Annotated in this window: 54 protein-coding genes (1 of these 54 cut by a window edge); 16 read left to right on the forward strand and 38 right to left on the reverse strand. The window is 58.3% G+C overall.

Annotated features, from left to right (window positions below):
• Positions 1–360: 360 nt before the first annotated feature.
• Both ACR0I7_RS00005 and ACR0I7_RS00010 read left to right on the forward strand, forming a co-directional pair.
• Positions 361–1,662 carry a caspase family protein gene (locus ACR0I7_RS00005; RefSeq protein ID WP_480507161.1) on the forward strand — a complete coding sequence of 434 codons (1,302 nt, stop codon included), beginning with the start codon at positions 361–363 and terminating at the stop codon, positions 1,660–1,662.
• 11 nt (positions 1,663–1,673) lie between these two features.
• On the forward strand, positions 1,674–2,381 hold the full coding sequence (locus tag ACR0I7_RS00010; RefSeq protein WP_480507163.1) for a hypothetical protein: 708 nt from the start codon (positions 1,674–1,676) through the stop codon (positions 2,379–2,381).
• A 424-nt stretch (positions 2,382–2,805) separates the two neighbouring features.
• On the opposite strand, the gene ACR0I7_RS00015 is transcribed toward ACR0I7_RS00010, so the two are convergent.
• From ACR0I7_RS00015 to ACR0I7_RS00045, 7 genes are all read right to left on the reverse strand, one after another.
• The gene (locus ACR0I7_RS00015; protein WP_480507165.1) at positions 2,806–3,537 is read right to left on the reverse strand and encodes a hypothetical protein; all 732 of its coding nucleotides are present in this window, start codon (positions 3,535–3,537) and stop codon (positions 2,806–2,808) included.
• A 595-nt stretch (positions 3,538–4,132) separates the two neighbouring features.
• On the reverse strand, positions 4,133–4,375 hold the full coding sequence (locus ACR0I7_RS00020; protein ID WP_480507167.1) for a DUF5681 domain-containing protein: 243 nt from the start codon (positions 4,373–4,375) through the stop codon (positions 4,133–4,135).
• Positions 4,365–5,084: a hypothetical protein gene (locus ACR0I7_RS00025; protein WP_480507169.1), complete on the reverse strand. Its 720-nt coding sequence runs from the start codon at positions 5,082–5,084 to the stop codon at positions 4,365–4,367. The genes ACR0I7_RS00020 and ACR0I7_RS00025 overlap by 11 nt, the downstream gene beginning before the upstream one ends.
• 139 nt (positions 5,085–5,223) lie before the next feature.
• A complete protein-coding gene (locus ACR0I7_RS00030) occupies positions 5,224–5,811 on the reverse strand; it encodes a DUF3987 domain-containing protein (protein WP_480509674.1) in 588 nt (195 codons plus the stop codon).
• Positions 5,812–5,945: 134 nt separating this feature from the next.
• A complete protein-coding gene (locus ACR0I7_RS00035; protein ID WP_480507171.1) occupies positions 5,946–6,716 on the reverse strand; it encodes a hypothetical protein in 771 nt (256 codons plus the stop codon).
• Entirely contained in the window at positions 6,713–7,873 is a 1,161-nt protein-coding gene (locus ACR0I7_RS00040) for a tyrosine-type recombinase/integrase (protein WP_480507173.1), read from the reverse strand. The genes ACR0I7_RS00035 and ACR0I7_RS00040 overlap by 4 nt, the downstream gene beginning before the upstream one ends.
• 270 nt (positions 7,874–8,143) lie before the next feature.
• Entirely contained in the window at positions 8,144–8,803 is a 660-nt protein-coding gene (locus ACR0I7_RS00045; RefSeq protein ID WP_480507175.1) for a hypothetical protein, read from the reverse strand.
• A gap of 284 nt (positions 8,804–9,087) precedes the next feature.
• Between ACR0I7_RS00045 and lptF the strand changes: the two genes are divergently transcribed.
• Together lptF and ACR0I7_RS00055 are read left to right on the forward strand one after the other, a co-directional pair.
• Positions 9,088–10,227 carry an LPS export ABC transporter permease LptF gene (gene lptF, locus ACR0I7_RS00050; protein ID WP_480507177.1) on the forward strand — a complete coding sequence of 380 codons (1,140 nt, stop codon included), beginning with the start codon at positions 9,088–9,090 and terminating at the stop codon, positions 10,225–10,227.
• Between the two features lie 667 nt (positions 10,228–10,894).
• A complete protein-coding gene (locus tag ACR0I7_RS00055; protein WP_480507179.1) occupies positions 10,895–11,230 on the forward strand; it encodes a hypothetical protein in 336 nt (111 codons plus the stop codon).
• 123 nt (positions 11,231–11,353) lie between these two features.
• On the opposite strand, the gene speB is transcribed toward ACR0I7_RS00055, so the two are convergent.
• The 10 genes from speB to ACR0I7_RS00105 form a co-directional block, all read right to left on the reverse strand.
• A complete protein-coding gene (speB, locus tag ACR0I7_RS00060) occupies positions 11,354–12,196 on the reverse strand; it encodes an agmatinase (protein WP_480507181.1) in 843 nt (280 codons plus the stop codon).
• A complete protein-coding gene (gene nspC, locus ACR0I7_RS00065) occupies positions 12,193–13,362 on the reverse strand; it encodes a carboxynorspermidine decarboxylase (RefSeq protein ID WP_480507183.1) in 1,170 nt (389 codons plus the stop codon). Before nspC ends, speB begins: the two co-directional genes overlap by 4 nt.
• 78 nt (positions 13,363–13,440) lie before the next feature.
• On the reverse strand, positions 13,441–14,664 hold the full coding sequence (locus ACR0I7_RS00070) for a saccharopine dehydrogenase family protein (protein ID WP_480507184.1): 1,224 nt from the start codon (positions 14,662–14,664) through the stop codon (positions 13,441–13,443).
• Between the two features lie 24 nt (positions 14,665–14,688).
• A complete protein-coding gene (gene speA, locus ACR0I7_RS00075) occupies positions 14,689–16,578 on the reverse strand; it encodes a biosynthetic arginine decarboxylase (protein WP_480507186.1) in 1,890 nt (629 codons plus the stop codon).
• 87 nt (positions 16,579–16,665) lie between these two features.
• Positions 16,666–17,754, reverse strand: coding sequence for a DUF1513 domain-containing protein (locus ACR0I7_RS00080; RefSeq protein WP_480507188.1), 1,089 nt, complete (start codon positions 17,752–17,754; stop codon positions 16,666–16,668).
• A gap of 6 nt (positions 17,755–17,760) precedes the next feature.
• Positions 17,761–18,771: an imelysin family protein gene (locus ACR0I7_RS00085; RefSeq protein ID WP_480507190.1), complete on the reverse strand. Its 1,011-nt coding sequence runs from the start codon at positions 18,769–18,771 to the stop codon at positions 17,761–17,763.
• A gap of 2 nt (positions 18,772–18,773) precedes the next feature.
• A complete protein-coding gene (locus ACR0I7_RS00090; RefSeq protein ID WP_480507192.1) occupies positions 18,774–20,321 on the reverse strand; it encodes a di-heme oxidoreductase family protein in 1,548 nt (515 codons plus the stop codon).
• Positions 20,281–20,766: a bacterioferritin gene (bfr, locus tag ACR0I7_RS00095; protein WP_480507194.1), complete on the reverse strand. Its 486-nt coding sequence runs from the start codon at positions 20,764–20,766 to the stop codon at positions 20,281–20,283. Before bfr ends, ACR0I7_RS00090 begins: the two co-directional genes overlap by 41 nt.
• The gene (locus ACR0I7_RS00100) at positions 20,714–21,007 is read right to left on the reverse strand and encodes a (2Fe-2S)-binding protein (RefSeq protein WP_480507196.1); all 294 of its coding nucleotides are present in this window, start codon (positions 21,005–21,007) and stop codon (positions 20,714–20,716) included. The genes bfr and ACR0I7_RS00100 overlap by 53 nt, the downstream gene beginning before the upstream one ends.
• A 155-nt stretch (positions 21,008–21,162) precedes the next feature.
• Entirely contained in the window at positions 21,163–22,431 is a 1,269-nt protein-coding gene (locus ACR0I7_RS00105; protein WP_480507198.1) for an imelysin family protein, read from the reverse strand.
• 346 nt (positions 22,432–22,777) lie between these two features.
• On the opposite strand from ACR0I7_RS00105, the gene ACR0I7_RS00110 reads away from it, so the two are divergent.
• The gene (locus ACR0I7_RS00110) at positions 22,778–23,224 is read left to right on the forward strand and encodes a ZrgA family zinc uptake protein (protein WP_480507200.1); all 447 of its coding nucleotides are present in this window, start codon (positions 22,778–22,780) and stop codon (positions 23,222–23,224) included.
• A 3-nt stretch (positions 23,225–23,227) separates the two neighbouring features.
• Here ACR0I7_RS00110 and ACR0I7_RS00115 read toward each other — a convergent pair whose 3' ends face one another.
• The gene (locus ACR0I7_RS00115) at positions 23,228–23,788 is read right to left on the reverse strand and encodes a response regulator transcription factor (protein ID WP_480509676.1); all 561 of its coding nucleotides are present in this window, start codon (positions 23,786–23,788) and stop codon (positions 23,228–23,230) included.
• A gap of 371 nt (positions 23,789–24,159) precedes the next feature.
• Here ACR0I7_RS00115 and ACR0I7_RS00120 point away from each other — a divergent pair, with 371 nt between their 5' ends.
• The 5 genes from ACR0I7_RS00120 to ACR0I7_RS00140 all read left to right on the forward strand — a co-directional run bounded on the left by ACR0I7_RS00120 (position 24,160) and on the right by ACR0I7_RS00140 (position 29,604).
• Entirely contained in the window at positions 24,160–25,356 is a 1,197-nt protein-coding gene (locus ACR0I7_RS00120) for a malate--CoA ligase subunit beta (RefSeq protein ID WP_480507202.1), read from the forward strand.
• Positions 25,357–26,247 carry a succinate--CoA ligase subunit alpha gene (sucD, locus tag ACR0I7_RS00125; protein WP_480507204.1) on the forward strand — a complete coding sequence of 297 codons (891 nt, stop codon included), beginning with the start codon at positions 25,357–25,359 and terminating at the stop codon, positions 26,245–26,247.
• Entirely contained in the window at positions 26,247–27,218 is a 972-nt protein-coding gene (locus tag ACR0I7_RS00130; RefSeq protein WP_480507205.1) for a 2-hydroxyacid dehydrogenase, read from the forward strand. The genes sucD and ACR0I7_RS00130 overlap by 1 nt, the downstream gene beginning before the upstream one ends.
• Before the next feature lie 97 nt (positions 27,219–27,315).
• Positions 27,316–28,611 carry a serine hydroxymethyltransferase gene (gene glyA, locus ACR0I7_RS00135; protein ID WP_480507207.1) on the forward strand — a complete coding sequence of 432 codons (1,296 nt, stop codon included), beginning with the start codon at positions 27,316–27,318 and terminating at the stop codon, positions 28,609–28,611.
• 15 nt (positions 28,612–28,626) lie between these two features.
• Complete coding sequence (locus ACR0I7_RS00140) at positions 28,627–29,604, forward strand: HpcH/HpaI aldolase/citrate lyase family protein (protein ID WP_480507209.1); 978 nt, start codon at positions 28,627–28,629, stop codon at positions 29,602–29,604.
• Positions 29,605–29,801: 197 nt separating this feature from the next.
• Here the strand turns inward: ACR0I7_RS00140 and ACR0I7_RS00145 are convergent, their stop codons facing one another.
• Positions 29,802–30,431 carry a helix-turn-helix transcriptional regulator gene (locus tag ACR0I7_RS00145; protein WP_480507211.1) on the reverse strand — a complete coding sequence of 210 codons (630 nt, stop codon included), beginning with the start codon at positions 30,429–30,431 and terminating at the stop codon, positions 29,802–29,804.
• 73 nt (positions 30,432–30,504) lie between these two features.
• Between ACR0I7_RS00145 and ACR0I7_RS00150 the strand changes: the two genes are divergently transcribed.
• Both ACR0I7_RS00150 and ACR0I7_RS00155 read left to right on the forward strand, forming a co-directional pair.
• A complete protein-coding gene (locus ACR0I7_RS00150) occupies positions 30,505–30,927 on the forward strand; it encodes an SRPBCC family protein (RefSeq protein ID WP_480507213.1) in 423 nt (140 codons plus the stop codon).
• Positions 30,920–31,336, forward strand: a complete 417-nt coding sequence (locus tag ACR0I7_RS00155; RefSeq protein ID WP_480507215.1) for a DUF6855 family protein — start codon at positions 30,920–30,922, stop codon at positions 31,334–31,336. The genes ACR0I7_RS00150 and ACR0I7_RS00155 overlap by 8 nt, the downstream gene beginning before the upstream one ends.
• 166 nt (positions 31,337–31,502) lie before the next feature.
• On the opposite strand, the gene ACR0I7_RS00160 is transcribed toward ACR0I7_RS00155, so the two are convergent.
• The 16 genes from ACR0I7_RS00160 to cobA form a co-directional block, all read right to left on the reverse strand.
• Positions 31,503–32,396: an FAD:protein FMN transferase gene (locus ACR0I7_RS00160; RefSeq protein WP_480507217.1), complete on the reverse strand. Its 894-nt coding sequence runs from the start codon at positions 32,394–32,396 to the stop codon at positions 31,503–31,505.
• Positions 32,393–32,908 carry a nitrous oxide reductase accessory protein NosL gene (locus ACR0I7_RS00165; RefSeq protein ID WP_480507219.1) on the reverse strand — a complete coding sequence of 172 codons (516 nt, stop codon included), beginning with the start codon at positions 32,906–32,908 and terminating at the stop codon, positions 32,393–32,395. Before ACR0I7_RS00165 ends, ACR0I7_RS00160 begins: the two co-directional genes overlap by 4 nt.
• Entirely contained in the window at positions 32,905–33,726 is an 822-nt protein-coding gene (locus ACR0I7_RS00170; RefSeq protein WP_480507221.1) for an ABC transporter permease, read from the reverse strand. Before ACR0I7_RS00170 ends, ACR0I7_RS00165 begins: the two co-directional genes overlap by 4 nt.
• Positions 33,723–34,616 (reverse strand): ABC transporter ATP-binding protein, encoded by an 894-nt coding sequence (locus tag ACR0I7_RS00175; RefSeq protein ID WP_480507223.1) that lies wholly within the window; start codon positions 34,614–34,616, stop codon positions 33,723–33,725. Before ACR0I7_RS00175 ends, ACR0I7_RS00170 begins: the two co-directional genes overlap by 4 nt.
• Entirely contained in the window at positions 34,606–35,862 is a 1,257-nt protein-coding gene (locus tag ACR0I7_RS00180; RefSeq protein ID WP_480507225.1) for a nitrous oxide reductase family maturation protein NosD, read from the reverse strand. The genes ACR0I7_RS00175 and ACR0I7_RS00180 overlap by 11 nt, the downstream gene beginning before the upstream one ends.
• Before the next feature lie 3 nt (positions 35,863–35,865).
• Positions 35,866–37,773, reverse strand: coding sequence for a TAT-dependent nitrous-oxide reductase (nosZ, locus tag ACR0I7_RS00185; RefSeq protein WP_480507227.1), 1,908 nt, complete (start codon positions 37,771–37,773; stop codon positions 35,866–35,868).
• A 12-nt stretch (positions 37,774–37,785) separates the two neighbouring features.
• Positions 37,786–39,963 (reverse strand): 4Fe-4S binding protein, encoded by a 2,178-nt coding sequence (locus tag ACR0I7_RS00190; RefSeq protein WP_480507229.1) that lies wholly within the window; start codon positions 39,961–39,963, stop codon positions 37,786–37,788.
• 568 nt (positions 39,964–40,531) lie between these two features.
• Positions 40,532–40,699, reverse strand: a complete 168-nt coding sequence (locus tag ACR0I7_RS00195; RefSeq protein WP_480509742.1) for a hypothetical protein — start codon at positions 40,697–40,699, stop codon at positions 40,532–40,534.
• 58 nt (positions 40,700–40,757) lie between these two features.
• Positions 40,758–42,311, reverse strand: a complete 1,554-nt coding sequence (locus ACR0I7_RS00200) for a cytochrome D1 domain-containing protein (protein ID WP_480507230.1) — start codon at positions 42,309–42,311, stop codon at positions 40,758–40,760.
• On the reverse strand, positions 42,286–43,500 hold the full coding sequence (nirJ, locus tag ACR0I7_RS00205) for a heme d1 biosynthesis radical SAM protein NirJ (protein ID WP_480507232.1): 1,215 nt from the start codon (positions 43,498–43,500) through the stop codon (positions 42,286–42,288). The genes ACR0I7_RS00200 and nirJ overlap by 26 nt, the downstream gene beginning before the upstream one ends.
• Before the next feature lie 3 nt (positions 43,501–43,503).
• Positions 43,504–43,986, reverse strand: a complete 483-nt coding sequence (gene ahbB / locus ACR0I7_RS00210; protein WP_480507234.1) for a siroheme decarboxylase subunit beta — start codon at positions 43,984–43,986, stop codon at positions 43,504–43,506.
• Positions 43,983–44,432: an Lrp/AsnC family transcriptional regulator gene (locus ACR0I7_RS00215; protein WP_480507236.1), complete on the reverse strand. Its 450-nt coding sequence runs from the start codon at positions 44,430–44,432 to the stop codon at positions 43,983–43,985. Before ACR0I7_RS00215 ends, ahbB (ACR0I7_RS00210) begins: the two co-directional genes overlap by 4 nt.
• Positions 44,429–45,418: a siroheme decarboxylase subunit beta gene (ahbB, locus tag ACR0I7_RS00220; RefSeq protein ID WP_480507237.1), complete on the reverse strand. Its 990-nt coding sequence runs from the start codon at positions 45,416–45,418 to the stop codon at positions 44,429–44,431. Before ahbB (ACR0I7_RS00220) ends, ACR0I7_RS00215 begins: the two co-directional genes overlap by 4 nt.
• A 3-nt stretch (positions 45,419–45,421) precedes the next feature.
• Positions 45,422–46,567 carry a cytochrome D1 domain-containing protein gene (locus ACR0I7_RS00225; RefSeq protein ID WP_480507239.1) on the reverse strand — a complete coding sequence of 382 codons (1,146 nt, stop codon included), beginning with the start codon at positions 46,565–46,567 and terminating at the stop codon, positions 45,422–45,424.
• Positions 46,564–46,944 (reverse strand): c-type cytochrome, encoded by a 381-nt coding sequence (locus ACR0I7_RS00230; protein WP_480507241.1) that lies wholly within the window; start codon positions 46,942–46,944, stop codon positions 46,564–46,566. The genes ACR0I7_RS00225 and ACR0I7_RS00230 overlap by 4 nt, the downstream gene beginning before the upstream one ends.
• On the reverse strand, positions 46,937–47,698 hold the full coding sequence (cobA, locus tag ACR0I7_RS00235; protein WP_480507242.1) for a uroporphyrinogen-III C-methyltransferase: 762 nt from the start codon (positions 47,696–47,698) through the stop codon (positions 46,937–46,939). Before cobA ends, ACR0I7_RS00230 begins: the two co-directional genes overlap by 8 nt.
• Before the next feature lie 303 nt (positions 47,699–48,001).
• Here cobA and ACR0I7_RS00240 point away from each other — a divergent pair, with 303 nt between their 5' ends.
• Positions 48,002–48,952, forward strand: coding sequence for a Hint domain-containing protein (locus tag ACR0I7_RS00240; protein WP_480507244.1), 951 nt, complete (start codon positions 48,002–48,004; stop codon positions 48,950–48,952).
• A 76-nt stretch (positions 48,953–49,028) separates the two neighbouring features.
• Here the strand turns inward: ACR0I7_RS00240 and ACR0I7_RS00245 are convergent, their stop codons facing one another.
• From ACR0I7_RS00245 to ACR0I7_RS00255, 3 genes are all read right to left on the reverse strand, one after another.
• A complete protein-coding gene (locus ACR0I7_RS00245; protein ID WP_480507246.1) occupies positions 49,029–49,430 on the reverse strand; it encodes a cupredoxin domain-containing protein in 402 nt (133 codons plus the stop codon).
• A 53-nt stretch (positions 49,431–49,483) separates the two neighbouring features.
• Positions 49,484–51,268, reverse strand: coding sequence for a NapC/NirT family cytochrome c (locus ACR0I7_RS00250; RefSeq protein WP_480507248.1), 1,785 nt, complete (start codon positions 51,266–51,268; stop codon positions 49,484–49,486).
• 121 nt (positions 51,269–51,389) lie between these two features.
• Positions 51,390–53,066: a cytochrome D1 domain-containing protein gene (locus ACR0I7_RS00255; protein ID WP_480507250.1), complete on the reverse strand. Its 1,677-nt coding sequence runs from the start codon at positions 53,064–53,066 to the stop codon at positions 51,390–51,392.
• Between the two features lie 248 nt (positions 53,067–53,314).
• On the opposite strand from ACR0I7_RS00255, the gene ACR0I7_RS00260 reads away from it, so the two are divergent.
• The 3 genes from ACR0I7_RS00260 to ACR0I7_RS00270 form a co-directional block, all read left to right on the forward strand.
• On the forward strand, positions 53,315–54,505 hold the full coding sequence (locus tag ACR0I7_RS00260; protein ID WP_480507252.1) for an NnrS family protein: 1,191 nt from the start codon (positions 53,315–53,317) through the stop codon (positions 54,503–54,505).
• Between the two features lie 108 nt (positions 54,506–54,613).
• Positions 54,614–55,063, forward strand: coding sequence for a c-type cytochrome (locus tag ACR0I7_RS00265; protein WP_480507254.1), 450 nt, complete (start codon positions 54,614–54,616; stop codon positions 55,061–55,063).
• Between the two features lie 15 nt (positions 55,064–55,078).
• Positions 55,079–56,260 carry the 5' portion of a cbb3-type cytochrome c oxidase subunit I gene (locus ACR0I7_RS00270; RefSeq protein ID WP_480507256.1) on the forward strand. Its footprint extends 186 nt past the window's final position, so 1,182 of the gene's 1,368 nt are visible here — the first part of the coding sequence; it begins with the start codon at positions 55,079–55,081; its stop codon lies beyond the right edge, outside the window.

A 56,260-nucleotide genomic window follows, 5' to 3' on the forward strand; every position in this document is an offset into this window, starting at 1 on the left:
ACGCGCCATCTGGGCGTCGGTCAGCCAAAACAGATCAGACATGTTCACCGCTCGTTTTTCGAACCGTGAATCACGCAACCTCGCAGAAATCAATGGGTCCTGACCCTAGCACCGTAAAACATGAGTCTGTTCATTCGGTAGAGTGCGGGTTTCGATCTGAGCAAGCCAACTGTCATATCTGACTAAAGCGCGGTGTTGGCTGAGCGGGATAATGATTCTCCCCCACTGAAGTGCTACCTAGAAAGGAATATGTACACCGTTGGTGAAGGACTTTTGAGTTACTTGGTCACACAACAAATCGGAAACATCAACAATGTCTTAAAATCGTGCTATTCTTTTTCCACTACTAGGTAGGCGAATATGCGTTGGTTCATTGCGATTGTAACACTTGTGTTTGTAACTGCTTGCCAGGAATCGGCTGAAGGCCGAAGAATCTCAGGCGGATCAAACAGTCCGGACCAAGTGGAAAATGTGTCTTCAGTAGCTGATCAAGTGCTTTCAAGGCCCATTGGGTACGTTGGAGACAGAGCCCCCAGAACGGCGTTTGTTATTAGAAACTCAAACTATGTACACTTGGCTAACCTGGATAATCCCTCAAACGACGCTAGGTTGGTCGCGAAATCACTTAGCTCCCTAGGGTTCCGTCTCGAAGGCGGCGGCCCACAGACAAACCTGACGCTTGCTCAAATGCGCAGTGCTATTGCGACCTACCGAAGCAAGCTGGCGTCAAGAGGTGGGGTCGGCATAGTCTACTTTGCGGGCCATGCTGTTCATGTTCAGGGGCGAAACTGGCTCGCACCAACGGATGTGATGCTTACGTCGCTGTCAGACGTTTCGCGGCAGTTTGTACCGGCTGAAGAGCTTTTCGGAAGAGGTTCCAACGATAAAGCCGTAAATATGGTCGTGCTAGATGCCTGCCGTGACAACCCGTTTGAAGCAGTTCCTGGCGCAAGAGTGTCCGGAATAGATGCCTTACGCGGAACGTCTGCTGGTTTGTCTCGTATCGTAGCGCCCCCAGACACACTCGTTGCCTTCGCGACAGCTCCGGGCGCTGTGGCGTTAGACGGCACAGGTGCAAACAGTCCTTATGCAGCGGCCTTGGCGCGATCACTTTCAGAGTCGGGTACAAGAGTCGAGGATGTATTTATTCGTGTTCGAAACATTGTTGAGAAGTCGACAAACGGATTTCAGACACCTTGGGAAACTTCTTCATTGCGACAGCGAGTGGTTTTGAATTCTGGCCGTAGTGGAAGTCTGCATACCACAGCACAGTTTGATGGAACGTACATCGGTAGGTTACTGTGCGACGCCACTCCAGACGATACAAGAAGCAACGATTTTACGCGTGGAGCTGGACGTACAATTCGGGTGGATATTTCTGACGGGCGCGATCGGTATTTGAAGGGACCGCCTCAACCACTCAAATCGTGGGCCGGCGGTCTCTATCACGAAAGTTTCGACTTTAGGATTTCTGAGGGCGGGAATGTACACGCACCCGGGACTTACCAATATGTCGACGAAGACCACATTGCGAACCCAAAACCGGGCGCACCAATGATTACAGACAGTGCGCTTATGCAGGGAAAAGCGACTCCCGATGGAATGCTGTTGAAAGGCACTAGGGGCCCTCGGCAATGTGTAATTGAACTAACCAAAGTTTGAGGTTGATAGAGATGGGGCACAAAGAAGATCCGCGAACGCAAAAACTGCAAACGGAAAATTGGAAGAGCTTTATATCTTGGACCAAAAGCCACGGAAAAATGGTTCTTCCGATTCCAGAGAAAGCAGTGATTTATGCTGGATACCCCGAAGCTGAGCTGCGTGCGTTTCAAAAGTTCCTGCTGGCGGAAGACGAGTTAGTAGGTATTTGGAAATCAATCGACGATGTGAACAAGAACATAGTCGAATGGACAGGACACCATCACTACGACAAGCTTTCCGATGTCCTTAAGAGGATTAAGAAACCGCTTCCTAAGCTTGTCTACACGCAAGGAAATCTGGCGGGGAAAGCGAAGGCCAACTTCCAAAGCATGTCGCACTGTGTGAGCTTGATGACCAGCCGCGAAGACAAGTTTTTAGACCGAGGAAAGCACAATGCGGTTTGGCAGGAGCTATCCAGGTTATACGTAAAGAACGCGATGGGAGATGTCGCGATATGGGAGGGTCGCAAGAAAAACTACAAGCAAGTTGATGCTGGTAGGCAATTGATCAACACCGAAATCATTGAGATGCTGAAGAAGAAGACCCTACCCGCTGATACAATGAAGAAAGTTGTAGCCATCGCCAAGCGGCATGAGGTCTTTTACAAGAAACAGCGGATTGAATTCGAGAAGATGATTGCTGCTGCGAAGAAGTCTATTGAGAAGGCTTCAATAGAATAAATTGTAGAATTCAATCTGATGCGTCGGGCAGTGTCTTAGATAAATGCCGCTCAGTCATTCACCTTACTTGCTAAACTAGACCGGAGCTTCGAAATTTCAGCGTTTGACGCTTTCATGCAGGCTTCCAGTGTGGTGTGTCCAGCAATTCATAGAACGGACCAGACCGACCAGAATGCGCCTTGAGCAACTCAAGTGAACACGATGCCGAAAGTCGCGCTCGGCCTCGCCATCGAAGCGGAATACCTGCGGCAATCCGAGCAGCAGTGACTCAGCGACAATTGCCCTGCCGGATGCGTTGGTCAAAAAGGCAAGCCTCAGCCCCGTACCTCAGCTTTATCGGGATTCGCCTAGGGAACTGGTTCGGGTTAAGACGCATGCTCCCACCCAAAGGCCGTCTAACAGGCAAGCCTCCCATTTCGGCGCGCTATTTCTTGGGCTTGGTCGCCTTCTCGTTCTTTTTTAAGTTGCCCTCTCGGTTGGGGGCATCCGATTGTGCCCAGGTCAGCCAATCGCCGTTTTCCTTTATTTTCGTCTGCACGTCCTTGATATAGCCCTTGTTCTTTTGGATCAGCTTCTGCGTGTCCTTGACCACGTCACTCATGATCCCGCCATATTGCTGCGCATCCTGCGAAAGCGAGAAGAACATTGCGTTTTGCGCGGTGGAAGGCCCCGCCGGAATCTTTGCGCATTTAAAGAAGGCCTTTTGCAGCACGTCGGCATAGTCACGCAGCGCAGTCGCCGTGCGAAGGTTGTCCAATAGCTTGTTCTCTTCGGATTTGAGAGCGGCCAGTGTCGCTCTCAGGTCTTTGTCATAGGTCTTGATTGCCGCGATATACGTCTTCTTGCCCGCTTCATATTGTTTGGAACCAAGGCCCTGTTTTTGCGAGATTTTGATCAGGGCGATAAAGGCCTTCAAGGTGCCTGAGGTCGGGTAGGCTAACTCGGCCTTGAGCGCCTTTTTGATGGAGGACTTGGCATCGCGTGCCATCTTAGTGGCCGTATTCATCGTTTTGTTGTTGAAGAATTTCAGCTGATCCCAACTCAGTTTTTTTTCATCAGCCTTCTCAACTTTTTTGGCGTAATCGTAAACCTGCTTAACCTTTTTTCCGTTAGTATACAGCGTGTGGAGCGGCTTTAGAGCCGAAAGCCATGACATATCGAAACCCCTTGTGTAACTTTGCAACCAATCAGCAAACGATACCACTCGATCTGGCCGCTGCAAGTCCGCACCTTCCGGGCATCTCGTGAAATGCGCCCCACACAATCATCAACGGCATGATTTATATAAGAAATATCGAGGTCAAGACAGCAAGATCAGCGGCCTGCATGGAGAATGCGGCTTGGAACATCTTTTCCAGCTTTCCTAGTCTCGTCCGAATGCTCATTCTGTACCCTACACGATACGCTCAATGCGGGCCTTAAATTCCGCGACTGTTTCCCCTTCAAAGGCGCTCAACTGCTGGCCTGCGCTAGGCCCCTTGATGATGTGGGCAAAACCCGGTTTCTGACCTTCCGTATCGCCTGGCTGGCGCGGAATGACCGATCCGTCTTCCCGAAGCCTCGGGGGCAGCGAACAGATGATGATGCTATCCACCGCCTCCCGATCATGAAGACCGGATTTGCGCTCAACTTTTTCGACTCGCGATTTCAAGCTCGTGCTTTGCCCTCCACAGTGAGATTGACCCGGGTCTGAAACTCTGCCCGTGTTTCATCCTCGTTTCTTGTCAGTTGCCCACCAGCCTTGGGGCCCTTCATGATGTATGCCAGCCGGGGTTCTCCAGACACAGCCGCAGGGCCGTGACATCACCCTCAAGGGCTTTATCGATTGCGCACTGTGTCAGTTCCTCAACTTGGCCCTGCAGCATCTGCTCAACAGCCTGCGTGGCCCTGTTGCGCGTTCCTTTCGGCTTGCCAGGATTGCCCGCCGCAAAAGTGCCGTCCCGGTTTCTGTCATCCGTATTTTCACGGCTATTACGGCTCTCTTCACTGCTCATTTTCTCTTTCCCATTTTCGAGTTTTGCCGTTCCACATGCGCCCGTTCGGGCCATGCTTTTCCCAGTCGGTCAAACGCCGCCATTCTTCCAGACTGACAACTTTGCCAGTCCATGTGACGGGCCTGCCGCCCACGCTAGCTTTAGCCGGTACTAGCCCATGCTGTGGAGCATGTCGGGGTAGTTCAGGTGGGTCATCTGTTCCCACCTGAATTTCTGCGTTTTGGCTGGTAGGGGCTGCTAAATCCGCTAAACTCGCTAAATGGGGTCGGTTTTCAGCACCCTTTTTAGCGGGATTAGCAGTTTTAGCAGGGATGTCCCTCTGATTTTGAATTTTTTGCCACCGCCGCCAGAGTGTCGAAAAAGAAAGTCGTCTTTCACTCCTCACGATGCTGAAGGCGAGGCTGCGGCTTGCGCCATCAATGACGGTTCCGGTCTCAAGATGATGCAGCCATCCGTGGTCAGCCAATACGTTTAGTAGCTCTTTGGCTTTTTGTGTTTCGCGGAATGATTTCGGCCCATATTGAACCACATCACCCGGTAGAATGGTTTGAGGTGTTCGGCCCAGCGCGCGCGCCCTGTCCGGCCAGCACTCCAGTATCCAACGCCGCAACTGTTCAGCCTGTTCAACCCGCTCAGAAATCGCTGCGGCTTCTGCCAGTCTTTTGGCCTCGCCTAGATAGAACTGCGTCAACTGAATCGCGTCTGCCATGGCCTCTATCCGCTAAACGCACGTCGGGGCGTTTCAAACGTCCGCCAATATTGCTGACAGGTTCGGTTATCAGGAACCGGGCCAAGAACCCCTGGCCGGATGCTATCGGATCTCAAAGCAGGGGCCGCGCGGCGATGGGCTAAACCATGAGGTGCAATGCAAGCCTGCGCCCGTGCAGTGTCACCGCGCCGTCACCGGCGCGAACACGTTCAGGCGCTTCGCCTTCCCAGAGCTTGGAAAGCCCCGCAACGGTTTTCATGCGGTTGTCTGAGTTCATGGCGTGACCACCCACAAACCCACCGCCTTCATCAGAGAACAAACCAAGGCTGGGCTGGCCGATTAGGTAGAGCTTCATCAACCCTTCTAGTGTCGGCTCTGATGCTGTTAGCTTCAGGGAAAGTGGTTGCGCTGGCTCCGGCCCCATAGCTCTCAAATCGTTCTCGGCTGCAGTGGCCTTGTCCGGCTTGCTGCCCGAAGCCCCTTTCAGAAGGCGGTCGCGCCTAGCGGTCCACAGCTTATGAGTTAAGGACCAGTCCGCTTTGGCTTCGGTGTATTCACTGGATTGCTCGCGCTCGTATTCGCGCAAACCGTTCATCACCAGCTTATCGCACCCGCTTTTCCTTTCCCCCGATTGCGCAACCGTCTGGCAGAACAGGGACGTGGGCTTGAACCCGGCCAGGGTCTCAACATCTGCATGGGCCTGCACTGCCAGAGACGCGACGGACAGGGCCGATTGAGGCTGTGCCGCTGTTTGGCGTTTGCCAAGGCGCGACGTGAATACAAATCAATTGGAGGAAATTGGGGGGCAAAACGACCACAGCAAGGCGCAAAACAAGGCCTCTTGGTGTGGTCTTTAGGAAGTCAGAGGAACCACTCGTTTTCCTTGGCGCATCCGACCCAAGACCTCATGACCGTTTTTAGGACCGGCCAATTGTCACCTTTCCCAATTGCGTAAATAGTATCCCCTAAGAACAAGCCGAACTGACCAGACGGAGCCTTAGGCGCAGGAACGCCATTCGCCATCGACCAAAAGTCACGGCACCGCTTCATTGTCAGGGCCTTCTGCCATGTTTCTCCGTCACGCTGGTGGTAAGTCAGGTCTTTCATATTCAGGCCTGACAAAACATTTTTGGCAGTGGATTTAGCTGACTTCCCCGGCGTCCCTTGATGCACCTTAAGGCCGGGTGTATCCGCTGAAGCACCAATGTATGAAGACAAAGCGGTACGTATGAGGATTTCCAAGTTTTTAAACGACTTAAAGGGCCTCAGAACGAGCCTTCCTTCCTCGTCCGCGCCTTTTTCGTCTGTGGTATCTTTGGGCAACAGTGCAACCGTCTGCAATCGTGTCATTGGTTCGTAATTGGCAAGATTGTCAGCCACTTGCCACTCAATAGCCTGCCTTAAATCAGGGTGAAGCGAATAGAGTCCCCTAAGCGCTTTTCCTAGATTGTCCTGAATTTCCTTGACTGCTCTCACCTGCCCACTTTTCTCGACTGCGCGAACAAAGTCCAAGTCGAGGAACCAACTCGGAATAAGTAAATCGGAATTGTCTTCAACGAAATCTCGGCCCAAATGATGCGCGCAAACCTCCACTATGGCATCATGGGTACCGAGGTCCGCCTCAATCATCATTTCGAAATTCTCACGACTGTGCGTTCTGGTAAGCTGCCCTCAACGCCCGATACAGTTGCCGCCAGCACCTCGAGGGCTTCGCGCTTTTCGTCCCGGTAGGTGGCGCGGTCGTAGATAGCGGTTACGCTGCTGTCCGCGTGGCCCAGCACACGTTCAACTATGAACCTATTGGCCTTCCCGGCCTCATTGCCAGTCGTCATGAGCGTTGCAGCCGTGCGGCGGATATCGTGATATCTCCAGTCGGACGTTTCAGAGCCCTTCTGCAACTTAGCTTTCAGCTTCGACCCCGGCGTGATTGGTTTGTCGCCTCTGGTGGTGAAAACGAAATCACCGCGCTTCTTTATACTGGCTATCAGTGCGGCCAGAGATTCAGACAGTGGAACCTCATGGGCTGCGGCGCTGGCACTGCGCGTGGCCTTTATTTTCTCTTTTGGTATCACCCACACATCACCCTGTATCTCGTCATGGCGCATCTGAGCGACGTTGCTGATCCGCTGGGCGCTTAGCATCAAGGCCTGGATAAACGGCCCGAAGGGATAGGGCATTTCACAAGCAGTCGCGTAAATCGCTGCCCATTCATGGCCGGATAAAACGCGGTCTCTACGCCCTGCCTTTGCGCCAACCTTGAGCTTTTCCCAAGGATTGCACTTTATCATTTGTTCCTCTGCACACCATGCGAGGAAGGGGCGCAGGTAGCTGACAACTGAACCGGCCCGGATCGGTGAGGATTTCTTACTGACGTAGGTTCGCAGGTCTCGGCCATGGTAGAAGGACAGGTCGGTTGCCCGAACATGCCCAATGCGGTCCTTGGCCCAAGTATCCCAAACGGACTGTATGTCGTGCCATGTCCGTAACTCAGATTCACGCGCAGCCTTGTAGGCGTCGAACAGGTCGGCAACGGTTTTAGCGCTGTTATCCGAGCGAATGATATGGGCCTGCTCTTTTGCTTCCTCGGCCAACTTGCGCGCCTGCTTCACGCTGATGTCTGGAAAAGTACCGAGGCGTTCTCGATGACGACGCTTGCCGCGATGTAACACGACTTCCCAAACTTTTTGGCCACGCTTGCCGACACGCAAGACCAAACCACGCACAATTTCGTCCCTGACCTCGTAACCCCTGTCCTTGGGTTTGAGTTCATCGGCCTTGCGCTCGTTCAATCGGGTCTTCATTTTTGTGCGTTTTGTGCGTTTTGTGCGTTTTGTGCGTTTTGTGCGTTTTGTGCGTTAGATGGAGATACTTCCTTATACACCGGGTTATACAAACGCTGCAATTACAAAGCAGTATATATGAGCATGTATCGTCGAATATGTAAGACCTACGAACTCCAAAACCGTAGGTCGCGGGTTCGAACCCTGCTGCCCCTGCCATTTCCCAGAAAATCACATCCCTTTGTTGTGTCTGCCCACAGCCAGACCAACGCGGCGCTGTTAAAACGCCAGCGGCGCATTCAGCGTGTGGCCCTTGTTCAGCAACCCCTCCAAGCGGCGGCGAATGGCGGGAAAGTCAAAATCGCGCAATTCCGGGTGGCGCGCCCTGAGCAGGGCGATCAGATTTTCCGTCGAGGTGAATTGCTGAGAAATCAGCGTGTTCAGCCCCTTGAGATCCTTTAGCGGGATATCCTCTTCGGGGTGATCATGATGGAATTCGATGATTCGCAACAACAACCCATCCAGATTGTCGCGCTTCCAATAGGTGGCGATCAACGTCGTCAGCGCATAGGCCTCGCGCGTGCTGGCCGAAGCGGCCATCTGCTGCCCCTGAGGGTGAGCCCCCCCGTTTGGGGCCTGTGGGGCCACATCGGCAGCCATCGGCATGCGCAGCCGTTCCAGCGGGGGCAGCCTCGCGCCAGCCCTTTCCGCCAGATCATCGCCCGCGAAATATCCAACCGTAAACGGGCCAAGCCGCGTGTCGGGATCATCCCGGTCCAGCAGCAATACGCTGTATGCGATCTCGGAAATCTCGCGGCATGCGCCCTTGATCGGGTCGCCCAGGATTTCGTAGCGCCGCAGGATTTTAACGTCATATTTGTCAGCTGTATCTTGCCGCGCGCCTTCACCGCACAGGAATTCACGTCCCTTGTTTGTCATATTGATTGGCCTGCCTGATCGTTCATGTTGGTTTTGGTAAATTTAGGTACTGAGCCCGGCCTGTGCCAGTGGCAATCGTGCTGGTTGATCCGCTAACTGCCTCGTAACTATAGAGGAAAGGCAGGACCGCCGACGGAGTGTGTTCCGAGAGGCCCCCAAGTCACAGAGATCGAAAGCCATCTTTGCATTTCGCCCGATCATCCCGGGTCTGCGCAAATCCGGTTTCCTCTGCACGGGGAATGGCATAATGTCCCGGAACGTCACGAACCGCTTAAAGAGGTCAGATGTCGCGCTTCGATGGGTATTTCCTTCGGCAATTGCTCGTGCTGTTTGGATTCTTCACGCTGGTTCTGGTCGGCGTGTTCTGGATCACCCGCTCGGTCAGCCTGTTTGACCGCGTCATCAGTGGTGGGCAATCGGCTATGGTGTTCCTTGAGTTCACCGCCCTGACCCTGCCCACCCTGATCCGCACGGTGATGCCGATGGCGGTGTTTGCGTCAGCGGTCTATGCCACCAACCGGCTCAGTCGCGAAAGCGAGCTGACCGTGATGCTGGCCACCGGGTCCAGCCCGTGGCGGCTGGCCCGCGCCGTGTTCCTGTTCGGGCTGACCGCGGGGCTGATGATGGCGATCATCAGCGTGGTGTTGCGTCCCGCTTCGGTGGATCAGCTGGAGCGCAGACAGGCTGAGGTCGCAGGCGATGTGACTGCGCAGCTGTTGAATGAGGGTGAGTTTCTGCACCCGGCCGAAGGCGTGACGGTCTATATCGGCCGGATCGATCTGGATGGCACCCTGCACGAAGTGTTTGTGTCAGACCGGCGCGATCTGGACAACCCAGTCAGCTATTCCAGCGCGACCGCCTATCTGGTGAACAATGACACGGGCATCCATCTTGTGATGCTCGACGGTGTCGCACTGCGCCTGAACGCAGAAGACCGCAGCCTGTCGTCCACGCTGTTTCAGGATGCCTCATATGACATCTCTGAACTGACCAGTGGGACGGATATGGCGCGCCGCAGTCTCGAGGCGATACCAACGCTGGAACTGGTGCAGGACATGGACGGCGCTGCCCAGCGCGACGGCTATTCGCGTGGTCAGCTTGTCGAGGAATTGCACCAGCGGTTTTCGTGGATCGCCATCTGCATCGCCGTCGCGCTAGCGGGCTATTCGACGCTGATGCTGGGCAGCTTTTCACGTTTTGGGCTGTGGCCGCAGATCTTTGGAGCGTTCACGATTCTGGTTCTATTGGAGGGGGTTCGGGGTTTTGTGGCGCCGGTTGTGATTGACGATCCGGCGCTTTGGGTGCTGCTTTATATGCCCGCGATTATTGGGATCGTCATATCGGCCCTGTTTCTGGCCGTTGCCGGACGCCCGCTTTTGCATCGGCGCAACCAGGCAAGGGCTCCGGCACTGCCGGTGACCTGATCTGCACCTGTGAGAATGCCTCGGACGACAGGAAACCGGTTCAAGTCTGAAGTTGCAGTCAGACCCAATGTCCAGCATCGGTCGACCAATTTGCTTTAGGCGTCACACGTAGGCCGGTTCATGCGTTGCAAATCTTCTGACGTGCTCATTGCACATGTTCCCCAGTTCTTTCATCTGCAATTGATATTGCATACGAAGAGATTGGCCGTGATAGAGTTGATAGCCGCCGCGACGGCCGCAGGGGCATGTATCGCTTCCCTGGCCTACCAACATCAACGAAAGAATGGTGGAAATCTGGGCCGCAATCCCAATAGCAATGTGTCGGATCGGTCTGTGGCGCGAGCCGGGCCCACGGATCACACCGAAACTTCGCACCGAACTTTGCAGCCCAGCACAATACCCAATGGCATAGAGCTCGGAGACAGGGTTGTCCTGGTGCCGGGCCCCCAATCTCTGCTTTTAGCCATTCCGGAAGGTTTCAGGAGATTGTTGAAGGACGGGTTCCTTATTCATGGATCAAGCACGGCGACCTGATTGGGCGCTATCACATGAACGTTCCGAATTCTGATGCCGACCACATCAGGCACTTCATGGGGTCAGAAGACAAAAGCGTTGATGTCAGGCCACCCGTCAGTGGTCTTTTTTATTGCACGCATACCTGTCGGATATGATCGATTGGCCAAAGCCCGATGAGGTGAGCGGAAACACCCCAAATGTTTGCATGGTAATTTTGGTTGCAGTGGATGAGTCACCGCCAATCCCGGCGCGTGAAATCTGGGCAGATGCGATACAATTCATCAGGCGCCATAAGGGGCCGTTTTTTCGTCACTCGCGATATTGGTCAAAACCAGCAATGACGGATGAGCAGTTTTCGAGGCTGATCGACATTCAACTGAGCACCGAGTGTCTGGACGTGGCGGCATTGCCAAAGTTCGAGCCTTATCTGCAAGAAGCCAGAACCCAGTACCTGCAACTAAGGCCGCATATCAGGCATCTGTCGTGAGGCTCAGGTGTTTCGTCGTCTTTAAAAGACCATGTCCGTTTGACGTCCAAGGCCAACAGACTTGGCCTATTCTTGGGCCATTCCTGAGTTGGAAATTCCGGATGTTTGGGGCGTGGCCATGGATCAGCAGGCCGCCATCAGGCGATAGACGATCTGCGCGGCGGTAAAGTCCCAGGCTGCATTGCCATCCGGGGCCAGCTCGACCACGTCAAAGCCCACGCATCTGCGACCCTTCAGGGCGTGTTCGACCAGATGCAGGGCCTGATAATAGCCCAGCCCACCGGGCACCGGCGTGCCGGTTGCGGGCATTTGTGACGGATCAAGGCCGTCAACGTCGAAGCTGACGTAGACCAGCTCGGGGAAATCTTCGGGCAGGTCGACGGCGTGGATATTGCCGGTGACCAGTTCCTCGGCATCCACGTGGAAGACGTGGTTTTTCAGACGGCTTTTGGCCTCTTCAGTGGAAAAGGCACGTACGCCGAACTGGGCTAGACGGGTGCCTTGCCCGGCCAGCAGGTGCATGACCGAGGCATGGCTGTGTTCTTCGCCCTGATAAGCGTTGCGCAGGTCGGCATGAGCGTCGATCTGAACGATGCCGACGGGCTGGTTCAGGGCCCGCGCAACCCCCGTCACCGCGCCATAGCTGAGCGAATGCTCTCCGCCCAAAGTGACCGGCACCTTGCCCGCGCGGATGGCGGCCTCGGTGCGCTGCGCAAGACGCTCCATCACGTCAGGCAGGGGGCCATCGCAATTCAGAGAGGCTTCGGTGAAGATGCCTTCGACGCAGGGCTCGGCATGGCCGGTGATGCGTTCCAGTTCGTTGCTGGCCTCAAGGATGGCTTCGGGCCCTTTGGCGGTGCCGGACCCGTAGGAGACCGTGCGCTCCAGCGGCACCGGGATCACGCGGAACCGGGCGTTTTCAGAGCGCTCAGTGGCCGTCAGTTCGCTGTCGAGGAAAATGCTCATGAAAGGCGATCCTTAAAGTCTTCATATCTAAACTGCCTGATGATCTTCAGGTCGTCCGTTTCGCTGTTCCACAGCGCGATGGAAGGCAGGGGAACACCGTTGAATGTGTTGGTCTTGACCATCGAGTAATGCGCCTGATCGAGAAAGGCAAAGCGTTGGCCGATCTCCAGCGGTGTGTCCCATGTATAGTCGCCGATCACGTCGCCAGCCAGACAGGACGGGCCGCCCAGACGATAGGTATGGCCGGTCTCGGCCTCATCCATCAGGGCGGGGCGATAGGGGGCTTCGATCACGTCCGGCATGTGGCACGTGGCCGAGATATCGGTGATTGCAAGGTGCATGCCATTGGTGGGAAGGTCGAGGATTTCTCCGATCAGGATGCCTGCGTCCAGCGCAACGGCTTCGCCAGGTTCGAGGTAGATGCCGATATCGTGCTCGGTGCGGATGGTCTTGATGAAGTCGATCAGCCCGTCGCGATCATAGTCATCGCGGGTGATGTGATGGCCGCCGCCAAAGTTCAGCCATTTGAGCTGATCGAGGAAGGGGGCGAGTTTGGTTTGAACCGCCGCCCAGGTGCGCTGCAGCGGTTCGAACCCCTGTTCGCAGAGTGTATGCATATGCAGGCCATCCACACCAATCAACGTTTCGGCGGTCAGTTGGTTGATGGGTGTACCCAGCCGCGAACACGGCGCGCAGGGGTCGTATTTCGGTATCTCGCCTTCGGAGTGTTCCGGGTTAATACGCAGACCAACCTGAACGCCCGCAGCCTGAGCCCTGGTAAGAAACCTGTCCTTTTGCGCCGGAGAGTTAAAGATGATGTGGTCGGACAGGGACAGGATTTCATCGATATCCGCGTCTTTGTACCCGGCGCAGAACGTCGCGACCTCTCCGCCATATTCCTCGCGGCCCAACCGCGCCTCATAGATACCTGACGCGCAAGTGCCTCCCAGATACCGGCGCACCAGCGGGGCCAGCGAGAACATGGAAAACGCCTTGAGCGCGCTCAGTACATGCGCACCGGAACGTGTGCCGACATCCGCCAGAATGCTCAAATTGCGTTCCAGAGCCTTTTCATCGACGACGAAACAGGGGGTAGGCACGCGGCTGAGATCGAGTTTGCGGAAGGCACCGGCATCGCCCGCCTGTGTGGTCATCATATCTGACACGATGTGATCTCCGAACAGTGCGGAGGGCAGTGCCCGACCGCAGGTGGGGGCTGCCCGGCATTGCCGCCGGGCCATGGCTTAGAATTCGACCGGGCTGTCGAGTTCGTGGACCTGCCATGGGAGGCCTTGGGTGTTGAGCATGTCCATGAAGTCATCCGGGTCCAGCTGCTCCATGTTCCACACGCCCGGTTCGCGCCAATTGCCTTTGAGCACCTGCGCCGCGCCGATCATGGCGGGGACGCCCGTGGTGTAGCTGACGGCCTGGCTGCCGACCTCGGCATAACATTCTTCGTGGTCGCAGATGTTGTAGATGTAATAGGTCTTTTCGCCCGAGCCGTCTTTGGCCTGACCCGTGGCGATGTCGCCGATGCAGGCTTTGCCTTTGGTTTCCGCACCCAGATCGCCTGGGTCGGGCAGCAGGGTTTTCAGGAACTGGATCGGGATGATTTCCTTGCCGTCATGCATCACCGGGTCGATGCGGGTCATGCCGACATTTTCCAGCACCTTGGCGTGGGTGATATAAGCGTCGCCGAAGGTCATCCAGAAGCGGGCGCGCTCGATCTCGGGGAAGTGGGTGCTGAGCGACTCCAACTCCTCGTGATACATCAGGTACATATTTTTGGGGCCGATGGCGGGGAAGTCGAATTCGACCTTGTGGGTCATCGCCGGGCTGTGTTGCCACGCACCGTTTTCCCAATGACGCACCTCGGCCAGCACTTCGCGCAGGTTGATCTCGGGGTTGAAGTTGGTGGCAAACTCCTGATCGTTCGAGCCGCCATTGGCGTCCAACACGTCGATCTGGCGGATCGTGTCCAGCTTGTGTTTCTTGAGCCATGTGGCGAAGACCGACGTCACGCCCGGATCAAAGCCCGAGCCGAGGATGGCGGTCAGGCCTGCCTCTTTGAACCGCTCCTGATAGGCCCACTGCCAGTGATATTCGAATTTGGCCTCATCTTCGGGCTCGTAATTGGCCGTATCCAGATAGTGGATACCCGCCTCAAGACAGGCATCCATCAGCACCAGATCCTGATAGGGCAGGGCAAGGTTCACCAGGATCTCGGCCCCGGTTTCCTTGATCAGTTTGACCGTATCCGCGACCTTATAGGCGTCCAACTCGGCGGTTTTGATCTCAACGCCCACACGCTCTTTTACCGCTTTGGCAATGGCGTCGCATTTCGATTTGGTCCGGCTGGCCAGAGTGATCTCGGTAAAGATATCCGAATTCATCGCCATCTTGTGTACGGCGGCATGGGATACGCCGCCAGCGCCGACAACCAATGTTTTGCCATTCAAAGTACCCATGGGGGTAGTCTCCTCTCACAGGGGTTATTCGTAATAGGTGTAGCCGTTGATCGAGTCGCGATAGGCGCTCATCAGGGTTTTGCGATCTTTTGCCATCAGCGTACCGGTCGAGATCGCCTCGTCCACCATTTTGCGGAAGGCGGCGACGCAGTCCTGCGGGTCGAACTCGACATAGGACAGGACCTGACTGATCGTGTCGCCCTCTTGTTCGTGCAGCAGATCAAAGCCGCCGTCAGCGCGCAGGTCGATGGTGACGACGTTGGTGTCGCCAAAGAGGTTGTGCAGATCGCCCAGCGTTTCCTGATAGGCACCGACAAAGAAGACACCCATGTAATATTCGCCCACTTCGGGCAGCGAATGCACCGGCAGGCTGGGCGAGACGCCATCGGCCAGAATGAACCGGTCGATCTTGCCGTCGCTGTCGCAGGTGATGTCGGATAAAACCGCGCGGCGGTCGGGTGTTTCATTCAGGCCCTGCAGCGGCACAATCGGGTGCAGCTGGTCAATCGCCCAGACATCGGGCAGCGACTGGAACAGCGAGAAATTGCAATGATAGATATCGGCGACCTTCTCAAGCTGGTCGTCCACATCCGTCTCAAGGCTGTCGCTGGCTGCCAGCGCTTTGAGACGCGCCATCAGCGACAGATAAATGCGTTCGGCGCGCGCCATCTGCCGCAGGTCGACATAGCCACGCCGGAACAGCGCGCGCAGCTCATTGCGGTAGAACCCCGCATCGTTCCAGCATTCCTGCAAACGGTCCTGGCTAAGGTAGTCATGCACCGCGGCAAGGTCCGAGACCAGATGATGGTCCTCGGGCTCGACCTCGGGGCCGTCGGGCGCATCATAAAGCGTGGTCTCCAGCACGTTGAACAGCAGCATCGAAGAGGTGGCCACCACCGCGCGCCCGCTCTCGGTCACCAGCGTTGGGTGATCGATCTCTGCCTCGTCCATGGCATAGGCGACGGTCTCGACGACATTGGCGCAGTATTCTTCGACCGTATAGTTGATCGAATTCTCAGCGGCTTTTTTCTCGCCGGTGTAGTCCACGCCCATGCCGCCGCCCAGATCCAGATGGGTCAGCGGCACGCCCTCGCGGGTCAGCTCGGTATAGTATCGGCAGGCCTCGCCCACGGCGCGGCGCACGTCGTTGACGTCCTGCACCTGGCTGCCCAGATGCGAGTGCTGCAACTTAAGGCAATGTAGCAGGCCTGCGTCTTTCAGCTTGTCAACGGTGGCCACCAGCTGATCGGTGTTCATGCCAAAGGCAGAACGGTCGCCCGAACTTTCTTCCCATTTGCCGCTGATCTGGTTGGTCAGCTTGACCCGTACGCCCAGCAGCGGTTCGATCCCAAGGTCGTTATAGACGTCGATCACCGTGTCCGCTTCTTTCGGGCTTTCCAGAACGATCACCGTGTTGAACCCGATCTTGCGGCTGAGGATGGCCAGTTGGATGAATTCGGCATCCTTGACGCCGTTGCAAACGATCAGCGCCTCGCGCGACAGGCGATGGGCCAGCGCGATGACAAGTTCGGGCTTTGATCCGGCCTCAAGCCCGTATTCGTATTTCTTGCCAAACGCGACGATCCGGTCGACCACCTGGGCCTGCTGGTTCACCTTGATCGGGAAAACGCCGCGATAGTTGCCCTTGTATCCGGTGCGGGCGATCGCCTCGGCAAAGCCTTCGTTGATATGCGTGATCTCATGTTCCAGATAGGAACTGATCCGCAACAGCATCGGGGCCTTGATGCCCCGCTCATCCAGATCGCTCAGAATGCCGGGCAGGCTGATCGCGGCCGCCTCAGGCGCCAGCGGATTGCGCAGACCGATCTCGCCCCCATCCGTCACCTCAATGAGGCCCTTGCCCCATTTCTCAACCCCATAAAGACAATGCGGTGCGTCAGACATCTGTTTCAAGAAAATCAGTCCTTGGTCGTGGTGCCGGTTTCGCGCCCGCAAATACGGCAGCGATGCGATTCTTCCAAGCCTAATCCATGGGATGCGCTAAGAGATAGAGCCAATCGGGATCAGGTGGTTGTCCCATTGGCACGCGGTGTTTGCTCGGATATCGACACCTGTGGCTGACAGGGTTCCGATGCGGCCGGTTCCAGTGGTGAATATCAACCCATCAGGCGCGGGGCTCAGCCCGCAGACATCGTCGAGCGTAAACGCATCGTTGAAACTGCCACTCTCGGCATCAAAGCTGAGCAGCGCATTGCCACGCGGGCAGGTGATCGCAACGCTTTGCCCATCGGCAGAGAACCCAACGCTGCCCGCATATCCTTGCAATCTGTGTTGAACCGCGTCCGGGGCCGACAGCAGCTGCGCGTCGCTTCCCCTGACGTGCAGACCCAGCAGCGGAGGGTGCTGCGTCGCATCGCCCTGCCATTGCAGGGCAAAAGCCACCAGCCCATCCTGTCGCACCGCGAGATGGCGGATCGAGTTCTTATGCAGGGCCTGCGGCAGTTCAACCTGCTCCAGAACCTGCCCGCTCAGATCGCAATAGGTCAGGTTCGGTTGCATGGTGGGCAGGTTCAGCTTGCTGCGGCCCGTGTCGGGATGGGTTTCGATCCCGCCATTGGCAATTGCAAGCGTGGCACCATCCGGCATCAGCACCATGTCATGCGGGCCAATGCCACCCGAGGGGAACGCGCCTTGCCGGGTGTAGTCGTTTCCGGCATCCCAGACGCCGATCATGCCCGTCCCGGCCTCATAGTTGTTTTCGGTGGTGAAAAGCCGCTGCCCATCTCTGCAAAACACGCCGTGGCCATAGAAATGATGGTCGCTCGGGGCATCTAACCGCGCGATCTCGGCTCCGGTGGCGCAATCGATCACGATGGCAAAGGTGCCCGGGCGGCGGGCAAAGGCCACAGCCTGCGCATGGACGGGATGTGCTGCCGCCGCGTGTCCGCGACCCGGCAAGGGCCGCGTGAACAGGATCGATCCGCGCGCGTCCAGCCCGACCAGTCGATAGGACCCGTCAGGAAACAGAGCCGCTGCCAGAAAGTCGGGTGCCCCGACCTCGGCCCAGGCTCGTGCGGGTGTCAGGCCGGTGGCAACCAGGCCCGCAAGGAACTGACGTCGGCTGGTCATGGCGTTTCAATCTCCGTCCAATGAGTTGAAGCCCGCGCTGACGCCCAGCGTCGGGCCCAATTCGGTTGCGGCGATCTGGCGGATATCGTTGATCGATTGCTGCAGCGCCTCGACCCGGAACCGACCCTGCGGCGTGGCAACCCCGGCAAATGCGGGATCGTCCAGCGACTGCGCCCGTGTGATGCTCCGATCAAAGGCAGCATCCAGGTCAGCAGCAATCTCTGCGTGATCGAACGAAAGGCGCGCGGCCAGATCGCGCAACGCAATCAGCGACAGCTCTACATGGCGTAACGCGCGGTCTGACCGGCGCGCCTCGGCCCGGTTCGGGCGCGGGCGGTCAGCTGTTCCAAGCGGCCGGCCCAGCCGTGTATCCGCAGTAAACTGCAGACCCGTCAGTAGCGCTTTGAACAGCTCCTGCACGGCCTCTTCGCCGGTGCGATAGGGGCTATCTTCGCCGGGTTGCATCAACCGGGGTGCATACCCTTGCCAGTCGTCCTTGATGGCATCTGCGTTGCGGTCGATATCCGTGGCAATGGCCCGGATCAGCGCGCAGCGATAGGCCGCGCTGCCCTGCTCGGCAAAGGCAGGGTCATAGAGCATCCGTTCCAGCGCAAAGAATCCGCGCCCCGCAATGGACAGCTCAGCAAAGGCCACCGGGTCGGAGACTGTGTCATCCGCAGTGGCGATCATGCCCGACAGGGCCTTGGGCGTGAACCCTTTGGTGTCGGGCCAGAAGGCTAAAGCAAAGGCGCGGTCCTCCGTCTCGGACGGGCCAAAGCGCAAATGGCTGGCCGATATCCACGCGTCAAACGCAGCGCCATAGGCTGACAGCAGCGCACCCGAGCTCGGCAGGCAATCGGTCTGCGCCGCCACGTTGAGTGCCTCAGTCGCACCTGCCAGAGCGTCAAATCGCGGCAAGATATGGCTCTGGGTCACATCAATCAGGGTCGGTGTACGATCCTGCGCATGGGCGGCAAGCGGCACGGCAAGAGCAAGGATTAGGGAAAGGCATCGCATCGTCAGAGACTCTTCAGAAAACGGATCAGGGCATCACGGTCAGGCTTGGGCATCGACACGACCGTATCGCGTGCCGTCTGCGCTTCGCCGCCATGCCAAAGGATTGCCTCAAGCAGCGATCGGGCGCGCCCGTCATGCAGGAACTGGGTGTGGCCCGACACGCGTTCGGTCATGCCAATCCCCCACAGGGGCTGTGTACGCCATTCGCGGCCCGTAGCGCGTGCTTCGGGGCGATTGTCGGCCAGCCCGTCGCCCATGTCATGCAACAGCAGGTCGGTATAGGGCCAGATCAGCTGAAAACTGTGCTCGGGCCGATCCTCCATCCGGTGGGTGACATAGGCAGGCGTGTGACACGCGGTACAGCCTGTGGTGTGAAACACCTCTTTGCCGCGCAATACCTCAGGGTCATCCGTATCGCGGCGCGCGGGAACGCCCAGATTGCGGCTGTAGAACGCAACCAGATCCATGCCGACCTGATCAATCTCGAACTCGCGCACATCGCCGTCGCCATGCGGGGCCGCAACGCAGTTTTTCTGGGCTGGCATGCAATCGCCATAAGCCGCCGGAAACAACGGGGTCGAAATGCCGATATCACCCGCGAATGCGCCCGCCGATTGCTCCATCACCGTGGGCATTCCGGCCTTGTGGCCGAACCGCCCCATCATCGGCTGATCAAACTCGGTGGACCAGACGATGTTGGGCCGGCCCGAAATGCCATCGCCATCTGCATCTTCCGGGTCTGCCCGGGCCAGCAAGTCCTCAACCGGGATCGCCTCAAGCAGGCCCAGCCCGATCATCTGCGGCGCAACGCGCGGACTTAGCATCGCGTCTGGATGCAAGGGGCCATAGCCCAGATCAGCCGCCTCATAGGTCGGCTTGCGTAACGAGGCCACCTCGCCATCCGACAGCTCAACGGGAATTTCCTCATAAGCGATGTCCAGCCGGTATTCGGCAGGATGACCGGCAAGGGCAAAATCCTGCATCTGCCCGCCATATGTGGGGTCGGGCAGGGTGGCGAAATAGCCTTCGATCTCTGCCGGAGCGTCTGCGAGGCTGCCTGGAATCGAAACGCGCAGGAACATCGAGATCGCGTTGTCCTCGGCATCCACTGGCGTATGACCGCGCCCGTCCTTGATATGGCAGCGCTGACAGGAGCGGGCGTTGTAAAGTGGTCCCAGCCCGTCGGATGCTAGGGTCGAGGCGGGCGACGACACCCAGATTTTCTTGAACAACCCGTTGCCGACCCGGAACTCAAGCTCCTGCTCGAAGCTGAGATTGGCCGAGGGCTGGGAAAACGCATCTGCATTGGACCGTGCCCGCACGGTTGCCGCTCCGGCGCTTAGTTCCTCGAAACGTTGCGGAGCCGAAAAGTCCAAGGGCGGAGCCGTCACACCAGTGATGCGGGCCGTTTCCTCGTCGGTTCTGGGGATGATCTTGAGGTGCGAATCCTGAAGCGGTGCTGACAGGGCTTGGGTGGTCGCAAAGGCGACCACCGCAGCTGGGATGAGGCTATTCGCTCTCGTCCATCTTTGACGCGTTGAGCTTGGCATAGTTGGCTTCGCCAATCCTTTCATACAGGTCAAGCTGTGTTTCGAGGAAGTCGATATGGCCCTCTTCATCGGCCATCAACTGCTCGAACAGAGCCATCGATACAAAATCGCCGGCTTCCCGGCAGTACTCGCGCGCTTCCTTGTAGAGTGCTCTTGCATCGATTTCGGCTGCAAGGTCACATTCCAGTGTTTCTTTTGGGGTCTGACCGATCCTCAGCGGGTCCAGCTTTTGCAGATTGGGGTGACCCTCCAGAAAAATAATCCGCTCGATCAGCTTGTCCGCATGTTCCATCTCTTCGATGGATTCTTCGCGGCTTTTCTTGGCCATATGGCCCAGACCCCAATCTTCCTGAAGCCTGTAGTGCAACCAATACTGGCTGACTGCGGTCAGCTCATGCCGCAGAGATTTGTTGAGATATTCGATGACTTTTGGGTCGCCCTTCATCTGTACTCTCCTGTGTTACTCCGCTGCGCAATGAACGGAGTTGCATGGGTACTTCCAGCTTATCGCTTGATCGCATCGTGTCTAGGAAAAGGGGCATGCATCCGCCACAATCCGCTGATTTTCCAAGGGCATGGTAGATTTTTCCAGGCGTGATGATCGCCCGCGGATCAGATGTCCGCATCCAGTCGATCGCGGCGCGGATATCAGTGTCAGAGATGTTGGTGCAGTGGCATACGATCATGGCGACTCGACCGGCTATCTGATTTCTTACTTAAATAGTAAGTTATTCAATTGACGTCCAGTAAGAAGACGCAAATCTTTGTGATTCGAATGGCCGGAAGCGCAATAGTGCCTGCGCTTCCGGCTGCGTTGGGTGCCGTCACCCGATAGGTTCGTTTATTGGAACACCGCGTTCGGGTTATCCAGGCTGTCCGAGCCCTCGAAATCGATCTGATCCAGTTCCAGCGCAGTGACGACGCGCTCGATGGTTCTGGTCTGATCCACCAGGCCGTTGACGCCACCCATGATCAGAGCCTCGCCACCGGCATTGCCGGCCTCCAGCATCTGGTCATAGGCAAAGCCTGCCTCGGCCGTCGATTTCAGACGTCCCAGTGCCTGCATGGTGGTTGACAGCTTGGCCTTCATCTCGATGTCCAGAGCGGGATCAACCCCAGTCACCAGATCCGAAAGCGATGCGCCCTGAACCGGTGTGCCATCGATGCGCACATAGGTCCCCAGATAGACGTTCTGGATGCCCAGCCCGTCATAATAGTGGCTGTTGTGGGTGTTGTCCGAAAAACAATCATGCTCTTCTTCGGGATCGTTCAACATCAGGCCCAAGCGCATACGCTCGCCCGCCTGCTCGCCATAAGAGAGCGAGCCCATGCCAGTCAGGATCGCGCTGACGCCCGCGCTTTCGTTCTCGGTCAGGGCCGCGCGTGCTGCGCCGCCTTGCTGCCACTGTGCTGCCATCCATTCCAGATCGCTGATCAGCAGATCGGTCGCCGCACTCAGGTACTGGGCACGACGGTCGCAATTGCCGCCGGTGCAATCGTCCCCTTGCGCATAGTCGCTCCAGGGGCGGTTCCCCGCGCCTGCGCCATGGCCGTTCATGTCCTGCCCCCACAGCAGAAACTCGATCGCGTGATAGCCGGTGGCGACATTGGCCTCGATCCCGTCGGCCTCATGCAGAGTCTCAGCCAGCAGTTCGGGGGTGATCGTGCCAGCATCAATTGTCGTGCCTGACAGCTCAAAGCTCGGGTTGGCGATGACGTTCAGAACCGCAAATTCGTTTTCATCCGTCGCCCCGCCATAGGCCGCATCCACATAGTCGATCAGGCCTTCATCCAGCGGCCAAGCGTTCACCTTGCCTTCCCAGTCGTCAACGATGGCGTTGCCAAAGCGGTACACCTCAGTTTGCTGATAGGGAACGCGTGCCGCTATCCAGGCAGCGCGGGCGGCGGTCAGCGTGGCATCCGACGGTTCAGCGATCAAAGCAGCGATTGCAGTCTGCAGGGTGCGCGCAGCAATCAGGCTGTCATCATATTTGGCTTCGGCGATATTGGCATAAGTGTTGAGGACATCTGCCTTCGAAGGCGCGTCAGCAGCGGCGACGGACGCGATGCACAGTGTCAAAGCGCTGGTCGCGGTAAACAATTTGGTCATGTCGTTTGGTCTTTCTTGTCAGAAACGATACGCGCCATTTAACTGAGTGATTTAGTGGGTTAAGTCAACCTGAGTTTTATTGTCAGGTATGGGTCGCGCCTAACCACATCCCGGAAGGTCTAAAGCGGATGAGCGCCAATCTGCTTCTGGTTGAAATCCGGATGCCACCGCACTAAGCGGCAAATCGCCCGTATGTCATGTGACGTGACGGCCCGCCCTCTTTGCGTGCCATCGCAAAATAGCTAAGCTCTATGGCGTGATTCTCGGTTTGGTTGTTATGGGTATGAAGCGTACGATTATGTCTTTTTTGCTGTGTCCTGTGGTGCTGTCCGCTCAGGAGCCGCAGTTGACCGATTCCCATAGCCATGGAACGGGTCTTCTTAAGATTTTGAATTCAGGACCGGATATCACAGTTTCCCTAATTGTGCCCGGTTCAGACATTGTGGGCTTCGAACATCCGGCTGCTGATGACGAAGATCGCGCGCGGGTCGCGGGGGCGATTTCGGAGCTTTCCAACCCGATGGAGCTGTTCACGCTGCCCGAGATTGCCGGATGTACGACCGTGTCGGCCAATGTGACACTGGTCAGCGACGACGCTGCGCATTCTGAATTTCACGGAGAATATGTCATCCGCTGTCAGGATATGACGGCGGTCGACAGCATCGGTATGCCGTATTTTGACCGGTTCGAGAACGCGCGCGATCTGGTTGTTGACGTGCAGTCTGAACGGGCGACACGTGAGACGACCGTCACACGGACCGCGCCGCAGGCCGACCTGTCCGGGCTTTTCTAACCGCTACCCGTCAGAGTGCTTTGAGGAATAGTAGTAGGCAATCGCCTGCGCTCGGTTTTTGACCGAAAGCTTTTCATAGATATTGGACAAGTGAAACTTCACCGTATTGGTCGAAATCTGCAACTCTTTCGACAGGTCGCGATTTGACAGGCCCTTGGCCAGAGCCTCAAGTATTGCGCGCTCTTTGCGCGATAGGCTGTGAATGGGGTCTTGCTGCATCTTGCGCACATCGATGAACGGAAAGACCATCTTGCCGGCAGCCACATCGGTACAGGTATCCAGTAAAACCTCGACAGCGCCGGAACGTGGGGCGAACCCGGCGGCACCGGCCTGCATGGCCAGACGCGGCACATCGCCCACTTCGTCTCCATAGATGACAAAGCGCGGGGCGTTCTCCTGCTCGCGCATCACCTCAATCAGCTTGGCGGCCCCGATGACGGGCAGGTTCCACGCCACAACGCAGACCTGCGCGGGCACGCGGATGACCGCCCCCAAAAATCCCTCTGCCGTGGCCGATGTGGCCACCAGAGAGAATCGCGGGTCGCGCTCAAAGATTTCGGACATCGCCGACAGGACAAGCGGGTTGTTATCTGCCAGCGCAATTCCGATCGAGGTCTCTGGATCCACATTCATATGAAATTTCACCTATTTTTTTCAAAAACTACCCATATGGGTGGTGTTAATTTTGGTATACATCGGTATATTTACCTAAATGGGTAGGTTTTTACCCGCTCATTTAGGTTTGCTAAAACAGTAGTAATCTACGTTGCGCAAACGCTCAAGCCCCGGTTTCCTGTCACTCAACGCGATGTATGGGCCATGACCGCCCAGTGTTGAGGAGGATCATCGATGACGCTTTACGGCTTTCAGCCCCCGGTTTCTCTGCAGACCTGCCGCCCCGGCACTTCTGTTGCTGTATAGATCGGAGACTTGGAATGGATATTCACGAATATCAGGCGAAAGAAATTCTTTCGAACTTTGGCGTCGAGGTTCCATCCGGCGCGCTGGCCTATAGCCCCGAACAGGCGGCTTATCGGGCGCGCGAACTGGGCGGCGACAGGTGGATCGTTAAGGCGCAGGTCCATGCGGGCGGTCGCGGCAAGGCCGGTGGGGTCAAACTGTGCAGCTCTGAGAATGAAATTCATGACGCCTGCGACGCCATGTTCGGTCGTAAGCTGGTCACGCATCAGACCGGTCCCGAAGGCAAAGGCATCTATCGCGTCTATGTCGAATCCGCCGTTCAGATCGACCGCGAGATTTACCTGGGGTTTGTGCTGGACCGCTCCAGCCAGCGCGTGATGATCGTCGCCTCGTCCGAAGGCGGCATGGAGATCGAGGAGATTTCCGCCGAGCGCCCCGACAGCATCGTACGCTCGATCGTCGAACCCGCTGTTGGTCTGCAAGAGTTTCAGGCGCGCGAGATCGCATTCAGCCTCGGGCTGGAACCACGTTTGGTGCAGCATATGGTCCGCACATTGCAGGGCTGCTACGCGGCCTTCAAAGAGCTTGATGCCACGATGGTCGAGATCAACCCGCTTGTGATCACCGGCGGCGGCAGGGTTCTGGCGCTGGATGCTAAGATGAGCTTTGACGACAACGCCCTGTTCCGCCATCCGCAAATCTCTGAGCTGCGCGACAAAAGCCAGGAAGACCCCCGCGAAAGCCGTGCGGCAGATCGCGGCCTGTCTTATGTCGGGCTTGAAGGAAACATTGGCTGCATCGTCAACGGTGCGGGCCTCGCTATGGCCACCATGGACACCATCAAGCTAGCCGGGGGTGAGCCTGCGAACTTCCTCGACATCGGCGGCGGAGCCTCGCCCGAGCGTGTGGCCAAAGCATTCCGTCTGGTTCTGTCGGACAAGAATGTGCAGGCGGTTCTGGTCAATATCTTCGCCGGTATCAACCGCTGCGACTGGGTGGCCGAAGGGGTCGTTCAGGCCCTGCGCGAGTTGGAACTGGATCTGCCGGTCATCGTTCGCCTCGCCGGAACCAATGTGGAAGAGGGGCAGAAGATTTTGGCGCAGTCAGGCCTCCCGATCATCCGCGCCACAACCCTGATGGAAGCCGCTGAACGGGCGGTTGGTGCCTGGCAGAGCGATTTGACTCAAAACACCAAAGTGAGGGCTGTTTAAATGAGCATTCTTCTCGATCGCAACTCGCGCGTCATCGTTCAGGGCATCACCGGACGCATGGCCCGGTTCCATACCAAGGACATGCTGCAATACGGCACCAATGTCGTCGGCGGCGTGGTGCCCGGCAAAGGTGGTGAAACCGTCGAAGGCGTTCCGGTCTTTGACACCGTCAAGCAGGCGGTTGAGGCGACCGAAGCCGACGCCAGCCTTGTCTTTGTGCCGCCGCCATTTGCAGCGGATTCGATCATGGAGGCCGCAGATGCCGGTATCCGGTATTGCGTCTGCATCACCGACGGTATCCCGGCGCAGGACATGATCCGCGTGAAACGCTATATGTACCGCTATCCCAAGGACAAGCGGATGGTGCTGACCGGCCCGAACTGTGCCGGAACCATCAGCCCCGGCAAGGCACTGCTGGGCATCATGCCGGGCCATATCTATCTGCCGGGTAACGTTGGCATCATCGGTCGCTCGGGTACGCTGGGCTATGAGGCGGCAGCGCAGCTGAAAGAGCGCGGCATTGGCGTCTCTACAAGCGTTGGCATCGGCGGCGACCCGATCAACGGGTCGTCTTTCCGCGATATTCTGGAACGGTTTGAACAGGACGAGGATACCGAAGTCATCGCCATGATCGGTGAGATCGGCGGCCCGCAAGAGGCTGAGGCGGCGGAATACATTCGCGACCATATCACTAAGCCCGTTGTGGCCTATGTGGCCGGTCTGACAGCCCCCAAAGGACGTACGATGGGTCATGCCGGAGCCATCATCTCGGCGTTTGGCGAAAGCGCCTCGGAAAAGGTCGAAATCCTCTCCGCCGCCGGTGTGACTGTTGCAGAAAACCCTGCGGTGATTGGTGAGACCATCGCCCGCGTCATGGGAAAGGCTGCGTAATGGTGAAACCTTCGGTTCTTGTTACCCGTCGTTGGCCTGCCGCCGTCGAGGCGCAACTGGCCGAAAATTATAACGCCGTCCTGAATACCGGGGACAAACCTATGTCCCCGGCCGAAATCCGCGACGCTTTGAAACGCTATGACGCGGTTCTGCCCACGGTGACGGACACACTCAGCGCCGAGGCGCTGGATGTGCCCGCCGCGCAGACCAAGATCATTGCCAATTACGGTGTGGGTTACAGCCATATCTGTGAACCAGCGGCCCGCGATCTTGGAATGACCGTCACCAACACGCCGGATGTTCTGTCCGAATGCACTGCTGATCTGGCCATGACGCTGATGCTGATGGTTGCTCGCCGCGCGGGCGAGGGCGAACGTGAGCTGCGGTCCGGTGATTGGTCCGGCTGGCGGCCCACCCATCTGGTCGGCACAAAGGTCAGCGGCAAGACGCTGGGCATTGTTGGTTTTGGCCGCATTGGCCAGCAAATGGCGCGCCGTGCTCATCACGGCTTTGGCATGAAAATCCTCGTCCACAGCCGCAGTCAGGTCTCGCCTGACGTGTTGAAACAGTGCAATGCCATGCAGGTCGACAGTCTCGACGCGCTGCTGCCACAATGCGATTTCGTTTCGCTGCACTGTCCCGGTGGTGCCGCCAACCGGCATATGATCAATGCCCGCAGGTTGGACCTGATGAAACCCGATGCGTTTCTGATCAACACCTCGCGGGGTGAGGTGATAAACGATTTTGCGCTCATTCAGGCGCTGATGTTCGGCGTTATCAGTGGTGCCGCGCTGGATGTGTTTGATGGCGAACCCCGGATCAGTCCCGATCTGCTGCAATGCGACAATGTAGTAATGTTGCCGCATCTGGGCAGCGCCACGCGCGAGGCGCGCGAGGCGATGGGATTCCGTGTGCTGGACAATCTGGATGACTTCTTTGCAGGCCGTCCGCCGCGCGATCGGGTCATCTGACGCCATGGCAGGATAATTCGTCGTCTATCAAGTTTTATTGACCCTGCCGCTTTCGCTAAGAAATCGGCCAAACCCACTTTAACAATGTGGAGCGCTCATGAACGTCAACCTACGCGACACCGGTTTTTTCACGCAGTCTCTTGCGGATCGTGACCCTGAACTGTTCGGCTCAATCACCTCCGAGCTGGGCCGCCAGCGCGATGAGATCGAGCTGATTGCCTCGGAAAACATCGTCTCGGCCGCTGTGATGCAGGCGCAGGGTTCGGTGATGACCAACAAATACGCCGAAGGCTATCCCGGACGGCGCTACTATGGCGGCTGCCAGTTTGTCGACATCGCCGAAAATCTGGCCATCGACCGGGCCAAGCAACTGTTCGGCTGTGGTTTCGCCAATGTACAGCCGAACTCGGGCTCTCAGGCCAACCAGGGCGTGTTTCAGGCGCTGATCAAACCCGGTGACACCATTCTGGGCATGAGCCTGGATGCCGGTGGCCACCTGACTCACGGTGCCCGCCCGAACCAGTCGGGCAAGTGGTTCAACGCCGTGCAATATGGCGTCCGCCAGCAGGACAACATGCTGGACTATGATCAGGTCGAGGCGCTGGCGAAGGAACACCAGCCCAAGCTGATCATCGCAGGTGGTTCGGCCATCCCGCGCCAGATCGACTTTGCCCGCATGCGCGAGATCGCCGATATGGTCGGCGCCTATCTGCACGTGGACATGGCGCATTTCGCCGGTCTGGTGGCCGCAGGCGAACACCCCAGCCCGTTCCCGCATGCGCATGTGGCGACGACCACCACACACAAGACCCTGCGCGGTCCGCGTGGGGGTATGATCCTGACCAATGATGAAGATATCGCTAAGAAAGTGAATTCAGCAATCTTCCCCGGCATCCAGGGCGGCCCGCTGATGCATGTGATCGCGGCCAAGGCTGTGGCCTTTGGCGAGGCGCTGCGCCCCGAGTTCAAGAGCTATATCCAGCAGGTTGTGACCAACGCGCAGGCGTTGTCGGATCAGTTGATCAAGGGCGGTCTCGATACCGTGACCCACGGCACCGACACCCATGTGGTGCTGGTCGATCTGCGGCCCAAAGGCGTTAAGGGCAACGTGACCGAGAAGGCCCTGGGCCGGGCGCATATCACCTGCAACAAGAACGGCGTGCCGTTTGACCCCGAGAAGCCGACGATCACATCGGGCATCCGTCTGGGCTCACCGGCTGGCACCACCCGCGGCTTTGGCGAGCCCGAGTTCCGCCAGATCGCCGACTGGATCATCGAGGTCGTCGACGGCCTCGCCGCCAACGGCGAAGACGGCAACAGCACCGTCGAGGCCAAGGTCAAGGCCGAGGTCCAAAACCTCTGCACCAAATTCCCGATATATCCTAACCTTTGAAGCAAGGACTCAACCATGAGCTTTCACGCAATTGAACAAGCGCCCGCGCGTCTGAACCGCAGCGAACTGGCTGTACCGGGCAGCCAGCCCGGCATGTTCGAAAAGGCCGCAAAATCCGATGTCGATGTCATCTTCCTCGATCTCGAAGACGCCGTTGCACCCGATGAGAAAGAGCAGGCCCGCAAGAACATCATCGAAGCTCTGAACGACATCGACTGGGGCAACAAATCCATGTCCGTGCGGATCAACGGTCTGGACACGCATTACATGTACCGCGACGTTGTGGATGTGGTCGAACAGGCAGGTGAACGTCTTGACCTGATCATGATCCCCAAAGTGGGCACTGCCGCAGATGTCTATGCCGTCGACATGATGGTTACCCAGATCGAAGACGCCAAAGGCTATAAGAAACGGATCGGGTTCGAGCATATCATCGAAACCGCGCTGGGCATGCAGAATGTCAGCGAGATTGCGGCAGCCTCCAAGCGGAACGAGAGCCTGCATTTCGGCGTTGCCGACTATGCCGCCTCGACCCGTGCGCGCACCACGATCATCGGTGGTGTGAACCCGGATTACTCGGTTCTGACCGACCCGGACGCAGATGCCAACCGCGCCACCCATTGGGGCGACATGTGGCACTATGCGCTGGCGCGTATGGTTGTTGCAGCCCGCGCTAACGGCCTGCGCCCGATCGATGGCCCGTTCGGCGATTTCCAGGACGCAGACGGCTATAAAGCCGCCGCCAAACGCGCCGCTGTTCTGGGCTGCGAAGGCAAATGGGCCATCCACCCCAGCCAGATCGCCCTGGCCAACGAAGTGATGTCGCCCGGCGAGGCCGAAGTTACCAAAGCACAGCGCATCCTCGAGGCGATGGCCGAAGCCGAAGCCGCAGGCAAAGGTGCGGTGTCGCTGGATGGTCGCCTGATCGACTATGCCTCGATCCGTCAGGCCGAGGTTATGGTCGAAAAAGCCCGCCAGATCGCCGCTGCCTGATCCTGAGACAAAAGACAGGCATCGGAGACCGCTGCCTGTCTTTTTCTGCGGTTGCCGTAGAGTGCTAGTCATGTCGTGCTTTTCGTCACAACACGGGCCCTGCCAGTCTTGGTCTAACTCCCCGTATCTGCCATTTACGCAAGCCTCTACAGCCTAACAACACAGCACGGAAAACGGCTGCTCTGACCCCAAGGCGATCATTCAGGTCTCTGTCTGTCGGGGATGAGCATCGCTGAGACGTTTAACCTTCCCCAATTCTCGATTGGTAGAGCCGTTTCGGTGAGAGCGTCATAGACACACCACGTTGTGTCGGTCTTTTCAAGCCATATAGGGTGGATCGTCTGTTCCGCTTTTGTGGCAAAGCGAATGCGCACGATTGTTCCGGCATGGACGGCGCGCGCCATGGCTCGAAGCCTATTGTCATGGACAACTTCACCATTATTGAGAACGAATCTGCTTGTCGTGGCCTTTGCTGCGTGCCGCGTCTTGTCCGGCAAGCTTTCAATGAGCTTCGCCTTTGCGCGCTTGGCTGCGTTTTCTAGCCCAAGAACGGAGACCATCGGGTTTTCAGCCGCCAGAATGAGCCCAAGCGCTACCGCCTCGTCTCGCGCTAGGCCGGTCAAGCGGGTGCGGTAGTTAAACCCCAATTCTATCCCGCCGCCACTGCCCTGATGGACTATGATCGGCAGGCCCGCTTCGGTCATAGCATCAACATCACGCAGGATCGTGCGGGGTGCAACCTCTAGTTCTTGAGCAAGTTGAACCGATGTTTGCTTCCCTCGGTTTTGTAGCAGAAGCAGGATTTGAAGAAGACGAGCGGCGCGCATGAGGGGCAAGCAAATATGACAGAAGATGTCATGTTACCTGATCTATCCGTTGCTTTGCAATGAAAGGATAGAAATGAAAACGTACAGCATAACAAGTCACGTCTCAGCCACCGTCGAAAAGGTTTGGTCGGTATTGACAAAGGAACTACTAAAAGACCCGGCGGCGTTTGGGGTTTTGCGGCTTGAGGGCTCACTTTCGTTGAACAGCCGCATCAAACTTTGGTCAGAGGTTGATCCTACAAGGGCTTTTGCCCTGAAGGTCCTGACATTTGAAGCTCCGAAGAAAATGGCCTGGCAAGGCGGGATGCCATTTGGACTTTTCACAGGAACCAGAACGTTCGAGTTAACAGACACAGGCGGCTCAACCACGTTTGACATGCAGGAAGTCTTCAGCGGACCTTTGTCAGGGTTAGTCCTAAAATCCATTCCTGACCTGACACCAAGTTTTGAGAAATTTGCACAAGCACTGAAAGATAAGGCGGAAAACCATGAATGAAGTTGTCTATGGCTCTGGCACCGAGGAAGACCCTTGGATCTTAAAGACACCGTCACTTACGTCCGAGTTCCAAGTCTGGAAAGACGAGGAGAATAATCCCCCGGCTTTGGCTGTTCAGGTCGGCAAGACGAGACTGTCTTATCAGCTTCGAGCCATTGAAGATGCGCATGCTATGTTGAAAGCCCACGGCGATTGGATGCCACTTGGTAACGCAGATGAGGGCAAACCCACAAAGCCGGGTACGCTAGAAGACTGGGCCCGCTCAGTGAACAACCCAATTGGCGGCTATTATGGGCTGCGCAAGGGTTATCGAGGGCGCTTTGCCAACTACGTTGGACCAACGCTGGAGTTGTTGGGTTTGGTGGAATTGGAACACAACGCACGGAACAACCGCATACGCGCGGTTTGAGATAGCGGTCGTTGTTCCGTTGCATTTCAAGGGCAGAAAAGCCCGCTTTGCCGACGTTATGTTGGAATGGTTTGATGTTTGGACCAAGAGTGGATGACGCGGGGCGCGAATCTGGTTCGGGAAACAGGCTGCACCGAGTCCCAAGATCGAGACGTTCCTAAGTTGCTTAGACCAACATCTCGATCCGGGCGTCTGGGAACCGTGCCACTGCCCGATCGATCTGCGATGTCTCCAGCAAGCAGATCGCCGTCGACAGACCATCCGCCACCGCCGCCTCGGGCGCTGAGACTGAACAGGCGCTGTGCAGTGGCTGAGCCCCCTTGGGATGCAGGATATGCCCGCTTGCATCCGGCAACTCTGTGCCCCGCAGGGCTGAGGTCGCCACGGCCCGATCCGTCAATCGGATACGGCTCTCAATGCCACCCGGCCCGGCCAGCCCAACACGCCATTGTTGGCCGTCGGAACGATGACCCAACGCAGCAATCTCGCCCATATCCACCAAAACATCGCGCAGGCCATAAGACCTGAGCAGCGCCGCAATCCGATCCGTGATCGCCCCTTGTGCAATCCCGTTCAACGTCAGGGCAGAGGGTGCGGACAGACGCACTTCGCTGGTGCTGACCTCGACTTTTTGCCAACCCACCGCCGCTTGCGCCCTGCCTAACGCGTCGGGGCGCGCGCCTTCGGCCAGTGCCTGCCAAACCGGCTGCACCGTTGGATCGAAAGCACCCTCCGTTGCCTCGTGCAACGCCGCGCACAGGCTCAGAACCTGCAGCAGTTCTGGGGCAGGGGCCTGCAATAGACCCGTGCGGTTCAGGCGGCTCAGCTGCGAATGCGGGCGATAGAGGCTGAAGATATCCTCTAGCCGGGTGAGCTCCGCCTCCACGGCTGCGATCACGGGCGCGGCGCGCGCAGGCGACCAACCTTCCAGACGCAAGCTGGCAGGCGCCCCCATCGCGACGCCACGCCAATGCGCCACAGGGGCAGCCTGCACGCCCACAGGCAATGCGGCACAGGCGGCCGAGATCGTCAGAAAGCGGCGGCGGGACAGGGCAGTCATGACGGTGTCTCCAGCATCAGGTCCAGATCGACGGGGCCCAGCACCTCGTCCGCCGGAATGTCGGACAGCGGCAGCGCTGCGCCGCCATAGCGCAGGATGAAGGCCTCGGCCTCGGCGGGCTTTGCAAAAGGCACCACCTCGCGTGCGCCCATGCCACCGGCCACATTGGCTCCGACGACAAACACTGCATCATCAGCGGGCATCCAGTTCGAAATCCCCGGCTGCTGCCAACTGACGGCAACGCCCATGTCGCTGACATAGACGGCGGCGATTTCCGCATCCCGCTCAGGGCTTTTGAGATAAGCCACCATGTCGCGCACCTGTGCAAAGAACAGCGGCGCGGGGTAGCCCTCCAGATGGATTTGCCCCTTTGGCCCGCCATGTTCGGCGATGTTCATCTGGCAAAAAAAGCTCAACGCGTCGGGGGTCAGATCCACCGGATCGGGTGCCTCGGCCACCTCTTCTTTGCAGGCGGCAAGCGCAATCAATGCGATCAGACAGAGGCGTTTCATGGCTCAACCCTCCGGAATGCCAAACGCGCCAGCGCAAAGCTCAGAACCGGCCAGAGCAGCAGCGAGACGGGCGCGGCCCAGACGGGCAGGGCCTGCGCGGCTCCGGTCATGCCGGACGCCATCGCAACGCCCTCGGTTGCGGCGATGTTCCACAGGCGGAACGCGTCGGCCGGGTTGGCTACCATCACCCATGGAAAGACGGATTGGGTGAAGGTGCCGCCCTTGTCCATGACCACGGCCCCCAACAGGCCCAGATCATAGAGGACGACAAAAACCAGCCACAGCCCGGCCGACATCCCCGCTGCCGCCGTAGCCCCCTTTGCCAAGGCGGACAGCAGGTATCCCAGCGCCAGAAACACAGCGCCCAACAGAATGGATGTGAGGATCAGACGCGCCAGAGCCACCAGGCTCTCGGGGCCCGCGCCACCGAAGAACGCGGCAACCGCGCCTGCGGTGCCGAACCCGATGGTCATGGCAAAACCCAACGCGGCCAGATGGGCGGTGAACTTGCCCAACAGGATTTCTCCGCGCCCCGCCGGATAGGACAGTAGCAGCGACAGGCTGCCCCGGTCCACATCTCCGGCGATGGCATCAAAGGAAATCATCAGTGCCAGCAAGGGTGCAAGGTAAACCGACAGCGTCGTCATCGAGGCAACTGAGACGGTCAGCATATCAACGCCCAAAGTGCCGGTGGGCGCGCTGCCTGCAAAGGTCAGCGCCAGCGCAAACAGCACCATGATCAGCGTCGCGACCAGCAGCCAGCGGTTGCGGCGCAAGATCAGCATTTCAGTACGGGTGATGGCGAGGAAACGGGTCATTGCACATCCTCCTGAGCATAATAGCGATACAGGTCTTCCAGCTTGGGCGGGGTCATTTCCACATCCGCCACCGCATCGCCCATCCCGGCGATGCGGCGGAGGGCCTCCATCTTGTTGTCAGGGCTGCACAGCAGCTCGACCGACGCGCCATTCACCCGATTGCCGCCCAGTTCGGCGGCCAGAACATCCGGGTTGGCGCTGGCGCGAACTTTCAGGCGAATGGGCAGACCCGCCAGTGCCGACAGATTGCTCAGCGTGTCATCCGCCACCATCTGCCCCTTGCGCATGATGGCAATGCGATCGGTGCGCGCCTCAACCTCGGTCAGCGCATGGCTGGCAATCAGCACGGCGGTGCCTTGCTCCGCCAACTCATCAATGATGGCATAGAGATCTTGCCGCGAGATCGGGTCCAACCCGCTGGTCGGCTCATCCAACAATGCGACCTTCGGCTGACCCAACAGCACCTGCGCCAGACCCAGCCGTTGCCGCATGCCTTTGGAATAGGTGCCGATCCGGCGGTCCAGAGCGTCGCTCAGACCAACGCGCTCCAGCAGGCCGGGCACATCCGCCTTGGACCCGGACAATTGCGCAAACAGTCTCAACTGCTCCCGCCCCGTCAAGGCGGGGTGAAACGACACCGCCTCGGGCAGATATGCCGTCTCGCGTCGTGCTTGGGCGCTGCCGGGGGTGGCGTGCCCGATCCGAATGGCTCCGCCATGGATCGGCGTCAGGCCAAGGATGGATTTGATCAGCGTCGACTTACCCGCGCCATTATGGCCCAGCAGCGCCACGCGCTGGCCAGGGGCAAGGGACAGGGTGATATCGTCAAGAACGCGGGTCTTCCCCCGGTCCTTGAGAACATGGTCAATTGACAGGGCCTTATCCGTCATGAGGCACCTTTTTCATAGCTGGGGGTTCAGGGGCTTGCATCAATGGGTTGCTGTCCATCACACCGCCCGGCAGCAGCGCCGGGAAGGCCGATTGCGACCAGCGCACCAGCTGCACGGCAGGCGAGCCGAGCAGCAATTTGGCTGAGGGTTGGGTCCACAGCACATGGTCCATCGAGTCATTGGGGCGATACGGCGCATCGGCGATCCCGTTGCCATCCACATCATAGGCGGCAAAATCAGACCAGTAATTGCCGCGCCCGTCTTCTGACCACTCGACCCATTTGGTCGAGACGTATTTCACCTGTGTCCGGTTCCCGATGAACGCGTTGCCAACGATACGGTTGCGCTCGCTGCCAGCGGTAAAGTGGATGCCGATGCCGCATCCCTGGAACCAGTTGTCGGTGAAGTCATTCTTGTTGGAATTATAGAGGAAAGTGCACTTCTCTTTCGCCCCTTTCACCACATTGCCGGTGATGGTGCTCTTGTTGGCATAGTTCAGCATCACACCGTGTTCGCGGTCACCGATTGAGACATTGTCCGCCACGGTCACATTGGTCGAGAACATCACCGCATAGCCCAGATCGTTGCCGATCGAGACATTGTCGCGGACCTCGGAGTTGTCCGCATACATATAGTGGACGGCGAAACGCAGATCGCGGAACAGGTTGCCGGTAAAGCTGTTTTTCTTGGACGAGTTCACAAAAATCCCGTCGCGGCCAAACCGGATGTTATTGTCCGCCACAACCGCCCCCGGCGCGTTCCAGACATAGACGCCATTACCGCGGTCATTCATCCGCCGGTCCTGCCGCCCTTCGATCCGGTTGCCGCGCACGATGCTGTCTTTTGCACCATGAATGTCGATGCCATAGAGATTGCCCAGCAGTACGTTATCCTCGACCACAGGCGCTTTGGCCGTCTTGGTCAGCTGGATGCCGCTGTCGATCTCCTGATGGTCCGAGCCCGAGCCGATCACCGTCAGATCGCGCACGGTTACACCCGGTCCGGTCACGGTGATGACACTGCCCGCGCCTTGTCCGTCAATGGTGGCGTGGCCCAGCCCGTCGATGGTGACGGGCCGGTCCAGCACTAGTGTTTCGGCGTAAACACCGGGGCTCAGGCGGAGGGTATCTCCATCCGCCGCCTGCGCCAGTGTCTCGTTAATGGCCCCCGCCCGATTGGGCACATCCCAGTCCGCCGCCCAAAGGGGCGAGCCGAGCAGGAGCGATATGAGCAGGGGCCAACGCATGGGTTACGCCCCTGTCGGCTCGACCAGCATCCGGCCGCGCATCTCCATATGCAGCGCGTGGCAGAACCACTGGCAATAGAACCAATGCACACCCGGACGGTCGGCGGTAAAGGTGATCGACGCCGTGGCCATGGGTGCAACCTCAAAGGCGATGCCATAGTTGCCCAGACAGAACCCGTGGGTCACATCGTCCACGTCATCGAGGTTGGTGATATAGATCGTCACCTCGTCCCCTTGTTTGACCGTGAACTTCTCAAGGCTGAAGGTCGGCGCCTGCGAGGTCATGTAGACCCGCACCTTGTTGCCATCCCGGATAGGCTCTTCGGCGCCTTCTTCCAGATCGATGCCATCGGCCTCGGCCTGTTTGCGGGCATCTTCCCACGTGACATCGTTGCGATCCCAGACATTGACCGGGTTCACAATGTCGCTGCGCACGATGATCGAGTCATGCGGCTCGGCAAAGGTCGGTCCGTCATGAACCACCTTCATCTCATCGGATGAGATATCGATCAGCTGCTCGTTTTCGGGCTTCAGCGGGCCTGTGTTCAGGAACCGGTCTTTCGAGAACTTGTTCATCGAAATCAGCCACTTGCCGTCGGCATCCTTGGTTTCACCCATCGAGGTCGAGTTGTGGCCCGGCTGATAATGCACATCCACTTTCGAGATGATCGGGTCCACGTCCTCACCCGCATAGGCGCGGATGGCCTTGTCCATGTTCCACTTCACGATCTGACTGTCGAGGAACAGCGTGGTGAACGCGTTGCCCTGACCGTCATAGGCGGTGTGAAGCGGGCCAAGACCCAGCTGCGGTTCGCCCACGATGCAGGATCGCGGATCGGCATCGCTTTCGAACAGCGCGTCCAGCTTGGTCACATCCATGATCGACACGGTGGGCGACAGCTTGCCGTTGATGCAGACGTGCTTGCCGTCCGGCGCGGTGTTGATGCCATGCGGAGAGTTCGGGATCGGCACATACCGGGTGTATTTCTTGTTCGACCCTTTACGCCCGTCCAGAACCTTGACGCCTTTCAACTCCTGATAGTCTCCGGCCTCAATTCCGGCCTCAATCTCGGCTAGGTTGAAGACCACCACATGGTCCATCTCATTCTCGGTCATCTCGGCCAGGTTCATGCCCATTTCCGAGTTGTAAGACGTCGAATAGGCGTATTTGCCTTGATAGTCGCAGTCGGTGTTGTCGAGGTTGCCCGACACGATCACCTGCCACGCGATCTCCATCGTGTCACCGTCAATGGCGGTGAAGATGTTGACGTATTGCGACGGATCATCCAGCACGCTGCCGTCATTGACCAGCGGGGTCTCATCCTCGCCATTGGCAAAGACATAACCGGTGCGCGGGAATTTCTGCGGACGCAGACCATGGATCGCCTTGGCATTCGGGATCTCGATTATCTTGTCGCATTTCATCACGTCACAGCGTACGCGGGCTACGCGGGTGTTAGCCTTGTCATTCATGAACAGGTAACGGCCATCATAGGTGCCGTCGGTGAAGGACATATGCGGGTGGTGCAGGTCGCCGTTGTCATAGGTCTGCAAGCCGCGTTTCGCCAGAAACTCCTTGGTTTCGGGCAGTAGCCCTTCGGTCATGATCTTCAGCGACTCGTTGGTCTGCCCCCAGCCGGTGGCCGAGCAGCGATTGAACACCGGAATCCGCATCAGTTCGCGCATGGACGGAAAGCCCAGAATGCGCAGCTCGCCGGTCTGGCCTGAGGACCAGAAGCCGTAATACTCGTCCAGCTCGCCGGGCTGCAGATGCGCATTGGCGGCGGCGCTGGCTTGTTTCGCGGTCATCAGGGTCGCGCCCATACCGGTGCCCGCCAGCACGGCGCCGGTGGCGGTTGCCCCCAGCATCCCGCGGCGTGTGATGTTCAGTTTGGTGTCATGTTCCGACATAGTCATTCCTCCTTAGGAAACGGTTTGCGGTTTGGCGTTCGGATGGTTCGCCGGTGGCTGTCCGAGCGGGGTCTTCATCTGGACCGACCCTGTCTTGGCCCGCCGCTTGAGCTGGCGGATAACGACGGGACATTTGTCCTCGGACTGATAGAGCACCTGACAATGCAGGCAGGTGACGCACTCGTTCGGATTGATCTCACCGGTGGGGTGGATCGCCTGAACGGGGCATTCGTTTGAGCAGGTTTGGCAAGGGGTGCCGCACTCTTTGTAGCGGCGCAGCCAGTCGAACATGCGGATACGGGCCGGGATCGCCAGCGCACCGCCCAGCGGGCACAGATAGCGGCAGTAAAACCGTTCCACGAACAGCCCGATCCCCAGCAGCGCCAACGCAAAGACCACAAACGGCCAGTCGCGCATGAATTTCAGGATGATCGCGGTCTTGAACGGCTCGACCTCGGCATAGGTTTCGGCCAGCGGGATCGACACAAAGCTGAGGCCAAAGAGCCCTAGGAAGATCATGTATTTCAGCGGCCAGAGGCGTTCGTTCAGCCCCCAGGGCAGCGTCCATTGCGGCACTTTCAGTGCGCGCGCGATTTTGTTGGTCAGCTCCTGCAACGCGCCAAACGGGCACAGCCAGCCGCAATAAGCTCCACGCCCCCAGAACAGCAGCGCCGCCGCCACCGCGAACCACTGGATGAAAACCAGCGGGTCCAGCAAGAAGGCATCCCACGAAAAGCCGCTGCGCAGGCTACCGGCCAGCGCCATCAGGTTCACCACGCTCAGCTGCGCGTTGGCGTACCAGCCGATGAAGAACAGCGTCAGCGTCAGATAACCGATGCGGAACCAGTAGAAGACCCGCGCATTCATCGTCGCATGGAACTGGAAGAAAAATGTCGCCGTCAGCACCAGCAGCATGACGCCAAGACCGGCAATCTCGACAGTGCGATCTTTCCAGATCCGTTTCCATAGCGCGGCCTTGGCTGCCGCCTCTCCGGTGGCGTCATCAATCACAACCGGGCTTGCGACCGGCAGCAAGTACTGCTCGGGCAGCCTATAGCCCAGATCGAAGGTCAGGAATGTCTTCTCAACCGCGCCTACGGCCCGCTGCACCAGCAATTGCAGGCGAAACGGCTCAGCCGGATCAAACCCTGCATCGGCGGGGATTTTGAAGATGTCCAATTCCGTGAAACTGGGTGCATCGGGCGCTGCAACCTTGCCCAGACGCTCTTGCTGCTTGTCGAAAAAGCGAACCGAGCTGTCGCCATGGATCAGCTGAATGCGGTCGAAAATCCCCCCACGGACATAGCCCGAGCCCTTGAAACTATAGGCTCCGCGCCCCAGCACCAGAATGGCCTGCTCGCCCTCATCCAGCCAGTCGACAAGGTTCTGATATTCCGCCTCACCCAGCAGCGATTTCCCGATGGATGGCACCGAGACCAGCGCCATATGCATGTCGATAAACGTATCATCCGGCTCACCCGGTTCGGGCCGCTTGATCGCGCGCTGATCGCCGGTCGCCTCAAAGGCCGCATTGACCTGCCCCACATCCAGCGTCAGCCGCCGGATCGAGCCATCACCAGATAGCGTCGACCAGTCAGAGACCGCATCCTGCGCCATATCGATTTCACGCTTCGGCCCATCAGCCTGCAGCGGGGAAAGCCCGCCCAGCCCCAGCGCCCGTGCCACTTTGATGCCGCCGCGCACAAGGCTGTCATCGATCACCATGATCGTAACCGTCGCGCCCGAGATGATGTCGAGGTCATGCCCTTCGCCACCCGTTTCGGCCTCAACCTTCAGGTCCAGCCCGGCATAGCCCTCGGTCAACTCAACCATGCGGGAATTGGGGATGCCGATCAGCACGATAGGTTCGGAGTGTTTGACCAGTTGCACGCCGGTTAAAACAGCATCGTCATTGATGGCGGCAACCACATGGATCGGCTTGCCGGAATAGCCGGTGGTGCCCACAAAGTCAGAGGTCAGGAAAGCCCAGGCAACGGTCTCGCCGCCCTTCAGAACGGGTGCTACCGGAACATCATCGCGCACCGGTCCAAAGGCATCGGCACCTTTGACCAGATCGGCGGGTTTCATGTCGGGCAGAAAGCTGGCCAGACTGTCGGCCTGTGCGCTGATCGCCAGCAGGCAGGACAGGATAAGAGCCAGCAGAAAATGGATTGCGCGACTTACGACCACGGCGCACCTCCGGAAACTTGGGTGAACGCCATGGACGCGCGCAGGGCGCGTTCGATTATGTTTTGGGTCGCGGCCGGGGGGCCTCGGGTTTCAGGCCACAGCCAAACTGAGTTGTACAAAACGAAAGATTGTCCGTTCTGACACTGTACAAATTGTACAATTTCAGTGTGCCGGGCCTGTGCGACTTCAGGCACGGGTGCCGGGCCGCTGACAGCGCACAAGGCGCAGTCAGCACATTCCGGGCAGGGCGCGGTCGGGTCTTCTGAACCTTCCTCTTCCAGATCCATCTGAACCCAAACCGTCCCCGCCTCCGAGCAGATCTCCACCCAAATGCCTTCGCCGGAACTCGCCAGAACCGGGCTCAGCATTTGCAACAGCAGAAGGAGGATACCCGCCAGCGCACATGCAGCGCGGGACGCACGAGCAGGGAGGTTGTGCATGAGGCTAAGGGCGGGCATGGAGAGTCCAACTCGGCAAACTTTACTGAGTCTTTAGGAGATTCTCTCAGCCCGATACTTGACCAAAGTCATCTGACGGCATGCTGCCCAAGAAATAGTCGCACGCAAGATCACGCGGCTTTGTCGGCTTCATCCATCAGGCCGCGCACCCATCTTCCGACCAGCCAAGATGCTGGAATTCCTAAAGGAATCGCCCATATGATCGCTGCAACCGGGCGGATCGCTGACAGGTCCAGGCCGTGTAAAATCAGGCCTGCCAGAAACAGGTTGATCGCCACCGCGAGCATTGTTGCGGGGTATAAAAGGAGGGCCAGTTTCCAGACCGGCCATCGCCCCTCAGTGGCTGGTGCCTTCCGAGAAGGTGATCTTGTTCCAGACATTGTATTTCCCTGAAGGTTTGCGCATCGGCAGGCGCCGCACTTCTTCTAGCGTTTGCGCATCATAGACAATCACCGCGCCGTCATCCTCCCAGATCGAAACCAGCGCGTGGCGACCATCTTTGGTGAACTCCACATGGGCCACGGTCTTGCCTGGTGCAGGGCGCAAAGTCTTCATGATTTCAAGGCTTTGCTTGTCGATCACATGCATGGCGTCCTTGTTTGGCCCAAAGAACACATCGGCCCAGACGTAAGGCGAATTCTCATGACTGCGCATGAAGAACCCCGGCCCTTCGGTCTTGATCCGCTTGACCGTTTCCCATGTTCCCATATCGATCACCGACACGGTGCCATCGGTCAGATGCGGCGTGGCCATCACGGTTGTATCGCCATGTTTCCAGGTGATCCCGGAGCCCAGATGCGGCATCCCCGGCAGGTCCAGATCGGCCACTTTCTGGCCAATCACCAGATCAATCACCTGACCTCCATCGCCATCGCGCGAGGCGCCCATCACGTATTCATAGCTCTGGTCGAAGAAGAAATCGTCCAGATAGTCAGGCGTGGTGATCTTGCGCACCGGGAAGGGATCGGGATTTTTGAACTGCCCTTCGATGCGGAAGTCATGGCCCAGCCCCGATTGCGGAGGATTGTCGCCGTAGAATACCTCCCAAATCTCTGGGACATCCTTGAGCGCCAGCACAAAGCTCTCACGCGGCGGGGCCTGATAGACGGCTGAAACGCGGCTGGGATTTCCCTTTTTGCTCTTGATATCAATGACCTTTGCGACCGAGAGGTCTGTGGTCGATAGCAGGGTCAGGCTGTTGGGCAGGTAGTTCGCCACCGCAACCCACTTGCCATCCCCGGACATGGCGATGTTCCGGCTGTTGAGCCCCGCGCGTACACGGCCGACCTGTTTTAGTGCCCAGATATCGTATTTCTGCACCCAGCCATCGCGCGACATGATGAACACATAGCGCCCATCGGGGCTGAATTTCGGCCCGCCATGCACAGCGAAAGGGGTCTCAAACCGGTCCAGCACCTCGAACGTGTCACCGTCCAGAACGCTGACATGGTGGTCGCCGGTTTCAACCACCAGAGTGATGTTCATCGGATCGCTGGCCCAGACAGGGGCCTGCACCGGGGTATAATCTTCGTCCAGTGTGCGGCTGGCCAGGATATCGGCTTCACCCCATTTGGGGTTCGTCTCCAGCGGAGATTTCAGCCATCCTGCCAACTCTTCGATCTGTAACGCGTTGAGCTCATGTGAAAAAGCAGGCATCTGCGTGGCGGTCCGCCCTTCGGCTATCACGGCGGCCACGCGGGGGCCGCGCATCCGTTTCAATGTTTCCGGGATCAAGGCAGGGCCAACGCTGCCCAGCCGGGTTTCACCATGACAGGATGCGCAGAATTCCGCATAGTCAGACGGGGCGTCTGCCCCTGCGGCGCCGGTCAGCAAACCGGCCCAGAGCGCGCCGGTTTTCAGAATGTCAAAAGAACTGATGCGCCGGATCATGGCTTTTCCCCCGGAACGGCGTGACCTGCAGACGCGCGCCGGCGTCGCTCACCCCGATTTCGTCGTTTGACAAGTAACAGGCCGGATCTTCGGCCCATGGATCGCCCGTCAGCTGCAAGGCCCGGATCCGGGTGTTGCCGCCGCAGACGTCTTTCAGTTGGCAGGCCCCGCATCGCCCTTTCAGCGGGCGTGGACGGGTGCGCAGCATTTTCAACATCGGGTCGTCGCTGGTCCAAAGCTCTGAAAAGGCGCTGGTTTTGACGTTTCCGACTGTGTAATCCGACCAATAGGTGTCGGGGTGGACGCGACCCAGATTGTCGATATTGGCCACACCCAACCCGCTGGAGTTTCCGCCCCACGCTGCCAGATGTTCCCGCACATGGGCGGCTTTGGCATTGTCAAAATGCGCCCGGATCCAGTTCAGGAAATAACCAGCATCGGCGTCGTTGTTGCCCGTCACGATGTCCAGTGGACGGCCTCCTGAGGCGGCTTCCCATGCACGCTCAAGCAGCAGGTCCAGACCCTTGCGGGTGCGCAGATGCGCGGCATCCTCGCTGCGGTTCTTGTCGCCGCGCCCGGCATAGACGAGATGAGACAGATAGAACTTGTCGACGCCTTCGTCATCGCACAGCTGAAGCAGATCGGGCAGATGGTGCTGCGTGCCTTCTGTCAGGCAGAACCGCAGGCCAACCTTGATGCCGCGCTTCTTGCATGCGCGCACGCCGTGCAGGGCGTCGGCAAAGGCGCCTTCGACGCCACGGAACCAGTCGTTCGTCGCGCCGATGCCGTCCAGCGAGATGCCGACATAGTTGAACCCGATCTCAGCGACCATGTCTGCGGTTTCGCCATGAATACGTGTGCCATTGGTCGATAGGGCCAGCATCGGCACCAGTTCCCGCGCGCGTTTGGCGATGTCGAAAAAGTCGAACCGATCCAGGGGTTCCCCACCCGAGAGGATCAGGGCCGGGACGCGAAATTGGCCCAGATCCTCAAGGGTTACCATGGCTTGCTCGTGACTGAGCTCACCGGGGAACGCGACATCCGCCGAAACGGTGTAGCAATGGCGGCATTTCAGATTGCAGCGCCGCGTCAGGTTCCAGATCACCACCGGCTTCACCGGGCCGGGCCGGCGTTTACGCACCGGTGTCGGTTTGACGAGTTGCTGCATGTATTCGGTCAGGCGGAACATGTCTCAGCCTTTCGTTTTCAGACGCAACCCGGTTTTCTTCAGGATGCGCGTGGAATAGAGGATATCTTTGGCCCGGCAGGCCTCACCCAGAATGGCCGCAATCTCGGCGCGCTTTTCCTCAACCTCGTCGCGGTCGGTTCCGTGAACCATGGCAAACAGGTTATAGGGCCAGTCCGGCAATGCGCGCGGGCGTTCATAGCAATGGGTGACAAAGGGCAGCAGGCCGATCTGAGTGCCCATCTCGGCCACCTGATCGTCTTTCACATCCCAAACGGTCATCCCGTTTGAGGTCATGCCCAGCTTATAATGGTTGGGGGCCGCAGCGATGCGCCGAATCACGCCGCGCGATTTAAGCTCGGCCAGACGGTCGAGCAGCACCTCTTCGTCAATTCCTAGTCCTTCTGCGACCTTTGCGTAGGGCGCAGGTGTCAAAGGCAAACCGCCTTGGAGTGCTTCGATGATCTGTCTGTCTGATGCGCTGATCATGCCGCCACCCGGAAACCGATAAAGAATTCCTGCAATTTGGGGAAACGGAGAACCTGAATCCCCGTTTCCCGTTCGATTGCATCGGCGGTGGCCTCGATCCCCTCGGGCGTTTCGGTGGCCAGCACGAACCACATGTTCAGCCGGTGCATACGTTCATAGTTATGGGCAACCTCGGCATGTGCATTGACTTTGGTCAGGACGGTTTCGAAATCCTCGGCCGGGACCGCCATGGCGCACAGGCAGAACGCACCACCCATGGCTGCGGCGTCGAAGAAGGGGCCGAAACGGGTGATGACGCGCTCGTCTTTCAGGCGGCTCAGACGGGTCAGTAACTCAGCCTCTGAAATATCCAGTTCCGCCGCGATTGCAGCGTAAGGATGCGACGTGAGGGGCAGATCATCCTGCATCCGATTGAGGATGGCTCGGTCGGTGTCGTCTAGTGTCATGCCGCCACCCCCTTTGGTTCGATCAGCGCGCCGGTTTGTTTGAAACAGCGGGTCGAGAACAGCACCTTATGCCAGGCGCCGGCCAGTTCCGGCAGGGCCGCAGCGCTGGTCAGAACCTGCAGCGCCTCGGGGCGTGACCGCGCGTGGATCATGGAATAGAGGCGATAGGGCCAAACGCCTTCGATCGGTTTCCGCTCGTAACACAACGTGACACCGGGATGCGCGGCGAGGGCCGGGCCGGCCATGCTCACCTGGTCTGCCGGCATATTCCAAACCACCATTGCATTGGCGGACCAGCCCAATGCGCGGTGACGCACGATAACGCCAAGGCGGGATATGATACCGGCTATGTGCAGGGCTGTTATCCGCCCCATGACATCCTCCGGGGGGCGGTTCAGCGTGCGGGCCAGTGCCGCATAGGGTTCGGCGACCAGTGGCAAGCCAGTTGTCAGCGCCTGCAGCAGCGGTCGGTCCCCCTCTCTCATCGCCGAACAATCGACATGTCGCGGGCCGGGGACGTTTTGGGCTTTGCCCGACATACGGAACCCCAGATCGACGTTGAACGGGCGCAGCAGGCGCAGGTCGAGCACTTGCAGGCCGGTACGCCGACTGATCCGTTGCAGTGTATCGTCCACATGAGCCCGGTCGGGGCCGGTGGCGACGAACCACAGGTTCCAGTCGTCCTCGCGTTGATAGTTGTGATTCACGCCGGGCTCGGAATTGATCACAGCGGCAATCTCTTCGATCCGCTCATCCGGTGCGGCCACGGCGGCCAATGTGCTGGCGGACACAGCGCCAGGGGCGATGGTTGCCCCAACGCGGGTGATCCGTCCGGCGGCCCGCATCCGGGACAGACGATCGATCACGTCGTCTTCGCTCAGCCCCAGAGTCCTGGCCAATTTGTCGAACGGGCGCGGGATGACAGGGAAATCGCGTTGCCAGTCATCCAGAAGAGCGCGGTCGATCGGGTCCGTGATGTGGCTCATCTGTCAGAGTCCCGTTTTGTGGGCGCGGGCGGTGAAGAAGATGCCCGAGGGGCTGTCTGCTTCAATTTCGCGCAATTTCTCAAAGGTTTGCGTGTCGTAGACGATCACCTTGTTGGCATCGCGTACACTGATCCAAACCTCATGTCCGCGGGGTGTGAATTCCATATGCAAGACGGCCGGGCCGGGTTTGAACTCATGAATGATTTGCTTACTGAGGCTGTCTATCACCTGGATTGTGTCGTTCAGCGGATGGGCGAAATTCACCCAGACTTGCCGTCCGTCCGGGCGGGCCATGGCGAAGACCGGCTGGCCGTGGGTTTTTGTGCGGCCGGTTTCGGTTAGCGTGTTGGCGTCGATCCACAGGACCTCATGATGACCAACGGCGGGTAGCACGAATTCACTGCCGGTCAGCGCCCAGCCTTCAAGATGAGGCATTTTATACACCGGCATCTCTTGTTGCCCGCGCCCATAGTCGGGCAAGATGCGGATCGGCTCGGGCGTCTCGGCCCAGAGATCCAGCGCGGTTAGACCATCCTCGCCGAACAGACCCGTGATGTAGGTGCGCCCATTGGCGGTGATCAGCGCGTCGTAAGGGTTCTTACCCATATCGGCGATTTTGGTGATCGCTGGCGTGTCCTTGTCAAAGTCGGCCAGCCAGGTTTCGCCCGTGTCCCACATGGTAAAGACAAACCGGCGGCCGGGCGCATCGACAAGGCCGATGGTTTTGCTGCCGGTTGGAATATCGGCCACCATCTCAAGCGTATCGGCGTCAAAGACCCGCACGCCACCGGGTTCATAGTTTGACACCGCAACCAGTTTGCCATCATCCGAGATGGCGCCGCCAATGGCGTTGCCCGCCTGCACAACGCGGTTTGCGATCCGGCGCGTGACGATATCGACCTTTGTCAACCCGCCGTCGCGCCCGAACACATAGGCGAAACGCTGATCGGGGGAATAGACCAACGAGGCATGGGACAGATCGCCCAACCCTTCGATCCGCGCCAGAGCGGCCCGGTCAGACTGGTCCACCAGCAGGACCGAGCCATTTGCGCGTTCGATCACAAGGCCCAGATCACCAGTGGCGGTGGGCTCAGCATGCGCTGCGGTCATCATCAGCGCGGCGGCCAGGCCTAGGACGTGACGTTTCATTGTTCCTCCTGTGCCAGCAGGTAACGGGCGATCCATTCGGCCTCTTCTTCCGAGATCAGAGGTCGCCAGGGGGGCATCGCGGTATCGGGAATGCCGTCAAGGATGACGCCGGTCAGGACATCGGCGTCATAATGTTGCAGCGTCTGCATGCGCAGATCGGGGCCAAGCCCGCCTTTCAGCGACAGGCCATGGCACGAGCCGCAATCCTGATGCACCAGACGTTTCAGGGCGTCCGGATCCAGAGTGTCAGCGGCGAAGGCTGAGGTTGCGATCAATATGACGCTTGCCAGAACAGTGCGCGCGGCCCATTCCCGATGTCCTTTAACCGCTGGCTGCGCGGCCGCCCCTCTTTGGGTGCGTTGACCGAGTTTAGCCATGTGCCTGCTCCAGCAGATCGGCCAGCGGCTGCTCAGCATAAAGCGATACAACCTTGCCGATGATGAACAGGGTCGGTGCCTTCAGCCCGGCCTCGCGCACGTCGGCGGCCAGACGATCCAGCCGCGACACGAGGCGGTGCTCATCCGGGGTCGTGGCCTTACCGACGGCCAGAACCGGTGTTGATCCGGGCAGATTTTCTGTCATCAGCCCCATCGCAATCTGGCCGATATTGGCGACGCCCATATAGACGACCAGTGTGGTGTCGGGGTCGGCCAGACGGGCCCAGTCAAGGTCCAGCACAGTGTCGGCCTGTCGATGGCCAGTGACATATTGCACTGACGTTGCCAGCCCGCGATGGGTCAGCGGCACACCGGTTGAACAGGATGCGCCCTGCGCGGCGGTGATCCCCGGCGCATATTCAACCGCGATGCCATGGGCGGTCAGATAGGCAGCCTCTTCCGAGCCCCGGCCAAAAATCATCGGATCGCCCCCTTTGAGGCGCGCGACCCGGCGCCCAGCGCGGGCTTCTTCCAACAAAATCTCATTGATGCGGTTTTGTGGAACGATGTGGCATTTGGGGGCTTTGCCAACCGCAATCAGCCGGGTCCCGGGGGCATGCAGGGCAAGGATTTCGGCTGAGACAAGGCGGTCATAGACCACCACCTCAGCCTCTTGCAGCATCCGCAGGGCCCGCAGCGTCATCAGCTCGGGGTCGCCGGGTCCTGCACCGATCAGAAAAACCTTACCGCTCATGAGCAAACTCGCTTGGTCTGAGTGTGTTCCGGGCCCTTAGGTCACTTGCGATTCCGCTACGAAAACGGGACGTCGCTGGGTGAGCCGGGCGTGTCATGGGGACAGACTGGCCGAAACGCAAACTGACCTCCTTGACATAAGTTAAGGAGCTCAGATTTGCGGTTGTTGGCCGTGACCATAGCCCGCGCCCGATACCCGGAAGCAAACAGTTACATCGTCAAGCTTCGGGTTTATCGCGGCAATGATTTGACTTAAGTATATTAACATACAATTTTGAATATGAATGACTGAACGGTGACAGTTATGCCAACCGATTTCTTGGTCAATGCATATTACCTGGGAAGCCTATCTGGCGATGCCGGTAAGGAGGGCAGTTCGGTAACGCCCACTCAGATAACTTTTACTGATGTCAACGATGACGGGGTGATCTCTGAAGGTGAAGACGAGCTGCAAGGCATCACAGTCGAAACCATGAAAGATCAGAGCATTCTGGAGCTGGAAGGCGCCGGAACAGTTGTCGGTTGGTATGTCGAAATTGAGATAAACGGCGAGAAAGACGCCTATTTTATTCCCACGGACGGGACCGTTCCAGAAAACGATACACTTGACGAAGATGTTGACCTGCAGGGAAGTCAATCTGGGGATATCGATGATATCATGGTCGTCCCATGTTTCACCAAGGGGTCATTGATTAAGACGATCTATGGTGATCAACCCGTTGAGACACTTGCTCCGGGAGACCTGGTTGCAACGCTAGACTGCGGTTTGCAAGAGGTTCGATGGGTCGCGCAGAGACAATTCAGCTCTGCCGAAATTGCAGTGTTTCAGAAACTCAGACCGGTTGTTATCAAAAGGGGAAGTCTTGGTGAAGACACGCCCTCTCGCGACCTGATCGTCTCCCCCAATCACAGAGTGCTCTTGTCTGATTTCGTCGCTGAGTATTATCTGGGAGAACCCGAGGTGTTGGTTGCAGCAAAACACCTTGTCGGGCGTCCCGGAATTCGTAGGCTGCCGCCAACTGAGATCACATATGTCCACATCATGTTTGATCAGCACCAGCTGGTTCATTCAGATGGGGCGTGGACGGAGAGTTTCTGTCCGGGGCCGCAAATTCTAAAGGGGTTTGGTCGCGCGCAAACAGAAGAGCTTTTTGCAATTTTTCCTGAACTTCGGGGGCAGAGTGACCAGCACCATTTCCAACTTGCTCGGATGGAGCTGAAAAAGCGCGAGATCGCGCTTTGGCACGACTTGTAAGGCACATAAATCGCTGCGTTTGAGACAGGCGCTGGCAGAGCCTTTCATCTTGGGACACATCGGTTTTTCGACACACTCAGGGCACAACGGTGATCATCCCGATCATATTCTGCGTTTCCCAGTGGGGGCCGCACAGATACTCCTGCGGGCCGGGGGTAAGGAAGGTCAGGTCAACCGTTTCCTCGGGGAACAAGCGGTCGCTCTCGGGGACGCTGCCGCCTTTCAGAAGGACCGAGTGGCTGGTGCGTTTGTCCACGTTGATCCAACGCACTGTGGTGCCCGCTTTGACGGTCAGCTCGACGGGGCAGAAGGTGTATTTATACATCAGCACCACCTCGGCATCTTCAACGGCGGCAGAGGGTTGGCCGAATAGCTCGACATAGCGTTCTTCGGCTTCGGCGCAGATGGCGGCGGTTTCATCCGCCAATGCGGGGGTGGCCAACAGCAGAAGGGCGGGAAGAAAGCGTGGGCAGAGCATGGGGCGGGTCTCCTCAAAAGTGGACGGGGGCCGGATGAACCGGCCCCAATCCGTTACTGTTTCACCACATTGATAAAGGCCGTGTCGTCATCCAGCGCGAGGCTGGTATCCAGCGTCACATGGTGGAACCGCGCCGCGGCATAGTCGTCGTGGATGGCAAAGCCGACCGTATAGGTCTGACCCGGCTCCAGCGGCACATCACCGGCTGCGCCCGAGTTCAGCGGGCGCGAGAACACAACGGTCCACATGCCACCATCAAGGCTGGCCGAGGCGGCAATCTCACCGTCATTGACCACCCGCTGTTCCAGCAGATAACCGTTTGTGGCGCTGCCATCAGCATAGACGCGCATCAGGTCGAGATAGGTGCCGTCGGCCAGATACTGCTCGATCTGATCGGCTGCATGCAGCTTGTCCCAGCCCCCCAGCGCCTTGCCGCGACGGCCCTTGGTTTCAACCTCGGTGCGGCTTTCGCTGATGTACTTGGTCACCGTGTCCTGCGCGGTCATGCGGCCGGTGAAGTCGTCATTTGCGGCAATCGCATCTGCGCCCGGATCAAAGGGCATATAGCTGTTATCGGCGTGGCACGAGGCCCAGCAGCCAACCTGATCGCCCATCTCGATCCCGGTGCCGGTGATCATCATGGCAACCTTGATCTGGTTGTCGGGATCCATTTTGCCGCCATCGACAAAGGGCGCGGGATTGTGGCCCGCATCCGGCCATTGCAGACGGATATAGAGGGTTTCATCATCATGGGCGGCCTGCACCGTCGCGTCGATCACGCCACGCTTGCCCGGTATCGGGGTGGGTTCCAGATCGCCACCGGCCACGATCTTGTTGCCGATCATATCCAGTTCCTTGGCATGGCAGGTCGTACACTGATCGCCGCCTTTGGTCAGCGGGCGCGCGCCGCCATGGAATTTACCGTTCTGGACCCATTCAAACGAGGCCTGACCGGGGTAGAACAGCTTCATGTCGGCGCTTGCCACAGAGGCCCAGTCGACATTGCCGCCGACATCACTGCCGCCGCTTGCGGGTGCGGCACTTGCCTCACCCGCTGTTTTGGCGCGTTCCTCGGCGACAGCGGCATCAACCGCTGCGGCGATCTGAGCCTGCACCGCCTCGTGTTGGGCTTGCTTGGCGGCTTTTGCAGCCTCGGCGTCGACGGCTTCTTGCGCTTCGATTTTTTCGAGGCTGGCCAGATATTCCGGCGGGATCGTACGGATGAAATCCGGGTTCGGGGCTTCAAGTTTCTCCAGATATTCCTCGTCGGCCCGGTCGCGGGCATCCGAGTGCGCAATCCCTTTGTGGCAGTCGATACAGGTTTGTCCGACCGTCATCGCATTCAGGTGTTGCTGACGCGCGCGGGGTTTCTGGAACTCGGGCATCATAGATTCAAAATCGTGGCAGTTGCGGCATTCGCGCGAGTCAGTTGCCTTCATCCGCTCCCACTCGTTCATGGCCAGATGTACGCGCTTGGCTTCGAACTTTTCGCGGGTGTTGATGGTACCGACCATCTTGCCATAGAGCTCTTTTGAGGCCTTGATCTTGCGAATGATCTTATGTGTCCAGTCCTTGGGGACATGGCAATCGGAACAGACCGCGCCAACGCCGGACCGGTTCACGTCGTGGATTGTGCCTGTGTATTCTTCGTAAACGAAATCGCGCATCTCGTGGCAGGAGATGCAGAAATCCTTGGTGTTGGTGGCTTCCATGGCGGTGTTGAACCCGCCCCAGAAGATGATGCCGCCGACAAAGGCTGCGGCAATTCCGGCCACGGGCATTCCCCACAGGAAATACCGGCGCCAGATCGGTTTTTTCTTTTCCGGTTCCGAGGTCATATCCGGGCTCCGTTTTGGCTGTCTTATCTGGCCTTGTCTGGCCGGTGAGTTTGGCTGATGGGTCAAACGCAGAAAGGGCGGGCGAGGGGCCCGCCCTTTCCGGTGTTGATTGCCGAGCCCGTCAGGTGACGTGGTTCGAACGGTTGTAGACGTTGAACTTACCGGTCGGCGCGAACAGGCCCTTGATGCGGGCTTTCTCTTCCAGCGTCTCAGCGTCGTAGATCACGATCTCACCGTTTGGTTCTTTCGAGTCGGCCAGGTTCCAGTTAGAGACCCACACCTCGGTACCGTCTGCGTTGAACTCGAAGTGAACAGCCGCGTGGCCTTCCTGCTCGGTCAGCTGGATTGTTTTAACGATCTCACCGGTTTCCTTGTCGATCACCTGCACCGATTGCTGAATCTCAGGCTCAGGGTGCTTGGTCTGGTCCGCCCACACATATTTTGATTTCGGGTGCGTGCGGATGAACAGGCCGGGGCCGTCGGTTTCAACTTCGTAGCAGACCTTCCAGGCATCGTCGGGGCGGTTCTCGGGGTCGTTGCCCCAGACAGTCACGGTGCCCACACCAAGGTGCGTGGTCCCGGCGACAGGCCCGCAGTTCGGGTCAATCCAGTTGGCGCCAGGGCCGGGGTGCGGCAGGGCGGCGACATCGATAAGTGACTCGAGCTTGCGGTCTTTGGTGTCGACTACAACCATCTTGTTCGAGGCGTTTGCCGCGATCTGGAAGTACCGACCTGTCGGGTCAAAGAACCCATCATGCAGGAACTTGGCGCTGTCGATCTTGTCGATGCGCAGGTTGTCGATATCCGAATAGTCGACCTGCCACATCTGACCCAGCTCTTTCACTGCGACCAACCAGCTTGGCTCGTTCGGAGTTGTATAGATCGCGGCGACGCGGCTTTCTTCGACATAGTCGCCATCCACGTTCACACCGCGGGTCGAAACGACCTTGAGCGGCTCCATGGTCACGGCATCCACGATGGCAAAGTGCGGGGGCCAGTAGCCGCCACCGATGACGTATTTACCATCACCCGAGATTGCCACGTCACGCGCGTCATAGGCGATCTTGACCTCGGAAACCAACATCTTGTCGGGCGTCTGCCAGAGGTCGATCTTGGTCATCTTGCCATCGCGGCCCATGGTGTACCAGAAGCGGCCCGGGTTGTCGGGTTCTTCCAGTTTGTGGTGCTCGGATGCTTTGATGACATGTACGGCATAGCCGGTCGGGATATGGACCAGTACTTCTTTGGTGTCGCCGTCGATGATGGCAACCTTGCCCACGTCACGTTCGATGACGACAAAGAAGTTCTCCCAGTTGCGGCCATGCAGCGGCTCGGTCGGATAGTCGGCTTCTTCGACATAGACCTTGCGGGTGGCTTTCATCTGGTCCAGCGACATTTCAGGCGGCTTGGGAGCCTCCATCATGATGTATGTCGACATGTCCTTGATTTCCTGCTCGGTCATAATGTCCGAGAAGTTGTTCATGCCGCCTTCGGTCCCCCAGGCGATGATTTTCTCAAGCCGTTCCTGACCCAGTGCAAGGGTGCCGCCTTCGGTTACGGTGCCGTCGGCTGCGGTTTTCTTCCAATGCGGCTCAAGGTTCTTACCGGTGGCGCCTTTTCGCAGCACACCGTGACACCCCGCGCATTGTTCAAAATAAAGCTGCTTTGACGATTCAAACGCTTCGTCGCTGAGGGTTGGCTCTTCGGCAAAGGCAGGAGCAGCAACGCTGCCCAACAGCATTGCCAAACCGACCCCGAAGGCGCGGCCGGTTTTGTTGTAGCTGATTCCAAGTGACATGATCACTCTCCAAATATGCGTGGTGAGGCAGGCGAAGAGTGCAATGGATGGGGCAGGAGGTGCCTTGACAAAAGTCAACGCAGCGCAGCCAAACTGGATTGGAATTGGCAATTTTGGGTGCCGAGCGATCTTAGAAATCGTGTGTTTTTAAGTCATATTTTTCGGAGTTGCTTGATTTTTGTTAAGGGAGCCGCCTTGCCGCCCGTTTACTGATTGTCCGACGACAGCTGAAGTCTGGAGAGCGGAAAATGGCGGCTATGTTGAGACGGGTGTTGGGCGAGGGATTTCGGGTCTTTTTCCTGTCGGCGGGTCTCTATGGGTTGTTTGCCGGGCTAGTGTGGGTGCTTTGGCTTGCCGCGCAGGCAGCCGGCCTTGCCGCAGGTGATCCCTCTTACGCGATGAGCCCCCCCATGTGGCACGCGCATGAGATGATCTTTGGTTATTCCGCTGCCGCGCTGGGCGGATTTTTCCTGACTGCAGTGCCGAACTGGACTGGCGCGCCAAATGCACGGTACGTCTTTGTCGCCGCAACTGCTGGACTGTGGTTGGCGGGGCGTCTGGCGATGTGGTTTTCGGCCTATTTGGCGCCCTGGATGGTGGCTGCACTGGATCTGGTCTTTATTCCGGTTTTGGCTGCCAAGATCGCATCGCAGCTGCTCCGCCGACCGAAACCCCAGAACATGATCTTCCTGCTATTGCTTGCATATGTCTGGGTTTCGAACCTGATGACCCACCTGCAGTGGCTGAGCCTGACCGATGATACGGTGAACATCGGCCTGCGCGGGGGGCTGCTCGCGCTTTGCGCCATGATCGCGGTGTTGGGCGGACGGATCACACCGGCGTTTACCCGCAATGCCATGAAACGCGCTGGGCAACCCGAAGCAACCTGGCCGATTTCGGTGCCTGTTCTGGAAAAAGCCAGCCTGATTGTGGCTTTGAGCCTGCCCGCAGTATTTCTGGTGCTCGGAACCGGTCGACTGACCGGGGTCCTGGCTCTGGTTCTGGGGGGGCTGCAGTTGCTGCGCTTGTCCCGCTGGCGCGCCGGATGGGCACTGCAGCAGCCGATTCTGATCGCGCTGCATCTTGGGCTGGCGATGCTCGCGTTGGGTCTGATCCTGTGGGGCGCGGCGTTACTGGGCTTTGGTAGCGAAGTCGGCGCGCTGCATGTTCTGGGGATCGGCTGCGTTGGCTGCATGACACTGGCGGTGATGAGCCGCGCCGCGTTGGGCCATAGCGGTCGTGCGCTGGTTGCGCCGTCTCCCATGGCGCTGGCCTATGGGCTCATGGCCGCTGCCGCTGTCACGCGTTGGTTGGCCACCCTGCTGCCTGACAGCATATACATGTCATTGATGTTGGTCGCCGCCGCGTTGTGGACAATCGCCACGGCGCTGTTCGTGCTGTCGATGTGGACTGCCCTGACCGCGCCCCGCGTCGCCTGAAACATCTCTGCGGCATGGAATCACACATATCTTGACTTTGGTTAAGGAAGCATCGGGCCGCCCGGCGCATTGTCCCTGCACTAGCAAAGCGGCGCAAAGGAGAGCGCGATGCGCGAAGTCATGACAAAGAGCATGGCCCGCAACATATTTTATGGCGGGTCCCTGTTCTTCATTTTAATCTTTCTGGCCCTGTCGGCCCACTCACACTGGTACATCGTCAATTCCGAGAATTCGGCAAAGCTTGATGACAGCGTGGTTCGGGGCAAACACGTCTGGGAAAAACACGCTTGTATCAACTGCCACACCATAATGGGGGAAGGAGCCTACTATGCCCCCGAGGTCGCCAATGTGATGACCCGTTGGGGCGTTCTGGACGATCCGGAAGGCGCCTTTGAGGCCCTCAAGGGCTGGATGGAGGCGCAACCGACCGGCATTCCCGGTCGTCGGCAGATGCCCAGTTTCGACCTCAGCGACGAAGAACTCCGTGACCTGACCAACTTCCTGATCTGGACGGACAACATCGACGCGCAGGGCTGGCCGCCGAATGATGCGGGCTGAGAAGGGAACCGAGACATGAAATACGAATCCCAAAAAGTGGCCTATGCCTATTTCGCTGTGGCAATGGGTCTGTTTGCGATCCAGGTGATCGGCGGTCTGCTGGCCGGCTGGATCTATGTATCCCCCAATTTTCTGAGCGAGCTGCTGCCGTTCAACATCGTGCGGATGCTGCACACCAACGCGTTGATTGTCTGGCTGCTGCTGGGTTTCTTCGGCGCGGCCTACTTCCTGATCCCGGAAGAGGCGGAACGTGAGATCCACTCAACCAAGCTGGCCTATCTGCAGCTTCTGATTCTGGTCGTGGGCACGCTGGGCGTGGTTGTCACCTATGTGTTCAACCTGTTCGAAGGCAACTGGTTGCTGGGCAAAGAGGGGCGCGAGTTCCTTGAACAGCCCAAATGGGTCAAGGCGGGCATCGTCGTGGCCGCGCTGATCTTCCTCTACAACGTGTCTATAACCGTTCTGAAGGGGAAAAAGACCGCGATTTCAAATATCCTTCTGCTGGGTCTGTGGGGGCTGGCGCTGCTGTTCCTCTTTGCCTTCTACAATCCGGGCAACCTGTCGCTGGACAAGCAATACTGGTGGTATGTCGTTCACCTGTGGGTCGAAGGCGTATGGGAACTGATCATGGCCTCGATCCTGGCCTACCTGATGCTCAAGCTGACGGGTGTGGACCGCGAGGTGGTTGAGAAATGGCTTTATGTCATCGTCGCCGCCGCGCTGTTCTCGGGTATCCTTGGTACTGGCCACCACTACTACTGGATCGGGACACCGGCCTATTGGCAGTGGATCGGTTCGATCTTCTCGAGCCTTGAGGTGATCCCGTTCTTTGCGATGATGGCCTTTGCCTTTGTCATGGTCTGGAAGGGTCGCCGAGACCATCCCAACAAGGCCGCGCTGTTGTGGTCGCTGGGTTGTGCCACGCTTGCCTTCTTCGGGGCCGGTGTCTGGGGCTTCCTGCACACGTTGCACGGGGTGAACTACTATACCCACGGCACGCAGATCACGGCCGCACACGGCCACCTGGCTTTCTATGGTGCCTATGTCTGTCTCAATCTTGCAATCTTCACCTATGCGATGCCGATCCTGAAGAACCGCGATCCCTATAATCAGGTTCTGAACATGGCGTCCTTCTGGCTGATGAGCAGCGGAATGGTGTTCATGACTTTTGTCCTGACCTTCGGCGGAACCGTGCAG

Source organism: Ruegeria sp. AM1 (genome assembly GCF_056540745.1).

Excerpts from the sequence above, each read along its gene's own strand:
- ACR0I7_RS00160 (WP_480507217.1), bottom strand. The coding sequence starts at position 32,396 with ATGACTGCCCTGTCCCGCCGCCGCTTTCTGACGATCTCGGCCGCCTGT.
- ACR0I7_RS00015 (WP_480507165.1), bottom strand. The coding sequence starts at position 3,537 with ATGTCATGGCTTTCGGCTCTAAAGCCGCTCCACACGCTGTATACTAAC.
- sucD (WP_480507204.1), top strand. The coding sequence starts at position 25,357 with ATGAGCATTCTTCTCGATCGCAACTCGCGCGTCATCGTTCAGGGCATC.
- nirJ (WP_480507232.1), bottom strand. The coding sequence starts at position 43,500 with ATGTTCCGCCTGACCGAATACATGCAGCAACTCGTCAAACCGACACCG.
- ahbB (WP_480507237.1), bottom strand. The coding sequence starts at position 45,418 with ATGAGCCACATCACGGACCCGATCGACCGCGCTCTTCTGGATGACTGG.
- ACR0I7_RS00055 (WP_480507179.1), top strand. The coding sequence starts at position 10,895 with ATGATCGATTGGCCAAAGCCCGATGAGGTGAGCGGAAACACCCCAAAT.
- ACR0I7_RS00170 (WP_480507221.1), bottom strand. The coding sequence starts at position 33,726 with ATGACCCGTTTCCTCGCCATCACCCGTACTGAAATGCTGATCTTGCGC.
- ACR0I7_RS00165 (WP_480507219.1), bottom strand. The coding sequence starts at position 32,908 with ATGAAACGCCTCTGTCTGATCGCATTGATTGCGCTTGCCGCCTGCAAA.
- ACR0I7_RS00180 (WP_480507225.1), bottom strand. The coding sequence starts at position 35,862 with ATGCGTTGGCCCCTGCTCATATCGCTCCTGCTCGGCTCGCCCCTTTGG.
- ACR0I7_RS00140 (WP_480507209.1), top strand. The coding sequence starts at position 28,627 with ATGAGCTTTCACGCAATTGAACAAGCGCCCGCGCGTCTGAACCGCAGC.
- ACR0I7_RS00215 (WP_480507236.1), bottom strand. The coding sequence starts at position 44,432 with ATGACACTAGACGACACCGACCGAGCCATCCTCAATCGGATGCAGGAT.
- ACR0I7_RS00245 (WP_480507246.1), bottom strand. The coding sequence starts at position 49,430 with ATGCTCTGCCCACGCTTTCTTCCCGCCCTTCTGCTGTTGGCCACCCCC.
- ACR0I7_RS00120 (WP_480507202.1), top strand. The coding sequence starts at position 24,160 with ATGGATATTCACGAATATCAGGCGAAAGAAATTCTTTCGAACTTTGGC.
- ACR0I7_RS00175 (WP_480507223.1), bottom strand. The coding sequence starts at position 34,616 with ATGACGGATAAGGCCCTGTCAATTGACCATGTTCTCAAGGACCGGGGG.
- ACR0I7_RS00250 (WP_480507248.1), bottom strand. The coding sequence starts at position 51,268 with ATGACCTCGGAACCGGAAAAGAAAAAACCGATCTGGCGCCGGTATTTC.
- nosZ (WP_480507227.1), bottom strand. The coding sequence starts at position 37,773 with ATGTCGGAACATGACACCAAACTGAACATCACACGCCGCGGGATGCTG.
- ACR0I7_RS00230 (WP_480507241.1), bottom strand. The coding sequence starts at position 46,944 with ATGGCTAAACTCGGTCAACGCACCCAAAGAGGGGCGGCCGCGCAGCCA.
- glyA (WP_480507207.1), top strand. The coding sequence starts at position 27,316 with ATGAACGTCAACCTACGCGACACCGGTTTTTTCACGCAGTCTCTTGCG.
- ACR0I7_RS00225 (WP_480507239.1), bottom strand. The coding sequence starts at position 46,567 with ATGAAACGTCACGTCCTAGGCCTGGCCGCCGCGCTGATGATGACCGCA.
- ACR0I7_RS00010 (WP_480507163.1), top strand. The coding sequence starts at position 1,674 with ATGGGGCACAAAGAAGATCCGCGAACGCAAAAACTGCAAACGGAAAAT.
- ACR0I7_RS00100 (WP_480507196.1), bottom strand. The coding sequence starts at position 21,007 with ATGATCGTATGCCACTGCACCAACATCTCTGACACTGATATCCGCGCC.
- ACR0I7_RS00080 (WP_480507188.1), bottom strand. The coding sequence starts at position 17,754 with ATGACCAGCCGACGTCAGTTCCTTGCGGGCCTGGTTGCCACCGGCCTG.
- ACR0I7_RS00005 (WP_480507161.1), top strand. The coding sequence starts at position 361 with ATGCGTTGGTTCATTGCGATTGTAACACTTGTGTTTGTAACTGCTTGC.
- ACR0I7_RS00105 (WP_480507198.1), bottom strand. The coding sequence starts at position 22,431 with ATGACCAAATTGTTTACCGCGACCAGCGCTTTGACACTGTGCATCGCG.
- ACR0I7_RS00240 (WP_480507244.1), top strand. The coding sequence starts at position 48,002 with ATGCCAACCGATTTCTTGGTCAATGCATATTACCTGGGAAGCCTATCT.
- ACR0I7_RS00200 (WP_480507230.1), bottom strand. The coding sequence starts at position 42,311 with ATGATCCGGCGCATCAGTTCTTTTGACATTCTGAAAACCGGCGCGCTC.
- ACR0I7_RS00020 (WP_480507167.1), bottom strand. The coding sequence starts at position 4,375 with ATGAGCAGTGAAGAGAGCCGTAATAGCCGTGAAAATACGGATGACAGA.
- ACR0I7_RS00130 (WP_480507205.1), top strand. The coding sequence starts at position 26,247 with ATGGTGAAACCTTCGGTTCTTGTTACCCGTCGTTGGCCTGCCGCCGTC.
- cobA (WP_480507242.1), bottom strand. The coding sequence starts at position 47,698 with ATGAGCGGTAAGGTTTTTCTGATCGGTGCAGGACCCGGCGACCCCGAG.
- ACR0I7_RS00145 (WP_480507211.1), bottom strand. The coding sequence starts at position 30,431 with ATGCGCGCCGCTCGTCTTCTTCAAATCCTGCTTCTGCTACAAAACCGA.
- ACR0I7_RS00025 (WP_480507169.1), bottom strand. The coding sequence starts at position 5,084 with ATGGCAGACGCGATTCAGTTGACGCAGTTCTATCTAGGCGAGGCCAAA.
- ACR0I7_RS00070 (WP_480507184.1), bottom strand. The coding sequence starts at position 14,664 with ATGGGTACTTTGAATGGCAAAACATTGGTTGTCGGCGCTGGCGGCGTA.
- speB (WP_480507181.1), bottom strand. The coding sequence starts at position 12,196 with ATGAGCATTTTCCTCGACAGCGAACTGACGGCCACTGAGCGCTCTGAA.
- ACR0I7_RS00115 (WP_480509676.1), bottom strand. The coding sequence starts at position 23,788 with ATGTCCGAAATCTTTGAGCGCGACCCGCGATTCTCTCTGGTGGCCACA.
- ACR0I7_RS00265 (WP_480507254.1), top strand. The coding sequence starts at position 54,614 with ATGCGCGAAGTCATGACAAAGAGCATGGCCCGCAACATATTTTATGGC.
- ACR0I7_RS00085 (WP_480507190.1), bottom strand. The coding sequence starts at position 18,771 with ATGCGATGCCTTTCCCTAATCCTTGCTCTTGCCGTGCCGCTTGCCGCC.
- ACR0I7_RS00155 (WP_480507215.1), top strand. The coding sequence starts at position 30,920 with ATGAATGAAGTTGTCTATGGCTCTGGCACCGAGGAAGACCCTTGGATC.
- bfr (WP_480507194.1), bottom strand. The coding sequence starts at position 20,766 with ATGAAGGGCGACCCAAAAGTCATCGAATATCTCAACAAATCTCTGCGG.
- lptF (WP_480507177.1), top strand. The coding sequence starts at position 9,088 with ATGTCGCGCTTCGATGGGTATTTCCTTCGGCAATTGCTCGTGCTGTTT.
- ACR0I7_RS00045 (WP_480507175.1), bottom strand. The coding sequence starts at position 8,803 with ATGACAAACAAGGGACGTGAATTCCTGTGCGGTGAAGGCGCGCGGCAA.
- ACR0I7_RS00260 (WP_480507252.1), top strand. The coding sequence starts at position 53,315 with ATGGCGGCTATGTTGAGACGGGTGTTGGGCGAGGGATTTCGGGTCTTT.
- ACR0I7_RS00150 (WP_480507213.1), top strand. The coding sequence starts at position 30,505 with ATGAAAACGTACAGCATAACAAGTCACGTCTCAGCCACCGTCGAAAAG.
- ACR0I7_RS00090 (WP_480507192.1), bottom strand. The coding sequence starts at position 20,321 with ATGCCAAGCTCAACGCGTCAAAGATGGACGAGAGCGAATAGCCTCATC.
- ACR0I7_RS00035 (WP_480507171.1), bottom strand. The coding sequence starts at position 6,716 with ATGATGATTGAGGCGGACCTCGGTACCCATGATGCCATAGTGGAGGTT.
- ACR0I7_RS00255 (WP_480507250.1), bottom strand. The coding sequence starts at position 53,066 with ATGTCACTTGGAATCAGCTACAACAAAACCGGCCGCGCCTTCGGGGTC.
- ahbB (WP_480507234.1), bottom strand. The coding sequence starts at position 43,986 with ATGATCAGCGCATCAGACAGACAGATCATCGAAGCACTCCAAGGCGGT.